Raw genomic sequence first — 54,592 nt, 5'->3', positions numbered from 1 at the left:
CAGCGCCGTCTCCACGCCCGTGAGCCGGAGTCCGAGCTCGGCGAGGGTGATCGCCACGGGTGGTCGCATGCCGGCCACGATCACCCGCGCGCCCAGCAGCCGTGCCATGGTGCTCAGTTCCGTCAGGGTGCGTGCCACGAACGAGTCGATGATCTCCAGCCGGGAGATGTCGATGAGCACGCCCCTGGCCCGCTCGGTGGCGATGCGCTCGGTCAGCTCCTCCGCGAAGGCGGTCGCCGTCTTGTCGTCGAGCTCGTTGACGATCCCGGTGACCAGCACGTCACCGAGCCTGATGATGGGCACGTCCATGGGCCGGGAGCTGGTCATCGGTTCGTCGGAGCTCCCGCGGTCGGCGACTCCTGGCCGGTCATCTCCACCGCGGCGGCCAGGGCGTCGGAGAGGGTGGCGCGGGTGAGGATGGTGGACAGGTCGATGCCCAACTGGGCGATGGTCTGCGCGATGGAGGGGCGGACGCCGCTGATGAAGCAGTCCGCGCCCATCAGCCGGACCGCGTTGACGGTCTGCATCAGGTGCTGGGCGACGGCGGTGTCCACCGTCGGCACACCGGTGATGTCGATGATCGCCACCCGGGCCTCGTGGGTCTGGATGGACTGGAGGAGGTTCTCCATCACCACCTGGGTGCGCGCGGTGTCCAGCGTGCCGATCAGCGGCACGGCCAGGATCTGCTTCCACAGGTGGACCACGGGGGTGGACATCTCCAGCAGCTGGCGGCTCTGCCGCTGGATGATCTCCTCCCGGCGCTCGACGTAGGCGCTGAAGGACAGCGCGGCGGCCTCGTCCAGCAGCCGGTTGACCATCATCGCGGCGGGGAACAGCTCGTGCGGGTCGTGGTTGTCGCGCTTCACGGCCTCCAGCACGGCGTCCTTGAGGGCCAGGATGGCCAGGGACGTGGCGGTGGGGTTCGCACCGCTGCGCTCCCTGCGCAGGGAGAGTTCCATCACGGCGTCGCGCAGGTCGTGGTTGGTGCCGACCACGTCCTCCATCCCCTGGTCGCTGTCGTTCAGCGCCCCGCCGAGCAGGAGGATCAGGGAGTCGGCCTCCTCCCTCAACTCGCTCTCGCCGATGTCGATGGCAGCCCGCTCCCGCTGCAACTGCACCCACCGGTCGGCGATCTCGTCGCCACGCTCCCGCAGTGCCCTCGTCAACCGGTCTCGCACGGCTGCGTCGCTGGCGTTCACCACAAGCCCTCTCACAGTCGTTCGTCGCCGGCCCACGCCCGTCACCTCGGCGTCCGGCTGGATGTGCGGGGGGCGACGGGCCAGTACCCATCGTCCCTTTTGTTGCTGTCCGGCAAATGTTAACAGTGGCCGGAAGAGCCGGAGAGTGCCCCAACTCACGCGAGGTCAGGGACCGGTGATGCACTCCGGCTTCCCGAGGCTTTCCCCGAAACCGGCGCCTGATGCGGGGTCCGTGCTTGTTTCCCCCCGACGACCGTGCCGCGCACCGCCGTTCCTCCCCGCGGCCACGGGCACGGCGTCCGACAGGGGCGAGACGGCGCGCGTCCCCGGGAGGACGGCGACCGGGATCGTCCGAAACTCCGAGAAATGCCGGGAAACACCGGGAAGCTCCGAGAAACGCCGGGAACGTCGGGAATGGCGAGAACGTGGAGACCGTCGAACGCGCCGCCCACGCCGATCCCTACGCCGATCGCACACCTCCCTCCGCCCGCCGCCCACACCACGGAACCGCCTCGTCCGCGACGCTGCGGAACTTCCGCAGACCCTCGGCGAGCGCCTCGCGGGAAGCCGGGGGCATCGCCGCGACGATCGTCCGCAGGCTCTTCTCCCGCAGGTCGCGCAACTCCCGCAGGTACGCCCTGCCGCGGCCGGTCAGCCTCAGCTCCACTTCCCGCCGGCTCACCGGGCTGGGCGCGCGTTCCACGAGTCCCACGGCCTGCAACCGGTCGCACAGCCGGCTGACCGACGACGGGGTCGAGCCCAATGCCTCGCCGAGGGTGCGCAGGTTGATGCCCTCCTCACGGTCGAGGACGTACAACACCCGCACCTGCGCGGCGGAGACGGGCGCGGGCGGGACGGTCCCCCGTCCCCTCTCCCACAGCACCTCCAGAAGCTCGATCACGTCCGACGCCGCGCGCGCCGCCTCGTCGAAGTGGCACGGGAAGGCTTCGGATTCCACGTCCACAACTGTGACACTCCGCCTCCGCGTTGTCAGTCCGAGGCCCGAACGGCACGCGCTCCCCCGTCGCTTCGCCTCCTCCCCGGGACGGTCCGCACGGCGAGCGGGTCGACGGGCGGCGGGGAGTCCGCACCGCGGCCCGGCACCGCGCCCGGCCGCTCGGCGGCGCCCTCGGTCGCCCTCGGTCGAGGCCCCGCCCCCCTGCGCCGGACGCCCCGCCTCCGCGGCCGGCACCGGCCGCGGTTCCCGTCCCCGGACCGGCACGGCCGAGGGTTCCGACCGGGCGCCCGCCCGTCGGACCCGTCGACACCATGCCCCGAGGCCGCTGTAACCTTCCCGGTGCGACCGGGCCGCCCCCTCCACCAGACGCGGAGTGCCCCGGCCCGTACACGACCGGAAGGTAAAGAACCGGTGTGCGCATGCCCCGCCGGGGCACAAGCACCCCTGGACCAGAGTCGAGGACCGAGTGGAGGTGTTCACCGTCGTGCCGATGCCGGCGCCGTGCCGGCGCGTCCGGCGCGCCCTCCCCGCCGCCATCCCCGCCCCGGTGGCCGCCCACTCGCGCCCGCCCGCGGCCGAGGCACGGCTGTCGACGCGTGCGGCCGGTTCTTCCCCGCATGTCCTCGCCACGCCAGAGGTGGTCCCTCCGTGACCGAAAGCGAACATCCGCACACCGGGTGGGAAGACCCGGAGCCCTTCGTCCACCCCGCGCTCTTCTACCGGACCCCCGAGGAGTACCTCGCCGCCGTGGGCGGCTTCGTCACCTCGGCCCTGAACGCCGGAGAGCCCGTTCTCGTCGCCGTTCCCGGCCCCCGCCTGGACCTGCTGCGCGAGCACCTGGGAGCCGAAGCGGCCTCGGTCGACCACCTCACCCTCGTGGACATGACCGAGTTCGGCCGCAACCCCGGCCGCATCCTGGCCGGACTGCGGGACTTCGCCGACCGCCACCCCGACCGTCCCGCCCGCATCGTCGGGGAGCCGATCTGGGCGCGGCGCTCCCCCGCCGAGGTGGTGGAGGCCACCCGGCACGAGGCACTCATCAACGCCGCCTTCACCGGCCGTACCGCGACCATCCTGTGCCCCTACGACACCGCCGAGCTGCCCCCGGCCGTGTGCGAGGACGCGCGCCGCACCCATCCGGTCCTGTGGGAGAACGGCGCACAGTGGGCCAGTCCGCGCTACGCCGGCCCCGCGGCCGTCAACGCGGACTGCGACGCCCTGGCCCTCTCCCCCGCACCGGCGGACGCCCGCTCCGTCGTGTTCGCCACCGGGGACCTGGGCGATGTGCGCCACCACGCGGACACCTGGGCCCACGAGGCCGGACTGGACGCCCCGCGCCGGGGCGACTTCGTCCTGGCCGTGGCCGAGGCCGCCGCCAACTCCATCGCCCACGGCGGCGGGCACGGCACCCTGCGCCTGTGGGCCGACCCCTCGTCGTGCGTGGCCGAGATCAGCGACCGCGGACGGCTCACCGACCTGCTCGCCGGCCGTCGTCGCCCGACCCTGGACTCGGCCGACGGCGGACGCGGCCTGTGGATGATGCACCAGCTCTGCGATCTGGTGGAGACCCGCGTCACGTCCGCCGGCCTGACCGTGCGGCTCCACATGACCCTCCCGAACCGCCCCGCCCCCCGCTAGGACGGCCCGCCCCGCCGCCGTCGGCGGTGGCCTCGCCGGGACCCCGGCGTGTCGGCGGAATGTCACGCACCGTTCCGGTGTTCATTCCCTCACGGGGGCATCGACCGAGACTCCCCGGAAGGACTCGCATGAGCACCGTCGCCCTGACCGCCGCCGACTTCGAGAAGACCGTCACCGAGAACGACATCGTCCTCGTCGACTTCTGGGCCTCCTGGTGCGGCCCGTGCCGGATGTTCGCCCCCGTCTACGAGAACGCGTCCGAGACCCACTCCGACATCGTCTTCGGCAAGGTCGACACCGAGGCCGAGCAGGCCCTGGCCGCCGCGGCGGACATCACCTCGATCCCCACCCTGATGGCCTTCCGCGAGGGCGTCCTGGTCTTCGCCCAGCCCGGCGCCCTGCCTCCCCAGGCCCTGGACCAGGTGATCACGGCCGTCCGCGAACTGGACATGGACGAGGTGCGCGCCTCGATCGCCGCCCAGGGCGCCGGAGGCCCGGCCGAGGCGTGACCGACGCCGGCCGGCCGCCCCGGACCGGCCGCGCCCGGGCGAGCGAGCGGCGCCTCACCGCCGCGCTCCCGGGTTCCGCACCACGGCGACGGGGCAGTGCGCGTGGTGGAGGACGGCCTGGCTGACCGAGCCCAGCAGCAGTCCGGAGAAGCCCCCGCGGCCCCGCGCCCCGACCACCAGCAGTCGGGCCTCCCCACTGGCCTCGATCAGCGCCTGGCGTGTGCGGCCCTGCACCAGTCGGCGGTGCACGGTGACGTCGGGGTGCTTCGCCTGCCACCCGGACAGCGCCTCGGCCGCCACCCGCTCCTCCTCGTCGCGGAGCATGTTCTCGTCGTAGACGAGGGGAAGCGGGTCTCCCGGTCCGCCGGTGGCCGGGCCCGTCCAGTTGTTCCAGGTGTGGAGGGCCACCAGGTCGACGCCCCGCAGTGACGCCTCGGCGAACGCGAACCCCACCGCGGCCTCGCCCGCCGGGGAACCGTCCACCCCGAGCAGGATCGGGCCCGTGGGCTCCGCCCTGCCGCGCACCACCAGGACCGGGCAGCGGCCGTGCGCCGACAGGTGCACGGCGGTCGAGCCCAGCAACAGCCCCGTGAAGCCGCCCAGCCCCCGGCTGCCGACCACGACCAGGGCCGCGCCGCGCGATCGGCCCTCCAGTACCGTCAGCGGCTCTCCGGCGACGATCTCGCCGTCGACCTCGATCCCCGGTTCGGCGGTGCGCGCGTGCTCCACCGCGTCGGCCACCAGGCGCTCGGCCATGGCGCGCAGCCCGCCGTCGGGCGGGCCCAGCGGCGACGGGCCCAACGGCACGTGCACGGCCGGCCACAGGAAGGCGTGCACCACCCGCAGCCCCACCCCGCGCAACCGCGCCTCGCGGGCCGCGACGGCCACCGCGTCCAGGCTCGACCGCGAGCCGTCCACTCCCACCACGACCGGTCCGTTCGTCATCGCTCTCCTCGTTTCCGCGTTCCCGCGTTTCCGCGTTTCCGCGCGGTGCGCGCGCCGTCTCGGTCTTCCCGTACCGCTTCCTCCTCCACCTTCTCCCCGTTTCGCTCCGCCGCCATGGGGCCGTACGGTCGACTTCGGAGGGCCGAACGGCCCTCTTCCGCGGGCGTCTGCCGAGAGGAGGTCGCTTGGCGCGTTCTTCTCGCGTCTCCGTGGCGCGCCGTACCTCGCGGAGGGTGATCGGGGGCACACGCGACGCGACGCCGGTCGCCCACGGCGGCGCGGCGACTTTCCCGAGCGGGATCACTCGTTCCCTGACGCCCGGTCAGTAGAGTCGGCCACGGGACCGCCGGAGCCGCCGGCAGCCGCCGAGACCACCCGGAGGTAGTCATGAAGATGCTGATCAACGTGCCGGAGACCGTGGTGGCGGACGCCCTGCGCGGCATGGCCGCCGCCCATCCGGACCTGACGGTCGACGTCGAGAACCGGATCGTGCTGCGCCGGGACGCTCCGGTCGCGGACAAGGTGGGCCTGGTGTCCGGGGGCGGCTCGGGGCACGAGCCGCTGCACGGCGGGTTCGTCGGCCCCGGGATGCTGGACGCCGCCTGCCCGGGCGAGGTGTTCACCTCCCCCGTCCCCGACCAGATGGCACGGGCCGCGGCGGCCGTGGACAGCGGCCGGGGCGTGCTGTTCATCGTGAAGAACTACACCGGGGACGTGCTGAACTTCGACATGGCCGCCGAACTGGCCGAGGACGAGGGCGTGCAGGTCGCCAAGGTGCTGGTCGACGACGACGTGGCGGTGAGCGGCAGCACCTACACCACCGGGCGGCGCGGCACCGGCGCCACGCTGTTCGTGGAGAAGCTGGCGGGCGCGGCGGCCGAGGCGGGTGCGCCGTTGGAGCGGGTCGAGGCGATCGCCCGGCGGGTCAACGAGTCCTCCCGCAGCTTCGGCGTCGCGCTGGACGCCCCCACGACCCCGGCCAAGGGCAGCCCCACCTTCGACCTGCCGCCCGGGGAGCTGGAGCTGGGCATCGGCATCCACGGCGAGCCGGGGCGCGAGCGGCGCGGCATGATGACCTCCGGGGAGATCGCCGACTTCGCGGTGGACGCGGTGCTGGAGGACCTGCGTCCGAGCCTGCCCGTGCTGGTCCTGGTCAACGGCATGGGAGCCACCCCGCTGTTGGAGCTGTACGGTTTCGCCGCCGAGGTCCACCGCGTGCTGGGCGAGCGCGGGGTGTCCGTGGCCCGTACGCTCGTCGGCAGCTACGTCACGTCACTGGACATGGCGGGCTGCTCGGTGACGCTGTGTCAGGCCGACGAGGAGCTGCTGCGGCTGTGGGACGCGCCGGTGCGCACCCCCGGGCTGCGCTGGGGCATGTGAGGTGGGCGACCCGGGCAGGGACACCGGAGCTCAGGACACCGACAGAGGAGACCGTGGTGACCGTCGCACTGGACACCGATTTCTTCCGCCGCTGGATGTCCGCGGTGGCGGCCGCCGTGGACCGGGAGGCCCAGCGGCTGACCGAACTCGACTCCGCCATCGGCGACGCCGATCACGGCACCAACATGCGGCGCGGCTTCGCCGCCGCCGTGGCCTCCCTGGAGCAGGAGGAGCCCGGCACCCCCGGGGGCGTGCTCGTCCTCACCGGGCGCCGGCTGATCTCCACCGTCGGCGGCGCCTCGGGCCCGCTGTACGGGACGCTGCTGCGGCGCGCGGGCAGGACGCTGGGCGACGCCGGGAGCGTGACCCCCGCGCAGCTGAGGGACGCCCTGCGGACGGGGGTGGACGCGGTGGCGCAACTGGGGTCCGCGGCACCGGGCGACAAGACGATGCTGGACGCGCTGTACCCGGCGATCGAGGCCCTGGGCGCGTCGGGCGAGGGCTTCGAGGCGGCGCGCAGGGCCGCCGAGGAGGGCGCGGTCGCCACCGTGCCGATGCAGGCCCGCAGGGGGCGGGCGAGCTATCTGGGCGAGCGGAGCATCGGACACCAGGACCCCGGCGCCACCTCCTCCGCGCTGTTCTTCGCCGCGCTCGCCGACACCGTCGGGACCACCGGGTCCGGCGGAACGGGGACCTCCGACGGGGTCGGGGAGGCGGCGTGAGCACGGAGGGGGGCGGGAAGCCGCTGGTCGGCGTCGTCCTGGTCTCGCACAGCAGGCAGGTGGCCGAATCCGTCGCCCACCTGGCCCACGGCCTCGCCTCCGGCGGCCCCGCGGTTCCGGTGGCGCCGGCCGGGGGCACCGGGGAGGGCGGTCTGGGCACCAGCTCGGACCTGATCATCGAGGCGGCCCGCCGGGTGGACCGGGGCGCGGGCGTCGCGGTGCTGGCGGACCTGGGCAGCGCGGTGCTGACCGTGCGGACGCTGCTCGCCGAGGGCGATCTGCCCGAGCTCGCCCGGCTGGTGGACGCCCCGTTCGTGGAGGGCGCGGTCGCGGCCGTGGTCACCGCCTCGACCGGGGCGGACCTGGACGCGGTGGCCGCCGCCGCGGCGGAGGCGTACCAGTACCGCAAGGCGTGAGCGCCGCTCCCCGCCGGCCCGCCCTCCCGTTCGAGGGACGGGCGGGCCGGGCGGGCGGGCTGATTCCGGGTGCCGGATAATGCCCGCATGCGGATCTCGGCGAGAGCGGACTATGCGGTACGTGCCCTGCTGGAGTTGGCCGCGGCGGGGGACGAGAGTCCGGTCAAGGCCGAGACGATCGCCACGGCGCAGAACATTCCCCACAAGTTCCTCGAGGGCATCCTGACCGACCTGCGCCGCGGCAGGCTCGTGGTCAGCCGGCGCGGCGGCAGCGGCGGTTACCGGTTGGCCGCGCCCGCGGACACCGTCACCATCGCCGACGTGATCCGCGTGGTGGACGGTCCGCTGGTGTCGGTGCGGGGCGCGCGTCCGCCGGAGCTGTCCTACACCGGTCCCGCGGAAGCCCTGCTGCCGCTGTGGATCGCGCTGCGCGCCAACGTCCGCAAGATCCTGGACGAGGTCACGCTGGCCGACGTGGCCGCGAACCGGCTGCCCGCCCTGGTGCACACCCTGGCCGAGGACCCCGAGGCCTGGACGAACCCGTAACTCCCGCCTCGCGGGAGCCGGTTCGTCCCTCCCTCGTCTCTTCTCCCCCGACACCGTCCACAGTTCGGACTCGGCTTGACCCGGTGCGGGGGCTGCCGCGACAGTTTTCCCTACGAAATCGATAGGAAAACTAGGGAAGACGGGAAGGGTGGGCGCGGCATGCGGACACTGATCGTGCTGGCGCTGGTGGGCCTGGGGGCCCAACTGGTGGACGGCAGCCTGGGGATGGCCTACGGGGTGACCTCCACCACCCTCCTGCTGGCCGTGGGCACCAACCCCGCGGCCGCCTCGGCCACGGTGCACCTGGCGGAGATCGGCACCACGCTGGCCTCCGGCGCGGCGCACTGGCGGTTCGGCAACGTCGACTGGGGCGTCGTGGCGAAGATCGGCATACCCGGCGCCGTCGGGGCCTTCGCCGGTGCCACCTTCCTGTCGAAGCTGTCCACCGAGGCCGCCGAGCCGGTGATGTCGATCGTCCTGCTCGCCCTGGGCCTGTACGTCCTGCTGCGGTTCACCCTCGCCGGGCTCCCCACCGACCGCCTCGGCAAGCCGCTGCGCAAGCGGTTCCTCTCCCCGCTGGGCCTGGTGGCCGGTTTCGTCGACGCCACCGGCGGGGGCGGCTGGGGTCCGGTGGGCACCCCGGCCATCCTGGCCAGCGGCCGGCTGGAGCCCCGCAAGGTGATCGGCTCCATCGACACCAGCGAGTTCCTGGTGGCCGTCGCCGCCAGCCTGGGCTTCCTCACCGGGCTCGGCTCCGCGGGCATCGACGCCTCCTGGGCCGCCGCCCTGCTCGTGGGCGGTCTGATCGCCGCGCCGATCGCCGCGTGGCTGGTCCGCCACGTCCCCCCGCGCATCCTGGGCTCCGCGGTGGGCGGCCTGATCATCGTCACCAACACGCGCACCCTGCTGAACAGCGACTGGATCGGCGCCGGGGACGCCGTCCGGTACCCGATCTACGCCGTCCTGTACGTGCTGTGGGCCGCCGCCCTCGCCCACTCGATCCGCGAACACCGGCGCCTGCCCGCTCCCGAGCCCACGCCCGCCGGCCAGGACCGGATTCCGGCCCAGCGCGGGGAGAAGGAGGAGAGCAGCGAATCGGCGACCATCTGAGCGGCCGACGCGGTGGCGCGGACCGGGGACCGACCGGGCCGCGCTCTCCGCTTTCCCTCCCTCTCCCCGCCCGGCGGGAAATCACCGGCGAGCGGACGACCCACCGCACGGAAATCCCCGCTCCCGGTTCGGAACCCCGGACGGAAAACCATTCGAGGCGCTCGCCGTCCGGTCTGCTTCCGGAATCACCCGACCGGATTTCCCGCATTCCCGGACCGGAATATCCACTCCGCCCGGTTCTTTTCTCCTGCGACGGGCGGGAGGCCAGGCGGCCCGGAGCATCGTCGAGGAAATCGACGGAATCGCCTCCCTCTCCCCTCCCACCGGCTTCTTCCTGCGCTGACGCGAGATCCCCGCCCCTTCCGCGGCGACGGCGTCCGAAAAAGAACGTTGACGTCTTTCGTTTTCGCTGACATTCTTGTTTGCCATGAGGAACGCCGAGATTCTCGTGGCGCGCCTGCATGTCGATCTGCGACGCCATGCCAGCGCGATCTGTGCCGCCGCTCACTGAGCCGCGCCGTCGGCCGATCCTCCCCTTTCGCGCGTACTCTGCGACTCCATGCGCCGTCCGAGATTTCGGGCGGAGATTTTCCGGATTTCCTCGTTCCGACACGGCGGCGCGTCACGCCCGTCCACCGCTCCCCGTCACCCCTGTGCGGAGCGCCTCGGGGACGCGACGGACGCCTCGACCGTGACCGGTCGCTCCGGGAATCCCCACACCGTTTCCCCTTCCTCCCGTGGAGTGAGATCGTCCATGAACCCCATCCTCGCCCTCTCCGGCAGCCCTTCCCGGGTCTCGCGCACCGCGCTGCTGGTCGAGCACGCCATCGCCCGGCTCTCGGCCACCGGCTACGACGCCGAACACCTGGCGATACGCGACCTGCCGGCCGAGGACCTGCTGGCGGGCCGGACCGACACCCCCGAGCTGCGCGCCGCCGTCGACCGGGTCACGGCCGCCGACGGGCTGATCGTGGCCACGCCGGTGTACAAGGCCTCCTACAGCGGTCTGTTGAAGTCGTTCCTGGACCTGCTGCCGCAGTCGGCCCTGTCGGGAAAGACCGTGCTGCCCCTGGTCACCGGCGGCAGCCTCGCGCACGTCCTGGCCATCGACTACGCGCTGCGGCCGGTGCTGGCCGCGCTGGACGCCCGCCACGTGGTGAACGGCTGTTTCCTCCTGGACGGCTCCATCGAACGGCGGCCGGACGGCACGGCCCGCCTCGCCGCCGAGGCGGAACTGCGCCTGTTCGACGTCGTCGACGCCTTCGTCGACTCCCTGCCGCTGAGCACCACGGCCTTCGAGGACGCGGCCGGCTCCCTCCGCTGACGGCGGAGGAGCGCTCGCACACAGCCGTCCCACCGCACCTCCGCCGACGGAGCCCGCGTCCGGACCTCCGGGGGGACGAGGCGCCGCACCACACCCCCGTCGCGGCCCGAGTCCTCCCGCGGGCGCGGTCGCGTCCGGCCGCGCCCGCACCTCCCACCACCCATGCGAAGGATCGATCACGGTGAACCACACCATCACCGTCCCCACCGGCACGAACGACACCGTCGAGACCGTCGACCGACACACCCCGGAACGGCTGGTCACCTATGTGGTGCTCGCCCCCGAGACCGCCCGGGTCTCCGACCTGTTCGCGCAGGACCTCACGGTCCGGCGCGTGGAGAGACCCCGGGCGGAGGAGCCACCGGAGCCGCCCCGCGAACCGTCCTCGGGACTCCACGTCGACCCCGACCGGTACACGGCCTCGATCGACGGTCACCCCCTGGACCTGACCTACCTGGAGTTCGGGCTGCTGGCCCACCTCACGGCCCATCCGCACCGGGTCCACACCCGCGCCCACCTGATGGAGGCGGTGTGGGGCTACGACCACGTGGGCGACAGCCGCACCATCGACGTCCACGTCGCCAGGCTCCGCCGCAAGCTCGGCCCCGTCCACCGGAGCAGCATCGCCACCGTGCGGCGCGTCGGCTACAAGTACGTGCCCGTCGCGCGGAGCGCCTGACGCCCGTCCGCCGTTCGGCGGTGCGCGGCGGGCGCGTTCACCGGGTCGGCGCTCCAGTCCGGGCGGACGCCCAGGGCGTTGCACACGACGATGTAGAGCATGACGGGGTGGGTGTAGGGCACGTCGTCCTCGGGCCAGTGGGCCAGGCACGGCCCGGTACCCGAGGCGCGGGCCGGAACGAGGGCGTCGGGCGCGTAGTGGGCCGGCTCGGGCCAGACGAGGCCGGCGTCGGCCCGGGCGGGCACGATCCACCACCACCGCTCGGCGTCGGCGAACACGCACCCCGTGCGGCGCAGACCGCGCCGGACGCGCGGCCCGAGACCGGCGTCCACCCCGACGGCGTCGTACCCGAGGGGGGCGCGCAGGGCGGACGGCAGCAGCAGGCGTTCGCGAGGACGCTCCGCCGGGGCCTTCCCGCGCGGAGCGCCCGGACCGCCCAGGCGGCACAGTCCGCGCAGACCGCGGGCGAGGAGGCCGGACGAGGGCGTCAGCACGCCGCACCGATCAGGGGCAGACGGGCCCACACCGACCAGCCGCAGCGCCCCTCGGTGTCGTCCAGGCCCCATGCGGTGCTCACCGCCTGGACCAGGAGCAGGCCGCGTCCGCACTCCTCCTCGGGGAGGCGGCCGGTCGCGGCCGGCCGGCCGGGTCGGTGGCCGCGCACCTCGATGGACACCTGCTCGTCTCCCCCTTCCCGGTCCCTGCGGACCTCGCACACCACCGTCTCGCTGCCGGTGTGCACCACCGCGTTGGTGAACAGCTCCGAGACCACCAGGACCGCCGTGTCACGGGCCCGCGCGTCCGCGCCCCAGCGGTCCAGCCGCGCACGGACCCGGCGGCGCGCGACCGCCACGGACTCCGCCCGCGCGGGCAGCGCGAACCTCTCTCGCCGCGGGGTGGCCGCCAGAGTGGTCCCCGCCGGCAAAGGCGCGGGCTCGCCGGCCGGCGCGGCCGGTCCTGTCCTGTGGGGGAGGCGGAGGTCGTGGAGCGTGCAGCACGCACGCGACCTCGACGAGGTGAACCGTGTCACACCGCCAACTATGCGTCCGCCGCGCCCAGTTGGCAAGGGTCACTCTGAAAAGTGCAGAATTGCGGGTGCAGGGTGTTCGCCTCGCGGACGGCATGGCACACTGCGGAACATGGCCAGGAGACCAGGAGAGACGTCCGGTGAGTGAACCCCGGTCGGCCCCGACCGTGGGTCAACTCGTGCTGGGAAGAAGGCTTCAGGACCTGCGCGAGAAGGCCGGCCTGAAGCGCGAGGAGGCCGCCAAGGTCCTCCATGTCGCCTCCGCCACGATCCGCAGGATGGAGACGGCCGAGGTCGCCCTGAAGATCCCGTACGTGCGCCTGCTGTTGGAGGCGTACGGAGTGTCCGGCCCCGACGTCGAGACCTTCGTGGCGCTCGCCGAGGAGGCCAACCGGCCCGGCTGGTGGCAGCGGTTCCGCGACGTGCTGCCGGACTGGTTCAGCGTCCACGTCAGCCTGGAGAACTCGGCGAAGGTCATCCGCGCGTACGAGCCCCAACTCGTCCCCGGCCTCCTCCAGACCGAGGAGTACGCCCGGTGCGTGCTGCGCACCGGAGCCGTGGGACGGACCTCCCCGGCGGAGGTCGAGCGGCACGTGGCGCTCCGCATGGAACGCCAGAAGCTGCTCACCCGCGCCGACCCCCCGCACCTGTGGGTCCTGGTGGACGAGACCGCGCTGCGCCGCCGCGTCGGTACGCCGGACGTCATGCGGGCCCAGATCGACAAACTGCTGGAGGAGAGCGAGCGGCCCAACCTCACCCTGCAGATCGCCGAGTTCTCCGCCGGGTTCCACCCCGGCACCTACGGTCCCTTCGTCCTGTTCCGCTTCGGCCTGCCCGAGCTCCCCGACATGGTCTACGTGGAGTACCTCACCGGTGCCGTCTACCTGGACGAGCGCACCGAGGTCGCCTCCCACCTCGAACTCCTGGACCGCATGTCGGCCCAGGCGGCAACAGCACGACGCACGAGGGAGATCCTCCGGGATCTCCGCAAGGAGCTCTGACATGGACCGCATATACAACGGCATGCGCGCCAGCGACCTCGGCACCGAGGGCTGGCTGAGGCCGTGGAGCGGGGGCAACGGCGGCAACTGCGTGGAGGTCAGGAAGTTGCCCGACGGCCGGGTCGCCCTCCGCCAGTCCACCGACCCCGACGGTCCGGCGCTGATCTACACCCGCGGGGAGATCGACGCGTTCATCCAGGGCGCCAAGGCGGGGAAGGCGGACTTCCTGCTCTCCTGACGCCACCGCACCACCGCACCACACGGGGCTCCCGGTCCGTCCACGGGCCGGGAGCCCCACGGCCGGCTACGCGCGCGGAGCCAGGGCGCGGACGCCGACGCCGACGGCCGGCCACCGCCGCACGACGCGCCGGCGGCCGCGCCCCGGCCCCACCCTGACGACCCATCGGATATTCGGAGGAACAAGCGCATGGCCGACGAGATGAGTTGGACCCGGAACCCCCCGGCCGAGGAACCGGTCGAGATCGACACCTCCGTCCCCAGCATCGCGCGGGTCTACGACGCGATCCTGGGCGGCAAGGACAACTACCCGGTGGACCAGGAGATCGCCGAGCAGGTGGCCAAGGCGTTCCCCGACGGCGGGGAGGGCGCGCGGACCAACCGCAGACTCCTGGTCCGCGCGGTGCGCCACCTGGCCCGCCAGGGCATCGACCAGTTCCTCGACATCGGCTCCGGCCTGCCGACCGCGCAGAACACCCACCAGGTCGCCCAGGAGATCAACCCCCGGGCGAAGGTCGTCTACGTCGACAACGACCCGATCGTGCTCGCCCACGGCCGGGCCCTGCTGGAGAACGACGACCGCACCGTCGTGGTGACCGCCGACATACGCGAGCCCGACGTCCTGCTCGACCACCCGGACGTGACGCGGATGCTGGACCCGGAGCGTCCGGTGGGACTGATCCTCAACGCCGTGGTCCACCACCTCCTGGACGAGGAGGACCCGGTCGGGCTGGTGGAGACCTACAAGGAATGGCTGCCGCCGGGCGGCTACCTGCTGCTGACCCACTTCTGCTCCTCCACACCCGAGGCCCGTGGGCTGGAGGCGGTGCTGCGCCAGGCCCTGGGCCGGGGGCAGTTGCGCAGCATGGCGCAGATCGCCGCCTTCTTCGAGGGGCTGGAGATGGTCGAGCCCGGCGTGGTCTACCTGCCCTACTGGCAGCCCGACGAGCCGGTGAAGGCGCCGCTGGACATCGCCGGCCTGCTGGTCGCCGGCGGCCTGGGCCGCAAGCCGCAGCGACGGGCGTGAGCCGGCGGGACCCCGTGTCCGCGCGGAGCGCCGAGTCGCACGGGCGCGGGGTCCCCCCGCCTCACCGGTCGCAGACGTCCCGGATGTGGTCCAGGAGCTCCGCGAGGGTGTGACGCATGTCCCTCAGCTCCGTCTCGAACTCCTCCAACGACTCCTCCAGGGCGTGGAAGTGGCGCTCGTCGCGGTCGGGCCTCTTCCGCTCCTCTTCCAGCAGGCGCTCGATGTTCGCGATCGCCGTCTCCAGGTGCCCGACGGCCTTCTCCTGACGGCGGGCCGCCCTCCTCAGGGCCTTGCACATGTCCGCGTGCCTCAGTACCTCGGCCATCTCGTCCTCTCCCGCTGCCGGAATCCGGTGACCCCTCCTCTCCACCCTGGGACGCCGGACGGGACCGCGCACGTCCCGGAGGGCGCGGCGGCTCCCCCGTGGGGGTGATCGGACCTCTGTTCTTTCGCTTGGCACACTTTTCTTTCCCCGGGCTCCATCGTCCCGGCCGGCGTACCGGCGGAGGCCGCCCCTCCCCGCCGGGGCGTCCGGGCGACACCGCGTACGGCCGCCGGACGCGGATGAGTACGGCTACTCAGGCGCCCACGGGCGTCTCCGGGCGAGGATCGGACCACCACACCCGTCCGGCGTTCGGAGAACGCAGAGGAGACCCGCCGTGCTCAGCACCGTCGCCCGTACCGTCGTCCCCGCGCTCGGCCGTCTGCGGGTCACCTCCGATCCCGACGCCGACCTCGCCCCCGGCAGCATCGTCGCCGCGAACCACACCTCGCTCGTCGACCCCGGCGTCGTCCTGGCCGCCCTCCACCGCCTGGGCACGGAGCCCGTCGTCCTGGCCACCGCCGGACTGTGGCGGATCCCCGGCCTGCGGCACGCGCTCGTCCGCGAGGGACACGTCCCGGTGCACCGCGGGACCGCCCGGGCCGCCGCGTCGCTGGAGGCCGCCGCCGCCGCGCTCGCGGCGGGGCGCGTGGTCCTGATCTACGGGGAGGGGGGCCTGCCGCGCCGCACCGACGCGGGCGAGGCGGAGCCCGGCCCGTTCCGCAGCGGCCTGGCCCGGCTGGCGCTGGCCACGGGCGCCCCGATCGTCCCGCTCGGGCAGGCGGGGTCGCGCCGGATCAGCTCCGGGTCCACCGTCAAGCAGGTCGCCGGGTTCGTCACCGCGCCGCTGCGCCGTCCCGACGTCCATGTCCACGTCGGGGCGCCCGTCCGGCTCTCCGGCGACGTCGTCACGGCCACCGCGCGGGCCCGTCGGGCGGTCGTCGACGCCTGGCGGATCGCGGCGCACCGGGCCGGGCACCTCCCCCACACGGAGAGCCTCTCCGGTGCGGACCTCGACGTGACCGCCTGAGCGGACGGCTCGTCAGCCCCTTCCCGGAACGGGCGTCGTCCACTCCAGGGCACGTCGGCACGCCCCCGGCAGCGCCTCGTCGACGGCGACGTCGCGGTCGCCGACGTCCCCGATCGTCCCGTCCGGGCCGTCGGGGACGCAAGGCCTCTCCAACACGGCGGCCGGGTGCGGCACGGCGCGCGCTCGTCCGCTTGGCACACTTTTCTTCGATGGCGCGGCACAGGCCACAGCCCGGCGGCGCGCTCGCCGGCTGCCCGGTGGGCACCGTCCGCCCTCGGGTCGCCCGCGCCCCTCTACTCCGGACGGAGGCCGGCGATCTCGGCGGGCAGTCCGGGATCGGGCTGGGGGATCTCCCCGAAGTCCTCGTCGTCACCGGCGACGCGCAGCCGGTTGACGACGGCCTCCACCGCGGGCGGCAGTCGCAGGTGCCGCCCGCGGTGGCACTGGCGGAGCAGACTCCGGCGGATCGCGTCCGGCAGGAGGAATCCGTTCAGGCCCGGCACGGAGGCCGCGGGGGCGCGGCGGGCGCTTCCCAGTCGGGCGGCCTGGTCGCGCCAGTGGTCGGCGTCCCGGAACTCCGCCAGGCGCCGGTGGTGGAGGTAGAGGCAGAAGGCCGCGGTGCGGCTGCCGCCGCCGGCCGCGAACTGCCACCAGAACTGGGCCGCCTCGCGGTGGCCGACCAGATGGAGCAGACAGGCGAAGACCAGCGCCCCCTCGGGTTCCACGCGCCGGTGGTCGACCAGCCGCGCGAGGCTCTCCGCCGCCCCGGGCGCGCCCACGACCAGGGAGACGGCCAGGTCGAGGTCGTGGGCGGCCTGTTCGTGGACGGTGCGGTAGCGCCACGCCCCGGACCCCGGCGCGGACGACGGGCACCGCGGTGCCGGGTGCCAGGCGTCGGCCGGGCCGCGGGCGATGCGTTCGCGGGCCGCGGCGGAGTCGTAGTCGTCGTACTCCTCGCCGAGTACCTCCGCGTCCTCCAGCAACGCGTCGATCGTCCGGTGCTCGTCGGTGCCGCGCACTTACCTCTCTCCTGTCCTCTGGTCCCGTCGCAGGTTCAGCCGGGCCGCCAGTTTCCTCTTGGCGTGCCGCACGTGCGACCGCAGAGCGGCCCGGCCGCAGCCCAGGTACTCGGCGACCTGCTCGTCGGTGCAGCCCAGGACGTACCGCAGGACGATGACGTCGTGCTGCCGCTCGGGCAGCTCGGCTATGGCCGAGTACAGGCCGATCCCTCTCTCCAGCGCCGCGTACTCGTCGTACTCCTCGTGGGGGCCGTGTCCGCCGTGGTCGCCGTACGCGCCGTACTCGTCCCGCAGTTCGGGCAGCAGGCGCGCGGTGCAGGCCGCGTCGAAGGCGGCCGTCTCCGTCAGGGCCGGTTCCCGGTCGTGTTCGGTCAGCCAGTCGCGGATGTGCTCCTTGAGAACCGCCCAGGCGTACGCGGCGACGGACTCCTGTTCCAGCACGTGGCTCCAGTCGCGCAGCAGCCTGTGGCATGCGGCCTCCACGACCGCCTCCGCGGCGGCTCGGCCGCCGACCTGGGTTCGGGCGTACCGCAGCCACAGTCTGTGGTGGTACTCGTGGAAGGCGTCGAAGGTCAGGGCCATCCGCCGGTGGGAGGTGGGCGAGTGCGGGGGGTTGTCGTCCACGTCGATGGGGACGTTGTCGGGTGTGTTCACCGCGGGTTGTTCCCGGCTCCGTGAGTCTGCTGGTCGGGTCTTCGGTCACGGGTTCCTGGTTCGCCGGCCGCCGCGACGCTCCGTCACGAGGACGGTCGCCGGCGCGGCGCGGCCTCCGTCCACCGGCCGATCGGATCGCGGGTGCCGCCGAAGGCGATGTGAAGCGATGGTGCGTGGAGCTTTCCCGAAGCGATGAGGCGATTGTCCTCATGGCCGGCGGAGGAGACGGTACAGTACACCGTCGATCCCCAACCGGCCATGGTGCCACGCCAGTTGGGCCCCGAGCGAACGGCCGGACCGGCAGCGGGACGGGCCGCGCGCGGCGCGGGCGAGGCCGCGGCCGGCCGTGGGGACGACGACGGACCGAGACGGAAGGCGGGATCGGGGTGTCCGACGCGGTGGCCGACGACGGCGTGATCGACCTGGAGTTGGACCGGGCGCACTCGGCCCGCATGTACGACTACTACCTCGGCGGTCACACCAACTTCCCCGCCGACCGCGAGGCCGCCGGACGGGCCATGGCCGTCTTCCCCTCGATCCTGGTCACCGCCCGCGCCAACCGGCGGTTCATGCACCGTGCCACCCGTCACCTCGCCCGTGCCGGGATGCGCCAGTTCCTCGACGTCGGCACCGGCATCCCCACCTCGCCCAACCTCCACGAGGTGGCCCAGGAGGTGGCGCCCGAGTCGCGGGTGGTCTACGCCGACAACGACCCCATCGTCCTCGCGCACGCCCAGGCCCTGCTGCGCAGCCACCCCGCCGGGCGCACCGCCTACGCCCACGCCGACGTCACCGACCCGGCCGCGCTGCTGGACGCCCCCGAGGTGCGCGAGACCCTCGACCTGGACCGGCCGGTGGCGCTCAGCCTCAACGCGCTGCTGCACTTCGTGCCCGGCCGGACCCGCGCGCACGAGATCGTCGAGTTCCTCAAGGACGCCCTGCCGTCGGGCAGCACCCTGGCCATCAGCCACGTCACGCCCGATTTCGACCCGGAGGGCATAGCGCGGCTCACCGAGGCCTACCGCGCCGCGGGAACGCCGGGGCAGGCCCGCACCCGGGAGGAGTTCACCCGGTTCTTCGACGGCTGGGAGCTGTTGGAGCCGGGCGTCACCACCTCCCACCGCTGGCGGCCCGACCCCGAGGACGAGCCCGGCAACATCACCGACGCCGAGGCCGCCTGCTACGCCGCGGTCGCCCGCAAGCCCTGAGCGGTCCCGCCGGCCGCCCGCGTCGGGAAGCGGGCGGCGAGCCGGCGCGGGAACCGCCCGCCGGGCCTCCGCCGACGCACCGGGGACCCGCGCGCCCGGCGGCGCTGCGCCTCGGAGCGGCTCCGCCCTCCCCGACGCGCCACGGCGGCCGTACCGGCTTGGCGTCCGTGGCGGGCCTCCTCGCGCCGCGCCGGCGGGGCCGGCGACCCGCCCCGTGCGCCCCGTCGCGACCGCCCCGGTCCCGGCCCCGAGGCGAAGACGAGCACCGTCCGATCGTGGTCGGGTTCGTGGGAGGGTAGACAGCGAGAGACGGAGGGCGGACCGAGGAGGTTCGGGAGTGATCGTCCAGAGGACCGGCGAAAACGCCGGGCAGCAGCCCGCCGAGGCGGCGGAGCGGCTGCTGCGCGGACTGCCGGACATTCCCGACGCCGGGGTGTGCGTGGTGGACGACCAGGGGCACATCATCGGGGTGAACCACCGGGCCGAGACGCTCTTCGCCAGGCCCGCCGAGGAACTCCTCGGCCAGGACGCCCACAACCTGCTGCACCGGGACGACCGCGGGCAGACGCTGCCCCGCGCCCGGTGCCTGATGTTGCAGGCGTTCCTCAGCGGCCGGACGGCACAGGGCGAGCGGGAGTGGTTCGAACGCGGGGACGGCTCCCTGCTGCCGCTGTCCTGGCTGCTCACCCCCTGCCGGCTCGGCGAGGAGGCGATGGGCGCCGTGGTGCTGCTCCACACGCCCTCTCCCCACGAGGTCGTCGGATGGGAGCCCGGCGACCCCGCCGCGCCGCTGTCGGAGCTCGACCGCCTGGCCCTGCTCGCCGAGACGACCACACGGCTCACCTCGACCCTGGACGTCGAGGAGGCGCTGCACCGGCTGGTGGCGCTGGTGGTGCCCCGCCTGGCGGACTGGGCGGTGGTGGACCTGATCACCGAGAAGGCCGAGGTGTGGCGCACCGCCGTGGTGCACCACGAGGACGGCGCCCTGGTGCACCGGGAGGATCTGGAGGGGCCGATGCCGCCGGTCCCGCAGGAGTCCCCGATGCCCCTGTCACGGGCGCTGCGCGGGGCGGCGTCGGCGCTGGTGGGTCCCGAGAGGTACCAGGGCACCCCGGACTCGGGCATCGCGGTCGTGCAGCGCGAGCTGTTCCGGGCGACCGGCATGCACTCCGCGGCCATCGCGCCGATCCGCGGTCTGCGGGAGGTGCTCGGGGCCCTCACCCTGGGCCGCTCCGAGCAGCCCAGGGCGTTCACCCCCGCCGAGCTCTCGCTGCTCGACGACATCGCGCGCCGGGCCGGGCTCGCGCTGGACAACGCGCGCCTGTACCAGCGGCAGCGGCGGGTCGCCGAGACCATGCAGCGCCATCTGCTGCCCCAACTGCCCCGGGTGCCGGGGCTGGAGATGACCGCCCGCTACATGCCCGCGCCACACGCCTCCCAGGTCGGCGGCGACTGGTACGACGCCTTCGTCCTCCCCGACGGGGCGACCGCCCTGGTGATCGGCGACGTGATCGGCCACGACCTCGACGCCGCGGCCGGCATGGCGCAGGTCCGCAACATGCTGCGCGCCTACGCCTGGTCCCACCAGGAGGCCCCCAGCAGGATCGTCGACCGGCTCGACCGGGCGGTGGTGCAGATAGCCGAGGCGTCGATGGCCACCATGGTCTTCGCCCGGCTGGAGGTCTCCGGGGACGGCCGGTGGGGGCTGCACTGGACCAACGCCGGCCATCCGCCGCCGCTCGTGGTCGGCCACGACGGGCGGTCCCGCTTCCTGGACACCGGGCACGGCCTCCTGCTCGGCACGGGGATCACCCCCTGCCGCACCGACGCCTTCCTCGCGCTGCCGCCCCTGTCCACCGTGGTGTTCTACACCGACGGTCTGATCGAGTCGCCCGGCCGTTCCATCGACGAGGGGCTGGCCCGGCTGCGCCGGCACGCCGCCGCGCTGGCCCACCACCCCCTGGACTCCTTCTGCGACCTGCTCCTCGACCGCACCCGTCCCCCCGACAACGACGACGACGTCGCCCTGCTCGCCCTGCGCGTGCCCGACCGCGGCTGAGGCGCGGTCGGGCACGCCCCGTGCGCGGGGAGTTCCGCGCCGAGCGGCGCCCGCGCCGGGCTCCTCGGGCTCTCGGGGCGGAGGGGACGCGGCGCGCGGAGCGAGCGGAGCCGGAGGTTCCGGCCGTGGACCACCGCCGGCCCTCCGCCGCGCGGCGGAGGGCTCCGGCGGTCGCTCGCCCCCTCCGGTCAGCGGGACGGCGACGACGGCGACGGGGAGGCGGCCTCCTCGGGCAGCGGACCGGTCCCGTCGTCCGGCTCCCCGGTCTCGGCTCCGGCGGGACGCAGCACGTCCGCCTTCCACACGGCGACGAGGCAGAGCGCCACGGGCAGGAAGAAGGTGAGGTTGAGCGGGACGAGGTGGGTCAGCGGCCCGATGACGGCGGGCCCGGCGAGCATGCCGAGGTAGCCGAGTCCGGCGACGCGGGAGACGTTGGCCCCGGCGGCGTCCCGGTCGGCGTGGCCCGCCGCGCTGAAGAGCTGGGGGACGCTGCCGGACAGGCCGATGCCGAACAGCGTCCAGCCGGCCAGGGCCAGGGGGATCCACGGGGACAGCGCCGCCACCGTCAGGCCGAGCGCGGCCGTGGCGGCGCCGTGGCGGACGACGGCCACCGGGCCGAAGCGCGCGGCCACCCGGTCGGCCAGCAGGCGTCCGACGGTCATGGCGGTGGCGAAGGCCCCGTAGGCGAGGGCGGCGGTGGCCTCGGGCGCGCCCAGGACGTCCCGCAGGTGGAGCACGCTCCAGTCGTTGGCCACGCCCTCGCTCAGCATGAGCATCAGCGCGAGCGCGGCCAGCACCCGGATGCGGCGGGGCGTCCGGCGCGGCACCGTCCTCCCCGCCGCGGCGGGGGTCTCCGCCGCGGCGGCGGGCTCGGGACGCAGCAGCGCGGGAGCGGCCAGCACGGAGACGAGCAGGCCGAGGAGCGCCATCGCGCCCAGCGTCCTCGTCGGGCTCCAGTCCCAGCCGAGCGTACGGGCGCCGACCAGCGAGGCGAGGACGCCGCCGATGGAGAAGACGGCGTGGAAGGCGGACATGACGGGCCGCCGGTAGCCGCGCTCGACCTGGACGGCGTGGGCGTTCATGCTCACGTCCAGGCAGCCGTTGCCGAAGCCGAACACCAACAGCGCCGCCCCCAGCGTCCAGGCGTTCACGGCCAGGCCCGGCAGGATCAGGGCGGCGCTGCACAGCGCCGCGCCGGCCGGTACGACGACGCGGGCGCCGAAGCGGTCGGCGAGCGGGCCGGTGAGCCGCATGCCCGTGAAGGCGCCCGCGCCGAGCAGCAGCAGGAGCCAGCCGAGCACCGCGTGGTCGATCCCCACGCGGTGCTCGACGGCGGGGATGTGGACGATCCACATCCCCAGGAGGAAGCCGTTCAGGGCGAAGTAGACGAAGGTGGCCAGCCGGGCGGCCCGTAGGGTTCTTCTCACGGAACGAACATATCCAACATGTTCTCTGTTCGTAAGGTCGGTTTACGAACAGAGATGGTGTTCAATGGATGCGTGGCAAGCACGGATCGACTGAGACGGATCACCGAGGCCGTACGCGAGGCGGGTCGCATCGGCGTCGCCGAGCTGGCCGAGCTCACCGGCGCCTCGGAGATGACCATCCGCCGCGACCTGGAGACCCTGGCCGCCCAGGGGGTCCTGGAGCGCTACCGGGGAGGGGCGAGGAGCCTGCTGCTGCGCGGGGAGGAACCCCCGTTCGCGCTGCGGGCGCAGGAGGGGCGGGAGGCCAAGCGGCGCATCGCCGCGGAGGTCGCCGGGATGCTCTCCGACGGCGAGTCCGTCGTGCTCGACAGCGGCACCACCTGCCTGGAGGTGGCCCGCGCCCTCGAACAGCGCCGTCTGACCGTGATGCCGCTCTCCCTCCACGGCGCCAACGCGCTGGCCGGGGCGCCGCATCTGACGCTGCTGATCCCCGGGGGCCGGCCGCGGCCGGGCGAACTGGCGCTGACGGGCCCGCTCACCACCGCCTCGCTGGCGAGCCTGCGCTTCGACACCGCGGTCATCGGCTGCTGCGGCCTCGCCGCGGCCGACGGGCTGACCGCCTACGACCTGGACGACGCCGCCGTCAAGCGCGCCGCGATCGACGCCTCCCGCCGCGTCGTCGCCGTCGCGGAGGGCGCCAAGTTCTCCCGCACCGCCCTGGCCTTCGTCGCCCCCGTCTCCGCCCTGCACGCCGTCGTCACCGACGAGACCGCCCCGGACGACGAGACCGACGCCCTGGCCGCCGCGGGCGTGACCGTGAGGAAGGTGTGACCCACGCGACCGGCACCGTGCCCTTCGCCCTGTTCGGCGTCATCGCGCGCCACCGGTCCGCGGAGGGCCGGGAACGGCTGGTCCGGACGGCGGGCCTGCCCGCTCCCGCCCCCGCCTTCCGGGAGACCCACCGGGCGCTGCGCCCGCCGTACGACCGCGGGGAGACGACCGGCCCCGACTACCGGCGCCGAGCGGCCGACGCCCTCGGCGCCCGCTTCGACGACCGCCGGATCGCGGAACTCGTGGAGGCCGACACCGCCGGTCGGAGCACCGTCGACGACACCATGGTCGCCCTGGTCGAGGAGCTCGCGGCGTCCGGCCGACGGATCGCGCTGCTGTCCGAGGTCCCGGAGGAGTCGGCCGCCCACCACGAGGCGCACCATCCCCGGCCGCGGCACTTCCGGGTGCGCGCCTTCTCCCGCCGCATCGGCCGCGCCGAACCCGATCCGGACGCCCACCGGTGGTGCCTGGACGCCCTGCGCGCCGAACCGGAGCGCGTCCTGTTCGTCGACGACCGCCACGTCGACGTGCGGGCCGCCGAGGCGACCGACATGCGCGGCCACCTCTTCACCACCCCCGCCCGGCTGGTGGAGGAGCTCGCGCGGTGGGACGCCGACCCCACCGGCCGCCGCCCGCGCGGTGGTTACAGTGGCGGGCATGTCACACGAGACCGAGCGCGCCCGGGGGCGGGAGACGGCCCCGGACGGGGAGCGGGCCGAGGAGGAGCGGGCCAGGGTCGCGGAGTTCCGGCGGCGGGTGGGCCTGACGCACCTGATCGACGTCCACACGCACTTCATGCCGCAGCGCGTGCTGACGAAGGTGTGGGCCTACTTCGACGCGGCCGGGCCGCTCGTCGGCCGTCCCTGGCCGATCGCCTACCGGGCCGACGAGGAGCGGCGGTTGGAGGTGCTGCGCGCCTTCGGCGTCCGGGCGTTCACCTCCATGCTGTACCCGCACAAGCCGGGCATGGCGCGGTGGCTCAACGACTGGGCCGCCGACTTCGCCGCGCGGACGCCGGACTGCCTGCACACGGCGACGTTCTTCGCCGAGCCGAGCGCGCTCGACGACGTGCGGCGCGCCCTGGGGCAGGGGGCGCGGGTGTTCAAGTGCCACATCCAGGTGGGCGGGTTCGACCCCAACGACCCGCTGCTGGAGAAGGTGTGGGGGCTGCTGGCCGAGAGCGGGGTCCCGGTGGTGACCCACTGCGGATCGGGGCCGGTGCCCGCCGCCCACACCGGGCCCGGACCGATCGCCGTGCTGCTCGCCGGGCATCCGCGGCTGCGGCTGGTCGTCGCGCACCTGGGGATGCCGGAGTACACCGAGTTCCTCGATCTGGCCGAGCGCCACGAGAGGGTCATGCTGGACACCACCATGGCGTTCACCGGGTTCACCGAATCCGTCGCGCCGTTCCCGCGGAGCGAACTCCCCCGCCTCGCCGAGCTGGGGGACCGGGTCCTGCTCGGCACGGACTTCCCCAACATCCCCTACGGCTACGCCGAGGCGCTGGAGGCGTTGGAACGGACCGGCCTGGGCACGGCCTGGCTGCGCGCGGTCTGCCACGACAACGCGGCGCGGCTGTTCGGGCTCTGACGGCGGCCGGACCCCGACGGCGAGGCGCCCCGGCGGCCGGCCACCGCGCGGCCCGCGCCGCGCGCGGAGGCGCCGTCACCGCCCTCCGAGGTCCGGAAGCGCGGCCACCCGCGGCGGGGCGGCCGTCCCGGCCGCGTCGACGGGCGCCGCGTCCACGGGTGCCGCCGCGCGCATGCCCATCAGCACCATCCGCAGCGCCCGCTCGGTGGCGTCGGCCAGGAACTCCGCACCGCGCAGCAGGGCCTCCGCCAGGGTGACCGGTGCGGGCAGGATGCCGCTCCACGCGTCCACGCCCGCGCCGCGCACCTCGTGGGCGCCCTCCCCGAGGGTGCCGGCGAGGGCGAGGACCGGGCGTCCGGCGCGTTTGGCCCGCCGGGCGACCTCGGCGGGAACCTTGCCCCGCGGCGTCTGGCTGTCCAGCGCGCCCTCCGCGGTGAGCACCAGATCGGCACGGGCCAGCCGTGCGTCCAGGTTCACCTGGTCGAGCAGCACCTCGAAGCGGGGCGCGAGCGTCGCGCCGAGCGCGGCGAGCCCGGCGCCGAGACCGCCCGACGCGCCCGTGCCCGGGCCCAGCCGCAGGTCCGTCCCGGTGGGAGCGAGGTCCCTCTCCAGCACCGCGGCCCACTGTTCCAGCCCCGCCGCCAGCTCCTCCACCCGCGCCGGGGTGGCTCCCTTCTGGGGTCCGAAGACGCGCGCCACGCCGCGCGGCCCGCACAGCACGTTGAAGGGGTTGCAGGCGACCAGGATCTCGGTGGCCGCCGTCCGCGGGTCGAGCCCGGAGGCGTCGATGCGCCGCAGTCTGGACAACTCCCCTCCTCCCCGGGGGAGTTCGCGTCCGTCGCCGTCGAGGAGGCGGACGCCCAGGGCCTGGAGGGCGCCGGCGCCGCCGTCGGAGGTGCCCGAGTCCCCGCAGCCGACCAGGATGCGCCGGGCGCCCTCGTCGAGCGCGGCGCGGATCAGTTGGCCGACCCCGTAGGTGGTGGTGGCGCCCGGGTCGCGCAGCGCGGGCGGCACCAGGGACAGCCCCGCCACCGCCGCCATCTCCACCACCGCCGTGCCGTCGGGCAGCAGGGCGATGTGGCTCGTCAGCGGGGTGCCGACCGGGCCGGTGGCGCGGACCGGCAGCAGCCGGCCACCGCTCGCGGTCGCCAACTCCTCGGCGGTGCCCTCGCCACCGTCCACCAGGGGGATCAGGTCCAAGGACGCGCCGGGCAGCACCCGGCGCGCCCCGGTCGCGATGGCCTCGGCGGCGGCGCGGGCGGACAGCGATTCCTTGAAGCCCGAGGGGGCGATGGCGATGTGTCGGATCATCGGGGACTCCTTGGCACGGGTTCGGCACGGATTCGGCACGGGTGTCGTGAGGACGGGTTCGGCGCGGGTGTCGTGTGACGTCGTGGGGACGCCGTGGGGCGCGGTCAGGAGGCGGTGACGGCCACGCCCAGCGCGGGCCAGACGACCAGGGCGAACACCAGCACCAGCGCCGCGCTCAGCGGGGCCAGCACCGCGGACATGCGCAGCAGGTCGCGGGGGGTGTACGTCGGTGTCCCGGAGGGGACGTCGGCGAAGAGCGCGACCGGCTTCGCCGAGGCCGGCAGGGTGTGGCAGAAGCCCGCGGCGGCCGTGGAGGCCAGCGCCGCGGCCACCGGGTTCACCCCGGTGTCCACCGCCGCCACGACCACCAGCGGCACCAGCACCGCGGAGCGGGCCGAACGGGACTGGATCAGCAGGTGCGCGACGGTGCTCACCACGACGATCGCGGCGAGGAACAGCCACGGCGGCACGTCCTCGGGCAGCCCCCGCGTCAGCCAGGCCGCCGCCCCGGAGTCCGCGAGCGCCACGCCCATCGCCATCGTGGCCGCCATGAACAGCAGCAACGACCACGGCACGGTCTTGAGCGCGTCCTTCAGCCGCACGGTGCCCAGCGCGGGGGACGCCGCGACGACCGCGCCGATCAGGGCCACCACGGCCGGGGGCACGCCGTGCAGCGACTCGCTGCTCCACAGCACCACCACCGTGGCCAGCAGCAGCACCACCCGGCTCTCCCCCGCGGAGAGCGGCCCGGTGACCGGGTGCGCGCTGTGCGCCTGAACGTCCTCGGCGGTGATCCGGATCGGTCCGCGCCGGTCCTCGCGCCGGGTGGTGGTCGACAGCACCACCTCGGCCGCGACATGGGAGGACACCACCGCGAGCGGCAGTCCCAGCAGCAGCCATTCGGTGAAGCCGATCCGGACGGCGGTGGCCTCCTCCAGCACCGAGACCGTGATGAGGTGCGCGCCCGCCCCGATCAGCGTGGCCACCGCCGACAGCAGGATGACGGTCGGGAAGAGCAGGGCCAGCATGACGACCAACCGTCTCCGCTCCGCCAGGACCTTCGCCATGGCGAGGAACACCGGCAGGGCGAGCGCCGCCCGGCCGGAGGTGGACGGCACCGCGAAGGCCGTCGCCACCAGCGCCGCGGTGGTCAGGTGGACCAGTTGACGCACCGACCGCGCCCCGGTGACCAGGAACACGGCGCCCCGTCCCGCGAGCCCGCTGCGGGTCACCGCGGCGGCCAGCACGAAGGCGCAGATCAGCAGCCAGACGGTCTCGTCGCCGAGGGTGCCGAACAGGGTCTCGCTGCTGATCACGCCGACCGCGGTGAGGGCCAGGCCGGCGCCGAGCGCGATGTACGTGTCGTCGATCCGGGTGCCCACCCACGCGCAGGTGGCGAGGGCGAACACGGCGAGGGTGATCCGCGCGTCGCCGCTCAGACCGGGCAGGGCCGTGGGAACGGCGAGCACGGCGATCAGGCTCAGGGCCACGCAGAGGGTCACCGCGCGGCGGGGCGTCAACGTCATGCCGTCAAGCGTCCGGCGGCACGGTGAGTGTTCCGTGAACCGATGATGAGGAAAATTTCACCTGATGGCGGGTTACCGGCGGATGCGCGCCGAAGAGACGGATTCAGCCGCGCGACAGCCGGTAGCCCATGCCCCGCACCGTCTCCACCACGCCCTGGCCGAGCTTCTTGCGCAGGGCGCGGACGTACACGTCCACGATGTTGGAGCCGGGGTCGAAGTCGTAGCCCCACACGTGGGACAGGATCTGTTCCCGGGAGAGCACCTGTCCGGGGTGGCGCAGGAACAGCTCCAGCAGGACGAACTCGCGGGCCGTCAGGTCGACCGTGTCGCCGCCGGCGCGGGCCCGCCGGGTGCGCAGGTCCAGGTCGACGCCCGCGCCGCGCAGCACCGTCACCTCCGGCGCCCGCGCCGCGGTGCGCATCCGCAGCCGGACCCGGGCGAGCAGCTCCTCGAAGCGGAAGGGTTTGGTCATCCAGTCGTCCGCGCCGCCCTCCAGTCCCGCGACCGTGTCCCGCACCGAGTCGCGGGCGGTGAGGACGATCACCGGTACCGTGACGCGGGCCTCGCGCAGCTCCCGCAGGACGGTGAAGCCGTCCCGGCCGGGCAGGCCGATGTCCAGCAGCACCAGGTCGAAGCCGCCGGTGCGCGCGTAGTCGTACGCGGTGTCGCCGTCCCGGGCGATGGTGGTCGTGAACCCGTTGGCCCGCAGCCCCTTGTCCACGAACGAAGCGATGCGCTCCTCGTCCTCGACGATCAGAATCCGGTTCACGGTGCCTCTCCCGGGCTCTCCAGTACGAGTGTGAATGTCGCGCCGCCGCCGGGAGTGGTGCGCAGCTCCACCCTCCCGTGGTGGCCCTCGGCGATGGCCTTCACGATCGACAGGCCCAGCCCGGCCCCGGAGCCGCGGGCCCCGCGCCGTGCCGTGCCGCGCCGGAACCTCTCGAAGATCACCTCGCGGTCCTGTTCCTGCACGCCCGGGCCCGAGTCCGCCACGTACAGCTCGACCCGCGGGCCCGTGCGGCGGGAGCCGATCCGTACGGTCTGGCCCGCGACGGTGTGCTGGACCGCGTTCTGCGCGAGCTGCACCAGGGCCTGGGTGATCCGCTGTTCGTCCAGCTCCACCACGCCCTCGCCGACCTCGGCGAGCCGCCAGTCGCGGTCCCCCAGGGCGCGGGCCTTGACGAAGATGTCCGCGGTGAGCTCCGCGAGCTGCACCGGTTCCGGCCGCAGGAAGTCCGGCCGTTCGGCCTTGGCGAGCAGCAGCAGGTCCTCCACGATCCGACTCATCCGGTCCAGTTCGTCGGTGACCAGCCGGACGGTCTCCTCCCGTTCGGCCGGGTCGTCGCCCATGAGCTCCAGGTGGCCCCGGACGATGGTGATGGGGGTGCGCAGTTCGTGGCCCGCGTCGTCGACGAACTCCCGTTGGGCGGCGAACGCGCGCTCCAGCCGGTCCAGCATGGCGTTGAACGTCACGGTCAGGGCGGCGATGTCGTCGGTGCCCTGGACGGGGATGCGGCGCGTCAGGTCCTGCTCGGTGATCTCGGCTGCCGCGTTGCTGACCACCCGGACGGGCTTGAGGATGCGCCCGGCGATCACCCAGCCGATGCCGGTGGTGAGCATCAGGGCCACTCCGGAGGCGGCGAGGAACATGGTGAAGATCTCGTTCACCCGGTGCTCCTCCGACGCGGGGTGGAAGGCGACGACGAAGGCCGCCGTGGGGTCGGCCCGCACGGTGACCTTGGCCCAGCGCACCTCGCCGGAGGGGCGGTCGAGGGTGCCGGTGGGGGCGTCCGAGGCGAAGATCTCCGCGAGGGCGCCGTCCTCGGCGAGCGGGGAGTCGACCGGGGCCTCGCGGGACTGGGTCTTGATCGCGGGCTTCGCGCCCTCGCGGGCCACCAGGCCCAGGAGTTCCTCGTCGGGGTCGGCGTACTGGCGCTGGAGGAAGACCACCAGCAGCCGTTCGGGGTCGGTGAACCGCCGCCCGGTGTCCGGGTCGATGCCCTGGTCGACGAAGTTGGCGAACTCCTGGGTCTCCTGGGCGAGCAGCCGGTCGACGCGGTGGTCCACGTCGCGCAGCAGCACCGACCGGGTGGACAGGGCGACCGCCGCCAGGGCCACCGCCATCACCACCAGCAGCCACAGCAGGATGCGGACCCGCGCGGAGATCCTGGGGCGGTCAGTCGTCACCCGATCCGTCGTCCTCGTCGTCCGCGCCGGCGGAACCGCTGCTGCTCGGGGAGGCGCCGGCGGGCCCGTCGTCCCGGTCGTCGTCGGCGTCGTCCCGTCCTCCGCCCGCGTCGTCGTCGGCGTCGTCGGCGTCCTGCGGTCGGGGCGAGACCACCTCGTCCTTCGGGCTCGACGTCGGTCCGGCCGACGGTGTGCCGCTCTCCATCCGCACCTCCGCGGGGGCCTTCTCCGCCGGCGGGGTGTCGGTCAGGGCGTAGCTGGTCGCGGCGATCCCCAGCGGGATCGCGACGACGGCGGTCAGGGTGAGGGCTCGCTGCTTCAGAGGCATGGGAAGCAGTGTCGGCGTGCGGGGAGGGCCTCCGCATGAAGGCCGCATGAGGAAATCTTCATCCGCGGGCGGCGGGGCGCGGTCCGTCCGCGCGGGGGCGCGGAGGGCCGGGGGCCGCGGTACGGGGCGAGCACGGTCGCCGAGGTCACGGCCTGCTCCCTTCCCTTCGCCGCCTGTCCTCTCCGCGCAACCCTAACGAGCGCCGAGGGCCGCGTTCCCGGCGGGGAGACCCGGCGCGTCCGGGCACCGTCCGCGAACAGGGCGGTGGCCCGTACGCCCCCGTCGGGGTGTACGGGCCACCGTCACGCGGCTTCCGCCCTCGTCGGGCGGCCGGGAGCCGGTTCAGAGGGTGAGGCCGGCCCCCTCCAACGCGATTTCCGCGGCGGGGACCAGTGCGCTGGGATCGACCCCCACCGCGGCGGCGGGAGCGGTGAGGGCGGCGAGGAAGGCGAACGTACCGAGCAGGACCGCGACGAAACGACGCATGGCAGGAAATGCCCTTTCCGGAACGGCACTTGGGTTGGTCCAAGTGCGGTGATCGGTCGCGAAGTGGCTTCCCGTGCCGCCTCGGGGAAATGCGGCATGTCCTCCGTTGGGGTGATATTCCAGAACAGTGGGGACACGGTGGGCCGCGGTGTGGCAGACCCTCGAACGTCCGGTCCGGTCGGGGCCGCAGGGGGCGCCGGCGGCGGCCGCGGGGAACGCGTTCGCGGCGTCCCGGACCCCGGGGCCGGCGACGTCGAGCCCGGATCCGGTCACCGTCCGGGCGAAGGCGACCTGTCGGCGGACGGCGAACGATCACATACACACCATGCAATACGTGCAGAGAAGGAACATTGTGCAGAGCGTGCAATAATCGATGGCGTGAGTCCCACGGGCGAAGGTCTGCGCGAACGCAGGCGCCGCGAGACACGTCAGGAGATCCACGCCGCGGCGCTGCGGCTGGCCCGGCGGCACGGCTTCGACAAGGTCACCATCGAGATGATCAGCACCGAGGCCGGCGTCTCGCCGCGCACGTTCTTCAACTACTTCCCGAACAAGGAGGCGGCGGCGGTGTTCGGCCCCCGCGAGCTGTCCTCCGAGGCGGCCGCCGCGTTCGTCGCCGCCGGGCCCGCGCGGCCGGGGGAGGTGCTCCGGGACCTCACCCGGCTGCTCCTGCGGCAGCTCGCCGAGAGCCCGCCGGAACGCCGGGACATGCACGACATCTTCGCCCTCGCCCACGAACACCCCGGCGTCCTGGCCGCGATGCTGGCGCAGTTCGACACCTTCCGGACGGGCGTCGCCGCGACGGTCGCCGAGCGGATGGGACGGCAGCCCGACGACGAGGTGCCGAACCTGATCGCCTCGGTCGCGCTGACCGCGGTGCGCACCGGCCTGGAGCGGTGGTCGCGCGACGAGCCGGTCGACGGCGAGGACTCCCCCGTCCCGTACGTCGAGCGCTCGGTGGCCCTCCTCCACACCCTCCTGGCGCCCTGACCCCGCGGCACTCCGGCGTCGCCCTTCCTTCGTTCTTCGCCGCGGACGCGCCGGCGGCCGACTCCGCTCCGGAGGGCGGGACGGAGGGGGCGCCGAGGCGGAGAACCCGTAACGGAGTCGGGCCGGTTCCGGCCGGTGCGCGGACGTCCGGCCCGCGTTCTGGGAGCATCGGGGGATGACGGGCACTCCTCCGGACACCGATCCGAACACCGATCCGAACACCAGGGCCCTGGGCATCAGGGCCATCGTCGTCGACTGCGCCGACCCCGAGCGGCTGGCCGCGTTCTGGTCCCGGCTCCTCGGCCGGCCGATCGGGGCGCGGACGGGCCCGTACCTCTGGCTCTCCCCCGGTGACGGCCCGGTGGTGGGCTTCCAGAGGGTCGCCGAACCGAAGACCGGGAAGAACCGGGTCCACCTGGACCTCTCCTCCCCGGACCCGGCCGCCGAGCGCGAGCGGATCGAGGCGCTGGGCGGCCGGTACCTCGGGCAGTACGCGGAGGGCGGCTTCCTGGTCATGGCCGACCCCGAGGGGAACGAGTTCTGCGTCATCCCCCCGGGCCCGTTCGACCTGGACGACGAGGGCCGCGCGCACTACCTCGACGACCGGCCGTGACGCCCCCGGGACGTGCCGGAGTGTCGCCCTCCCCCGCTCCTCGGGGCTCGCGTCGGTCCACGGCACGGTGTGGGGCCGCGTCGGCCGGTCGCTGGTCTCCCCGGCCGCCCAGGATGCCGCGGTCGTAGCCCGCCGCGACGGCGGCCGCGCGGTCGTTGACGCCCAGTTTCGCGTACAGGTGGGTGAGGTGGGTCTTGACCGTCGCCTCGCTGATGAACAGCAGTCGGGCGATCTCGCGGTTGGGGGTGCCCCGGGCGACGAGGGCGAGGACCTCGCGTTCGCGGGCGCTGAGCGGTGCCCCGGTGCCGCTCGGGGGTGTGCGGACCCGGGAGACCAGGCGGGAGGCGACGGCCGGGGAGAGGACGGTGCGTCCCTCGGCCGCCGCGCGGACCGCCGCGAACAACTCCTCGCGCGGGGCGTCCTTGAGCAGGTAGCCGGTGGCGCCCGCCTCGATCGCGGGCAGCGTGTCGGAGTCCGTGTCGTACGTGGTGAGGACGAGGACCTTGCCGCGGGCGCCCCGGCGGGCGAGTTCGGCGATGGCCTCCACTCCCCCGCCGCCCGGCATCCGCAGGTCCATCAGGACGACGTCCGGGTCGAGCCGGCCGGCGAGGTCCACGGCCTCGACGCCGTCGGACGCCTCGCCGAGCACCTCGAACTCGGGGGACGTCTCGAACATGCCGCGCAGCCCGTCGCGGACGACCGGGTGGTCGTCGACGACGAGGAGGGTGATCACCCGTCCGGTCCGCTCGGTTCTCTCAGTCATGGCGCACCAACGGTACGCGGGCCGAGACCGCCGTGCCCTGTCCGGGTTCGGACTCGATGTCGACGGTTCCCGCGAGGCGTTCGACGCGGGCGCGCATGCCGTCGAGGCCGAAGCCGCCGGAGGCGGTGCGCGGCGGCGGGGCGGTCGGGTCGAAGCCGCGGCCGTCGTCGCGCACGTCCAGGGTGACCTCGCCGTCCATGTAGGAGAGGGTGACGCCGACGCGGCCGGCGCGGGCGTGCCGGGCGGTGTTGGCCAGGGCCTCCTGGGCGATGCGCAGCAGGGTCGCCTCGATCTCGTCGTGCAGCGGTTCCACCGTGCCGGTGACGGTGAACTCGGCCCGCAGGCCGGTCCGTTCGCCCCATTCGGAGACCGCCTTCTCCAGGGCCTCGGGCAGCGCGTCGTGCGCCAGGGCGGCGGGGCCCAGGTTCTGTACGGAGCGGCGGGCCTCGCCGAGGCTTCGGCGGGCCAGTTCCTGTGCGCGGTCGAGGTGTTCGCGGGCGGACCGCGGGTCCTCGGCGGCGGTGACGGCCTGGAGTTGGGTGACGATCCCGGCCAGGCCCTGCGCGATGGTGTCGTGGATCTCGGCGGCGAGCCGGCGCCGTTCGTCGTTGATCCCGGCCTCTCGCGCCTGGAGCAGGAGTTGGGCCTGGAGGCCGGCGTTCTCGGCGAGGGCCTGTTCCAGACGGGCGTTGGCGCGTTCCAGTTCGGCGATGGTGGCGGCCCTGACCGCGGCCTCCTGCGCCTCCTTCGCGCCGAGGTGGCCGAAGACCAGGGCGAGCCCGGCGTTGAGCGCGTACAGCGCGCCGAAGGCCACCCACTGCGTCACCGACCCCGGCGGCAGTCCGCCGGACTGCGAGCCCGCCATCGTCACGGCCGTCGCGAACAGTCCCGGCCGGACCCACCGCGCGGGCAGCAGGTCCTGCGCGTCGAAGTAGCCGATCACCGCGTAGACCGAGAAGAACGGGTTCAGCCAGGAGAGGACGAACGCCAGCGCGGTCCGCACGGCGTAGTAGGCGCACGCCGCCGGGTCCCGCTCCGAGCGGCCGGGGCGCGTCCGGCTCCGCCACAGTTCCAGGGCGAGCGCGGCCACGACCAGCCCCCCGGCCGCGTACGTCCCGGCGGTCGACATCACCTGGCCCGCGGTGGCCGCGGCCATCACGGTGCCGAGGGCCAGCAGGCCGTAGGGGCCCCAGCGGAAGAACCTCTCCCATCCTTCGGCGGGGCTCAGGGCCGGGGCCGGCGGCTGCTCGGTCGTCATGGCCGACAGCATGCCGCGCGCCGCTCCCCCGCTCACCCCCTCGTTCACTCCCACCTGAACCAGCGGATCGCGACGCAGGTGAGCAGGAGCGCCCACAGGCCGGTCACCCCCAGGTGCGTCCAGGCCGGCCACTCGCCCGCCGCCGCCCGGTCCAGGGCCTGGGAGGCGGCGCCGAAGGGCGACAGTTCGACGATGTGCCGCAGCAGGTCGGGCATGGTCCGCACGGGGGCCCAGACACCGGCGGTGAACATCGCCGGGAAGAAGACGATCGTGCCGATCGTCTGCGCGGTCTTCACCGTGCGGGAGAAGGCGGAGACGGTCGCGCCGAGGGCGAGCCCGGCGAACGCGGTGAGGGCGAGCGCGAGCAGGTATCCGACGGGCTGCTCCGGGAGCGCGACGCCGAAGGCGAGCCGGCCGACGGCGAGGGCGAGCGCGACGGAGACCAGGACCGTCGCGCCGTGCAGCGCGATCTGCGCGGTGAGCAGCGCCCGGGGGCGCACCGGCGTGGTGGACAGCCGGCGCAGGATGCCGCGTTCGCGGTGGCCGGTGAGGACGTTCGGCAGGGTCTGCACGCCCGCCACGATCGTGGACAGCAGTACGGCGACGGGGACGTACAGGTCGATCACCCGCAGTCCGCCGAGGTCCTCCGACGGCTCCCGGAAGGGCGGGACCAGGCCGAGCACGGTCAGCAGGAGGGACGGGAAGGCGACGATCCAGAAGAGGGCGCCCGGCTCCCGGAGGAAGAGTCTCGCCTCGGTCTTCAGGACGGCGGCGGACGCGCCGGGGGCGGCGGTGGTGGTGGTCGTGTCGGCCATCTCAGGTCTCCTCCCGGTCGGTGGTCGCGGTGCCGGCCGCGGGTGCGGCGGCGGGTGCGGTGAGGTCGAGGAAGGCGTCGTCCAACGTGGCGTCCACGACGCGGAGTTGGCCCGCGGTGACGCGGTGCCGGGCGAGCAGCGACAGCAGGGCGTTGACGGTCTCGTCGCTGCCGGCGAGCCGGACGCGGTCGCCCTTGCGCGTCACGGAGTTCACGTCGGGGAGCGCGGCGAGTTCGCGCTCGTCGAGCGGGCGCGAGGGGGTGAAGGAGACGACGGTCGAGGCGGCGGCGCGGCCGATGAGACCGGCCGGGGTGTCCAGCGCGGCGACGCGGCCCTTGTCGACGACCGCGACCCGGTCGCAGAGGCGCTGCGCCTCCTCCATGAAGTGCGTGACGAGCAGGACGGTGACGCCGGAGTCCCGTACGTCCTCGATCAGTCGCCAGGTGTCGCGGCGGGCGCGCGGGTCGAGTCCGGTGGTGAGCTCGTCGAGCACGACGATCCGGGGATTGCCGACGAGGGCGAGCGCGATGAACAGGCGCTGTTTCTGCCCGCCGCTCAGCTTGGCGAAGCGGGTGTCGAGCCGCTCGGCGAGCCCGAGCCGGTCGGCGAGCGGCCGCCGGTCGGCGGGGCGGGGGTAGAAGGCGCCGTACAGCTCCAGGGCCTCCCGGACGGTGAGCTTCGCCTGGAGTGCGCTCTCCTGGAGCTGGGCTCCGAGGAGCAGGGTGACGCGGTCGTGGTCGGCGACGGGATCGAGTCCGGCGACCCGGACGGTTCCGGCGTCGGGGGTGCGAAGGCCCTCGACGCACTCGACGGTCGTGGTCTTGCCCGCGCCGTTGGGGCCGAGGATCCCGAAGATCTCGCCCTCCTCGACGGAGAAGGAGACCCCGTCGACGACGGTCCTGCCCCCGTAGGCCTTGGTCAGGCCGTTCACTTCGATGATCGGCATGCGTCGAGGGTCCCGGAGGACGGGGGCGCCGGACATCGGCCATCGCGCTCGAGGACGCATCGACCGATCGGCCGATGCCGGGGTACGACCGTCCGCCGTCCGTCGCCGGGTGGCCTCGGGCCGGGGGGCGTCTCGTCCGCCGACGCGCCTTTTGGCATGATCGACGGGCCACGGCGAGAAGCCCGGCAAGACGCTCGCCCGACCCCGAAGAGAGTGCCCGTGCGCCACACCCTGCGACGTGTCCTGTCGTTCGCCGTCCTGTCGTCCGTCGTCCTCTCCGGCGCGGCCTGCGGCGGGACGGCCGACTCCGCCGCGGAGTCCCCCGCGAAGCCCCTGACCGCCGAGGAGTTGGCCGCCGCGCTGCCCGAGGGCGACGACTTCCCCGGCTTCACCGCCAAGCCGCAGGACACGCCCCTGCTGGAGGACCGGGACGTGGTCACGGCCGACGTGTCCGCCTGCCAGCCGATCGCCGACATGATGAGCGCCCGCCCCGAGCACGCTCGCCGAGCGTTGGTCTGGGCCACGCTCAAGGTCCATGGCGCGCCCGCCGACGCGCCCCCCGGCAGCGTGAGCCTCGCCGGCCACACCGTCGGCGACGCCCGGGCGACGATGGACGATCTGCGGGAGGCGCTCTCCGGGTGCGACGGGTTCACCGCGTCCTCCCGGCGCGGCTGGACCTACCGGTTCACCGTGGAGCGGCTCTCCCCGGTGCAGGCGGGGGACGAGTCCGTCGCGTACCTGCTGACCAACACCCTCGCCCCCGAGGGGAAGGGCAACGTCATGACCGTCGTGCGCACCGGCGGTGTCCTCGCCACGTACCTCGTCGTCCAGGACCCGGACCGGCCCCGTCCCGTGCCGGCGTCCATCGCCGCGACGCAGCACGAGAGGCTGCGGGACGCCGGGGCCGGGGGCTGATCCGCGTCGCGCGGCGCGGCGGGACGGGGGCCGCCGGAGGCACCCGGCTCTCCTCGCCCCGCGCGGTGCCGGACGGTCGATGTGCGGGGGTCCGGGCCCGGGACTACGGTGGGGAACAGGTACGACCAGTGCCCCGAGGAAGGGGGGCGGCATGGCGTCCCACGTCGTCGACGACACGGCCCTCGCGGGCTTCCGCACCGGTCTCGCGGGCGATGCCATCACACCCGGTGACGCGGCCTACGACGAGGCCCGCACGCTCTTCAACGCGATGATCGACCGGCGTCCCGCCGTCATCGCCCAGTGCGAGACCGCGCGGGACGTCGCCGAGGCGATCCGCTTCGGCCGGGAGAACGGCCTGGAGATCGCGGTCCGCGGCGGGGGGCACGGCGTGGCGGGCACGGCCCTGAACGACGGCGGCCTCGTCATCGACCTGCGGCGGATGCGCGCGGCCACGGTCGATCCCCGGGCGCGCACGGTGCGGGTCGGCGGCGGCGCCACCATGAGCCGGCTCGACCGGGCGACGGAACCCTACGGTCTGGCGACGACCGGGGGCCGGGTGTCGACCACCGGGGTCGGCGGGTTCGTGCTCGGCGGCGGAGCGGGGTGGCTGGACCGCAAGTTCGGGCCGGCCTGCGACAACCTGCTGTCGGTCGAGCTGGTCACCGCGGACGGCGACACCGTCCGCGCGAGCGAGGACGAGAACCCGGAGCTGTTCTGGGCCCTCCACGGCGGTGGCGGCAACTTCGGCGTGGCCACCTCGTTCACGCTGAGGCTCCATCCGCTCCCGGTCGTGACCGCGGCCCTGCTGCTGTGGCCGCCCGACATGGGCCTCGACGTGGTGCGCGCCTACCGCGACTTCCTGGAGGCCGCCCCGGACGAGGTCGGCGGCGGGGTGATCTACATGACCGCGCCGCCCGAGGAGTTCGTCCCCGAGGACATGGTGGGGAAGCTCGCCTGCGGGGTCCTGGTCACCTACGCGGGCGAGATGCAGGAGATGCGCGACGTGGCCGAACCCGTGCTCGGCCTCGACCCCGACGCCGAGATGGCCACCGAGTGCTCCTACGCCGATCTGCAGTGCATGTTCGACGACCCGCCCGGCTACCGTAACTACTGGTCCGCAGAGTACCTCGGCTCCTTCCCGGACCCGGCCGTGGAGCGCTTCTGCGCCCGCGCCGCCGACCTGATCGTGCCCTCCCCGTCGCAGCACGTGCTGTTCCCCCAGGGCGGCGCGGTCGCGCGGGGGCCGGCGGAGTACCCGATCCCGTGGCGCCGGGCGCCGTGGGTGGTCCACCCCTTCGGGCTGTGGGAGGACCCGGCCGACGACGACCGCGGCAGGAGGTGGGCCCGCGAGGCCCGCGCCGACGTGGAGCCGTGGTCCATGGGAGCGGTCTACCTCAACTTCATCGGCCGCGAGGGCGAGGACCGCCTCGTCGCCGGCTTCGGCCCCGACAACCACCGGCGGCTGGCCGAGGTGAAGGCCCGGTACGACCCCGAGAACGTCTTCCACCTCAACCACAACATCGCACCGGCCCGGGGTCGGGCGGGTTGACCTCGACCGAACTTGAGGTCGCAGGCTGTCCGCATGAACGCGGAAACCGACGACCGTCGGACGTACGAGACCGAGACCGAGGCCATCCGGCAGGTGGTCGCCACCCTTCAACACGCCCAGCGGAACGAGCTGGTCGAGGAGTTCGTCTCCCTGTTCCGGCACGACGCGATCTGGACGACCGGCCACGGCAGGCGCCTGTTCGGCCGTGACGAGATCGCGGCGTTCACACGCCGGGTGCTCCCCGGGGCGATGAGAGAGTCGGCGGCCGTCTACGAGGTGGAGCACGTGCTGTTCATCCGGCCCGACGTGGCCGCCGTCAAGGTCCGTCAGCGTCCCGTGACGCTCGACGGCGAGCCGATCGAGGGGGAGCGCGGGGGCAGCCCGCTGTACGTCATGGCCAAGGAGAACGGTCGATGGCTCCTGGTCGCCTGCCAGAACACGCCGGTGCTCGACGCGTAGACCACCGGTGGACCGCCGGTGGACCGCCACGGACCGAGCCGTCGGGGCCGCCCTTCCCCGGAGGGGCGGCCCCGGCCGTGTCCGCTCGCGCCCCTCGGGACGTCCGCGCGAACCGGAATGCGGCCCATCACATCCCCGGACGGAGGAGACGCCGTCGCCCAACGCGTGGACGCACGCGGACGACCTCGACGACCTCGACACCGACGGCGAGCGCGCGCGACGGCGCGTCGACCGTCCGGACGCCCCCGGCGCCTCAACCGGTTCCGGCGTGGTCGCGGGGGCGGGCACGGACGTGCATGCGTTCGCCCTGGGGGCCGAAGAGGCTGAGGATCTCCACGGGCCCCTCCCCGGTGGAGCCGAACCAGTGCGGCAGCCGGGTGTCGAATTCGGCGACCTCGCCCGAGTTCAGGATCAGGTCGTGGTCGGCGAGGACCAGGCGGAGGCGTCCGGCGAGGACGTAGAGCCACTCGTAACCCTCGTGGGTGCGGGGGTCGGGGGTGTTCCGGTCGGCCGGTATGACCATCTTGAACGCCTGCTGCGGGCCGGGCTGCCGGGTCAGGGGCACCACGACGTTGCCGTGTACGCGCTGGGGCGTGAGGCGGACGCGGGGGTCGCCGACCTCGGGCGCGCCGACCAGTTCGTCCAGGGGGACCCGGTGGGCCTGGGCGATGGGGAGGAGGAGTTCCAGGCTGGGGCGGCGCTGCCCGGACTCCAGGCGGGACAGGGTGCTCTTGGAGATGCCGGTGGCCTCGGACAGCTCCGCCAGGGTCATCCTCCGCCCGGTGCGCAGACGCTTGAGGCGGGGGCCGACCTCGGCCAGGGTCCGGGTGATGACGGGTGAGGGCTCCACGCCGTCCATTGCACCCGTCTTTCCCGGAAACGGCAACATGGATTGCCGTCACGCGGTGGCCACCGCACCCCTCGGAAGCGGACGTGAGCACGGACACGGTCGTCGTGGACGGCGCGGAGGCGGAGGCGGGGCGCCCGACCGGACGCGGCACGACAGGCTGTCTCGGCACGGCCGCACAGAGCGATCCTGGCGCGTCGGACAAAAACCTCTTTGTCTCCCATGAGGGGATGCGCTTCTTCCCCTGATTGATAGCTTTTTGAACATCCGCAGAGCGCGAGGAGGTCTCGGCATGACCGTGGAGGGCGACAACGGCCCCCGACGGAAACCGGCGGCTCCCGAGGTGTGGGGGTTGTTGGACGCCGTCGACGCCGACGCCGGGGCCTGTCTGGTGGACGTCCAGGGGCGGATCGTCGCGGTGAGCCTCCGGGCCGAGGAACTGCTCGCTCGGCGCGGGGAGGACATGCTGGGTCTCGACGCCCACGAACTGCTGCACCGGCGGGAGGGCGGCATGACCGTGCGGCGCTCGGAGTGCCGGATGACGCGGGCCCTCACGCGCGGCCGGGCCGCGCAGGGCGAGCAGGAGTGGTTCGCCCGCGGAGACGGAACGTTCCTGCCGGTGGCCTGGATGATCACGCCGTACAGGGTCGAGGGGCGCATCGCCGGGGCGCTGACGGTCTTCCACGAACTCGTCCCCGGGGGCGAGGGGGCCGAGGAGCGCTCCGAGGGTCTCCCGGGCCTGGTCGAGCGGCTGGCCCTGCTCGCCGAGGCCACCACGACGCTCTCGGCGACCTTGGACGCCGAGAAGATGCTGGACCGGCTGGCGCGGCTGACCGTGCCCCGGTTGGCGGACTGGATGGTGGTGGACCTGCTCACCGAGGAGGGCGAGCCGGCGCGCAGGAGGGTGGTCCACCACGAGGAGGGCGAGTACGTGCGCCGGGAGGACCTGGAGGGGCCGATGCCCCGCACGGCGCCGGACTCCTCCGTGCCGCCGCTCGGCGTCCTGCGCGGGGCGCCCCCGGTCCTGGTGGGCCCCGAGGAGTACGCGGAAGCCGATTCGGGGTTCGCCGTCGCGCAGCGCGACCTGTTCCGCGCGACCGGCGTCCACTCCGCGGCCGTCGCCCCCCTCCGGGCGCCGCGGGGGGTGCTGGGGACCCTGCTCCTGGGCCGCGCCGACCGCCGGCGGCCCTTCGAGACCGCCGAGCTGGCGCTGGTCGAGGACATCGCCCGCCGGGCGGCCCTCGCCATGGAGAACGCGCAGCTCTTCGAGCGCCAGCGGGCGGTCGCCGAGACCATGCAGCGCCATCTGCTGCCCCACCTGCCCGAGATCCGGGGGCTGGAGCTGGCGGTGCGTTACGTGCCCGCCCCGCACGCCTCGCAGGTCGGCGGCGACTGGTACGACGCCTTCCGTCTGCCCGACGGGACGATCGCCCTGGCGGTCGGCGACGTGGTCGGTCACGACCTGCAGGCCGCGGCCGGCATGGCGCAGGTCCGCAACATGCTGCGCGCGTTCGCCTGGGACCACCGACAGCCGCCCAGCGTCGTCGTCGACCGGCTCGACCACGCGCTGATCCCCCTCAGCGAAGCGCCGATGGCCACCATGCTGTTCGCCCGCCTCGAGGGCGCCGGGGAGCCGGAGGGCGGACCGTGGCAGGTGCGCGGCACCAACGCCGGCCACCTGCCGCCGCTCCTGGTCGACCGGGACGGGCGGACCCGCTACATCGACGAGGCGCTCGGCCCGCTGCTCGGCACCGGCGCGGCGACGTCCCGCTCCGACGTCGTCGTGCCGCTGCCGCCCCTGACCACCCTGGTGCTCTACACCGACGGGCTGGTCGAGGAGCGCAGGCGCTCGCTGGACGAGGGGCTGGACAGGCTCCGCCGGCACGCCGCCGCGCTCGTCGACCGGCCCCTGGAGGTCTTCTGCGACCTGCTCCTCGAACGCGTCCGGCCACCCGACAACGACGACGACGTCGCCCTGCTCGTCGTGCGCGTGCCCGCCACCGGCGACTGAGCCGGCGACCGGGTTCCGGCGCTCTCGGCGTCCGGGCCCCGGCGGCCCCTCACCCCGCGTCCGGGCCGGAGCCGGGGGACGGGACGGTGGGCGAATCGGCGGGCGAGTCGGTGGACGGCTTCCGGCACGGTCCGGCCGTGAGCGCGGACGGATCGTCCAGCAGGGCCGGGACCTGTGCCGGCGAGGTCACGAACGGGCCGGTCCAGGCGTCGCGGCGGGCGCGGCGCCCGGCGTCCGCCAGGTCCGGGGCCCGCAGCATGACCGCCGTCATCCCGTACGCGGAGGCGCCCCGGAGTTCGTCGCCGCCTCCGTCGCCGACGTACAGGCACCGGCCGGGCTCGACGCCGAGGCGGCGGGTCACCGTGCCGAAGAACTCGGGGTCGGGCTTGCGCCGCCCCTCCAGACAGGACAGCACCGCGGCGTCCACCCGGGACGCCAACGGCAGTTCGGACCAGCTCTCCGCCAACTCCACGGTGCAGTCGCTCAGTACGCCCACCCGCAGTCCGCGGGCGCGTATCTCCTCCAGGGCGGGGAGGGCTTCCTCGCGGAGGGCGAACAGCTCCCGCTGGGCCGCGCGTCTGGCCTCGCACGCCGCGGTCAGCGCGGCCTCGTCGGGCTCGACGCCGCAGCGGCGCGCCAGTGTCCGAAAGGTCTGCCGCAGGTCGCCGAGGGCTCCGACGGCCCGCTCGGGGAAGGAGGCGTCGATCGCCGCCCGCCACGTCCGGGGCGGTATCCCGAGCGGCGCCGCGCTGCGGGCGGCGTGTTCGTCCCACACCTCGGCGGGCGTGTGCGGCGTCAGCGTTCCGAAGAAGTCGAAGACCACGGCGGCGAAGACCATGCCAGGACCCTAACCCCCTGACCGTACGCGTGTCCGAGAACGCCGTACCCGCCTCCGAAGACCTCCCGAGATCTCCGGAGAGCCGCCGGGAGGTGCCGACCCCGAGAGACTCCGGAGCGAAACCGTTCGCAATCGTTCCCTTCTGTTCATTCGTGTGCGCGAGGGGTTGACCGTGGGAGCGGTCCCCGGATACTGACGGGCATCGGCCGCGCGCCGCTCCCCCGTCCCGTCCCCCACCACGGAAGTGGGTCGCCATGCCCGGGATCCGTCCGTCGAGCCGCTCCGTCACCGTGCTGACCGGCGCGCTCGTCCTCCTCCTCGCGAGCCTGACGGCCCGCCCCTCGGTGGCCGCCGGCCCGTCCGGCGCCCCGGACCCCGCCACCGCGGCGGAGCCCTACGCCGGGTACCTGTTCGTCTACTTCACCGGCGAGGACACCGCCGACGGCGAGCAGGTCCACATGGCGCTCAGCCGCGGCAACGACCCGTTGCGCTGGCGCGAGCTGAACGGCGGTGCCCCGGTCCTGAGGTCCACGCTGGGTGAGCGGGGGGTGCGGGACCCGTTCCTGATCCGCTCGCCGCGGGGCGACCGGTTCTTCCTGATCGCCACCGACCTGAGGATCCACGGCAACGGCGACTGGGACCGCGCGCAGCGCCACGGCAGCCGCTCGATCCTGGTCTGGGAGTCCACCGACCTGGTGCGCTGGTCCCCGCAGCGGTCGGTGCGGGTCTCCCCGCCGACGGCCGGCAACACCTGGGCCCCGGAGGCGTACTGGGACGAGAGCCGCGGCCGGTACGTCGTCTTCTGGGCGTCCACGCTGTACGCGGAGGACGACCCGGAGCACACCGGCACCAGCCACCACCGCATGATGTACGCGACCACCCGGGACTTCGTCACGTTCGACGAGGCCCGCGTCTGGCACGACCCGGGCCACTCGGTGATCGACTCCACGGTGATCCGGCACCGGGGCACGTACCACCGCTTCACCAAGGACGAGCGCGACCGGACCGCGTCCAACCCGTGCGGCAAGTTCATCACGCAGGAGGCGTCCACCGACCTGCTGGACTCCTCCTGGGAGCCCGTCGCCACGTGCATCGGCCGCGCGACCGCGACGAGTCCCGGCCTGAGCAGGGGCGAGGGCCCGACGGTGTTCAAGTCCAACACCGAGGAGAAGTGGTACCTGTTCATCGACGAGTTCGGCGGTCGCGGCTACGTGCCGTTCGAGACGACCGACCTCGCGTCCGGCCGGTGGACCATGTCCGCCGACCACGACCTGCCCGCCTCGCCCCGACACGGCACCGTCCTGCCGATCACCCGGACCGAGTACGCCCGCCTCTCCGCCCTGTGACCCCTCCCGCCGTCCCCGCTCCGGGGGCTCCGGGCGGAGGACGGCGGCCCGCTCGAACCCTTCCGCCCGGCGCGAGAACCACGTGTGCCCCTTCCGCTGTCCTCCCACGCGATCGGCACACGCGGGGCCGGTCGGCGGCGGCACCCGCGCCCCGCCGACGGCCCCCGGACGGAAGGACAGGTGACCCGGGATGTCGACGGCCATCGGCGACGACGGACGCGGTGGCGGGCTCGTCCCGCCACCGCCGGACACGGCGGCGCTCTCCCATCCGCCCACCCTGCGCGCCTGGCGCCGCGCCAGGCTCGCGCACCACGTGCGGCACCTCGGCCCGTACCCGTCGGCGGTGGCGGCGGGCGGGCTGGGCACGGCGGCGATCGGACAGTGGTGGCCGCTCCTGGCGGTGATCGGCGTGCTCGCGCTCCTCCTGGCGCCCTGCCAGTGGCTGCGCTGCCGCCACGCCTCGGTCAACGCCCGCCGGGCGCGGCTGGTCCTGGAGCACTACCCGTGGCGGCCGTACCTGCTGACTCCCGACGCGGAACCGGACGCCTCCCGGTCGGCCCGGGACCGGTCCGGGGCCTGGCTGGGCGTCTTCTTCCGGCCGGCGGACCCGTCCGATCCCGAGCACACCCGGGTGCACGGGGTGCCCGGCCCCGGCCGGGCGAACTCGTCCGTACGGGCGTTGGTCGAACCCCGCGCCCTGGCCGCCGAGTTGGGGCGCGAGGGGACCACGGAGGTCTGGTTCGCGGGCGACCCGCGGTTCGGCGGCGTGGTCTCGCCTCCCGGCGGCGGACGGCCGATGCTGCTGCGGGCCCGCGCGCGGCGCGTGCCCAACGACCCCACCGGGGCGGAGTCCGCGGAGCGGGACGCCCTGGCGATCCGGGCGGGCCTGCTGGAGTACCGCGAACTGCCCAAGCGCCATCCGGTACGGCGCGAGTGGGAGGCGCGGGGCGGACGGCCCGGCCCCGCGCGTCCGGCCGTCGACACGGCGCTGACGCGCAGCACCGCACTGCGGGTCGCCGCCCGGCTCCTGCTCGGGCCGGCGGGCGCGGCCGGTCTGCTGCTCGCGCTGGTGGCGCTGTGGGTGCTGGTGGCGGACGGCGACGCGCCGTGGATGCGCGTCTTCGGCGTCGGCCTCGCCCTGGTGTCCCTGGCGCCGACCGTCCTGTGCCTGGTGGGGGCGTGTTCGGCCGGATCGGGGCGCCGGTGGCCGACGTGGCCGGGGCGGGTGAGCGGGTCCCTGTTCGCGGCGGGGGTGCTGGTGGTCGGGCTGGCCTCGTACCTGGACTGACCCCGCCCGCGCCGGGGCGTCCGGCGCGGGCGGGACGGGCCGGTCGGCGGGGCCGCCCGCCGGCCGGCCGGTCCGCCGTTCAGTCCGAGTGGTGCGCCCCGGGACTGATGATCTCGTCCAGCGCCTCGCGGACCGCCGCGAAGGCGACGCGGTTGACGTCCGCCGTCACCGCCTCGCTGCCGCTGCCCCGTTCGGCCCGTTCCCCGAATTCGGCCTCTCGCTCCGCGGCCCGGTCCCGCGCGACCCGGATGCGGCGGAGGAGTTCGTCTGCGTCCACGACATCAGTCATGGACGGAACCTACCCGCGCACACCGGGTCACAGCCGTACGAACGGCGCTCAGTCGTCCGAGCACGAGTAGTCGTCGACGAGGGACGGGTCCGGCTTGTAGTGCTGTTCGAACTGTTCGTCCTCCTCGGCCAGCCGCGGGAAGTGGCTCTCGAAGGAGTCGCGCCAATCGGAGGAGGCGAGGAATTCCCTCAGCGCCTCGGCGATCCTCTCGCAGTCCTCCTCCCTGCCGTCCCGGATGCCGATTCCGTAGAGCTGGGGCGAACCGATCTCCAGGCCCTCCACGACCCGGACGTCGTCGTGGCGCTCCGCGAACCCGTGGAGGACGATCTGGTCCGTCCAGACCGCGTCGATGTCGCCCTTGCGCAGTAGGTCGACGCACTCCGAGTAGTTGGAGCGGGTGTCGTTGATGCGCGCCTCGGGCAGCAGCTCGGCGAGCTGGTCCCCGGTGTCCGACGTGGAGGAGTCCGGGGCGGAGACGGAGCCCCTGACGGTGCAGACGAGCTTGCCGGCCGTGCTCTCCCGGGAGGTGATGGAGGTGTCGTCGGCCTGGACGAGCAGCCCCTGCCTGGTCTCGAAGTACGGGCCGGCGAAGTCGATCTTCCGCTCCCGCTCCTCGGTGATGGAGTAGGTGGCGATCACCAGTTGGGCCGTGTCCTTGACCAGGACCTCCTCACGGCGCCAAGAGGGCTCGTCGTTGGGGGACATGTCGGGGAAGTCCAGTTGCCCGTCGAGGAAGTTGGCCAGGTCGTTCTCGAAACCGGCGTACTTCTGCGTCCTGTTGTCCTTGTAGTTGAAGCCGGGCTGGTCGAACTTCACGGCGATGTTCACGCCCTTGTCGAAGATGGACGCCCGCTCGGAGGGCGCGGACGTTCCCGGGGGTTCGGGGGCGTCCTTCCCGTCGGCGCAGGCCGCCGTCAGCAACAGGGCGCCGCACAGCGCGGTGGCGGTGGCGGCCAGGCGGGTGATGGGGCTCATCGGGGCTCCCGGGATCGTCCGTTGTCGAGCACGGCCTTCGTCACCCGGAGGGACAGCCGGCAGTGCGGGTCCGTGTCGAGTTCCAGTTCCAGGCGGATCGAGCGGTCGCCCTCGGCGAGGTCGACCATGGTCTCGCGGTCCTCGCCGATCCGGGCCTCCACCGGCGCGCCGGGCCCTTCTCCGGTGATCCGCAGCAGACTCATGGGGGCGCACGGCGATCCGATGCCGTGCTCGTCCGCGTCGACGGTGAGGCGCAACCGGTCGCGGGGCGCGGGCGCCGTCACGGTGAGGACGGCCGTGTCGCCGTTCCCCATCCCCACCTCGTCGGCGAGCTCCACCTCGTCGGTCACCGTGAGGGCGCGCGACTGCTCGGCGGCCCGCCAGACGAGCAGTCCGGCCGTCACCACGACCGTCACGATGACCAGGGCGACGACGATCTGTCCCGGGGTGAAGGGCTTGTCGATGAGGCCGAACAGCGCGAAGACGAGGACGACGACGCTGCTGACCGAGGTGATGGTCGTGTGCGCGTTCGACACGCTCGCCGGGAGCAGCAGCAGGGGAAGGGCGGCCAGCACGACCGCCAGCAGGATGATGCACACCACGGCCCACGGTGCCGCCCTCACGAACGCCGCGAGCTTCGCCCCCACCATCCCGATGCCCTTCATCCCCCGGCCCCCGCTGTGACATCAGTACCCTCGGTGACCCCATGGTGACCCACGACACCTCCCGCGGGAAACGATTTCGCCAACCGGGGTGTGTTCACCGGCATTCGGCGCTCGGGGTGCGGCGGCGTCCCTCGCCATCGCCGACCCGTCGGTCCGGACGGCGCCCGGCGTCCCGAGTGTCCCGGATCACACCGAAATCGGGTACTCGCGGCGGAATGTCCCGGAGGGGGTGGCGGTTGTACCCCTCGCAGGCGCCGGTGGTGGGACAGTGTCCCCGGGCCTCACCCATTGCCTGCGAGGACGATCGTTCGGCTGAAGCCTCGCAGAGCCCCTCGCCGCGAAGGCGACCGCCACCACCGGCGCCCGCACCCCACAGACGGCGCCGACCGGGCCTCCCCCCGACCCGGTCGGCGCCTTTCCCCGTCCTCTCGCGCTCTCTCGCGCCCCGCCTTCCCTCCTCCGCCGATCACCGGCCGCCGGCCACCGACCCGCCGGACGTCAGGGGCGAGCCGGGGCGAGGATGCGCCCCATGGCGGCGAGCACCGACGGCTCGACGCGGTAGTACACCCAGGTGCCGCGCCGCTCGGAGGTGAGCAGGCCGGCCTCCTTGAGCTTCTTCAGGTGGTGGGAGACGGTCGGCTGGGAGACGCCCACGTCGGAGATGTCGCAGACGCACGCCTCGCCGCCGGCGTGGGAGGCGACCAGCGAGAACAGCCGCAACCTGACCGGATCGCCCAGCGCCTTGAACATCGCGGCGGCCCGCTCGGCCTCCTCGGCCGTCAACGGGCGTTCGGTCAGCGGCGGACAGCACGGCGCCGCGTCCGACTCCAGGACGGGCAACACCTTCGCGTTCGACATGCGTCTATGTTGACACACATCGAATCAACGGGACCGGGTTCATCGCCGGGAACGCCTCGACCCTCGACCGGACGGCGACCGAATCCGGACCCCACTTCCGGCCACCATGGCATCGACGCGCCCCGCCCGCCCCCTCTGCTTCGACCCTCTGCTTCGACGCATGTCTATCTTGACGTCCATCGAAGCAGGTGACACGCTGAGCCCACGAGACATCGACAGATGTCGAAGCAGAGTCATCGGACAGCGTCGAAGGGGAACCGCCGTGAACACGTCCACCACCGCCGAACCGCCCGTCGTCGTGATCGGGGCGGGCCCCGTGGGCCTGGCCGCCGCCGCCCACCTGATCGGGCGGGGGCTGGAACCGCTGGTCCTGGAGGCCGGCCCGTCGGCCGGTACCGCCGTGCGTGCGTGGGGCCACGTCCGGCTGTTCTCCACTTGGAGCGAGGTCGTCGACCCCGTCGCCGAGAAGCTCCTCGCGCCCACCGGCCGGACCCGGCCCGACCCGGCGACCTACCCCTCCGGAGCCGACTGGGTCGAGCGCTACCTCCGGCCGCTCGCCGACGCCCTGGGCGAGCGCGTCCGCTACGGCGCCACCGTCACCGGCGTCGCCCGCGCCGGGCGCGACCGGGTGGTGGACGCCGACCGCGAGACCCAGCCGTTCGCCGTGCACGTCATCCACGCCGACGGCCGCGAAGAGCGCCTCACCGCCCGCGCGGTGATCGACGCCTCGGGCACCTGGTCCACCCCGAACCCGGCCGGCGGCGACGGCCTGCCGGCGCTGGGCGAGCGCGCCGCGGCCGACCGGATCTCCTACCGCGTCCCCGACCTGACGGACCCGGCGGTCCGCGCCCGCTACGCCGGCCGGCGCACCGCCGTGCTCGGCTCCGGCGCCTCGGCCTTCACCGCGCTGGCCGCCCTGGCCGACCTCGCCGAGTCCGCCGACGGGACCGGCACGCAGGCGGTGTGGGTCCTGCGCCGCGGCCTCACCGGCGCCACCTTCGGCGGCGGGGAGGCCGACCGGCTCCCCGCCCGCGGCGCGCTCGGGCTCGCGGCGAAGGCCGCCGTCGACGCCGGACACGCGGAGGCGGTTCCCGGGTTCCGCACCGCGGCGATCGAACGCGCCGACGACGGCCGCCTGGTGCTGGTCGGCGAGGACGGCCGCCGCGCCGGACCGGTCGACGAGGCGATCGTGCTGACCGGGTTCCGGCCCGACCTGTCCTTCCTCTCCGAGGTCCGCCTGAACCTGGACGAACGCCTCCGGGCCCCGGTCGCCCTGGCCCCGCTGATCGACCCCAACGTCCACTCCTGCGGCACGGTCCCCCCGCACGGCCACCGCGAGCTGTCCCACCCCGACCAGGGCGTCTACCTGGTGGGCATGAAGTCCTACGGCCGCGCGCCGACGTTCCTGGCCATGACCGGCTACGAGCAGGTCCGCTCCGTCGTCGCCGCCCTCGCAGGCGACCTGGAGGCCGCCGACCGGGTCGAGCTGACCCTGCCCGAGACCGGGGTGTGCGGCGGCAGCGGCCTGTACGACGCCCCCGAAGCGGCCGAGGGCGACGGCGGCTGCTGCGCCGTCCCCGAGCCGCGGCTCGTCCGGCTCGGCACCGCCCCGACCGCTCCCTCCGGCGGCTGCTGCTGAACCGGGCCGCGGAGTCCCCGGAGTGCCGGAGGGCCCCGCGGCCGGGATCGTCGGGGTGCCTAGGATGGCTCGCGTGAACCGACAGCCGTCCTCCGTCCCGCGCCCTTCGGGGGTGCGGATGCGATGGGTGCTGTCGGTCCTGGCGGTGTTGACGGGCCTGCTGGCGATGCACGGCCCGGCCACGGCCGGTCTGCCGGACGTCCGGTCCGCCGGCGGGCACGCGATGCCCGTGTCCGCCATGGCGCCCGGCGACCCCGACGGCTCCGGCGGCGGAGAGTGCGCGCACGCGCCGCACGGGGCGGACGGCCATCCGCACCACGCGGACCCCACCTGCGCGGCCGCCGGCACCTCCGGCGCGCCGATCCTGCCCGCCCTCTCCCCCACCGCCGCCGCCCCGACCGCTCCGGCCTCCGCCGTACGGCGGGTCCCCGCCGGGGAGTTCGGTGTCCGTGCGCCGCCGTCCCTGAGCGAACTGCAACTCCTGCGCATATAGGAGCACCCGCGCGCCGCCGCCCCGACCGGGGCGGTCGCCGCGCTCCGCCGTGCCCTTTTCCCACTTCTTCCGGCAGGAGTTCGCACCACCATGACCGCACACCGTTCCGCCCTGCGCCGAGTCGCCGCCGCGGCGGCGACCGTGACCGCCGCCGTCGTCCTGGCCGCCTGCGGCAACGACGCCTCCACCGCCTCCCACTCCGGCCACGGCGAGTCCTCCCCCGGCGTCTCCGCCCCGGCCTCCGCCGGCGAGCACAACGCCGCCGACGTCTCCTTCGCCCAGGGGATGATCCCCCACCACCGGCAGGCGGTGGAGATGGCCGACCTCGCCGCCGACCGGGCCGCCTCGCAGGAGGTCAAGGAGCTGGCGGCCGAGATCAAGAAGGCCCAGCAGCCGGAGATCGACACCCTCACCGGCTGGCTGGAGTCCTGGGGCGAGGACGTCCCCGCCGAAGGGAGCACGGACCACTCCGCCCACTCCGGTCACGGCTCCCACGGCATGGCGGGGATGATGAGTCCCGAGCAGATGGAGGAGTTGGAGAAGTCCTCCGGGACGGCGTTCGACACCGCCTTCCTGACCCTGATGATCGAGCACCACAAGGGCGCCGTGGCCATGGCCGAGGCCGAGAAGCGGAACGGCTCCCACGGCCCGGCGAAGTCCCTGGCCGACGACGTCATCGCCACCCAGAACGCCGAGATCGACACGATGAACAGGCTCCTCGGCAAGGAGTGAACCGGTGATCCGGTGACCCGAGGGTGCCGGGGACCGCGCGGCGCGGACCCCGGCATCCGCCTCGGGCCCGGACGGTTGTCGCGGCCCACCGTGCGCCGTCGTGCGCCTCGGGCCGATCGGCGCCGGCGGCATGTCGTCCATGGGGGGCGTGGGCATCGGCCGACGCCGCTTCGGCCGTGTCCGGGACGGGTGCCGACCGGTGCCCGTCCCGTTGCGCGGCGGGTCCGCCGCTCCGCCGCCCCTCGGTCAGTGGCCGTGCGCGCCGCTCTCCCCGCGCCCGGCGTCCTCTCGCCCCTTCTCCCCTCGCCCCTTCTGCTCCTCGTCCTTGCCTCCTCGCCCCTTGCCCTCCCGGTCCGTGGTGACGGTGAAGGCGGCGGTGCGGACCTCGCCGTCGTGCTTGAAGTCCAGGAAGAGGCGGTAGGTGCCGTCGCTGGGCGCGGTGGCGGTGAAGGAGACGGTGGGGCCGGGGGCGGTGGTGCCGTCGCCCGGTGCGCCGCCCGGGTGGACGTGGAGGTAGGCCAGGTCCCCGGAGCGCAGGGCGACGAGGTGCCCGTAGGCGCCGAGGTACGGCTCCAGGTCGGTGACCGGACGGCCGTCCTTGGCGACCGTCAGGTCGAGCCCGCTCGCCTCGCCGGGCCGCAGGGCGCCGTCGAGGGTGACGGTGTAGCCGTCGACGGTGGCGCGCGCGGACGGCTCGGGCGGCGCGGCGGGCTCGTAGGCGCCGGAGACGGCCAGGTCGGCGCCGAGGGTCAGGTTCGTCGCGCCCTTGGCGGCGGGGGTGAAGTCGGCGAAGACGCGGTAGTCGCCGGCCTCGGGGAGCTTCACCGGTGTGCTCCAGGTGCCGTCGGCGGCCCGGACGGGGTGCAGGTGACGGTAGGTGTCCAGGTCCCGTGAGGCCAGGATCAGGTGCAACTCCTTGCCGTGCTCGGTCCGGTAGTCGGTGACGGGACGGCCGCGGTCGTCGCGGACGGTGAAGCGCAGTTCGGTCGCCTTCCCGGCGGGGACGCGCGGGGTGGCCAGGTCGAGGGTGTGGCCGCCCTCCGAGACGTTCAGGCCGCCGGCCGGGGTGTCCGCATGGCCGCCCTTCCGGTGGCCGCCCTCCTGGCGCTCGTCGTGCTCGTCACGCTCGTCGTGTCCGCCGCGTTCGGCGTGCGCGGCGGGGACGGGGTCGGCGACGGGGTCCACCGCGCTCCCCACCCCGTATGCGGCCCCGAAGGACGCCGCGAGCGCGGCGGTGAACGCGGTGATCTTCAACGCGGTGTTCATGGTGCTCTCCTCGAAACGGCTCAGCCCGGATGGGCACGGCACCGGAAGCATATACCCCCTCGGGGTATGCGCAACCTTCGATCGGCGAGTTGCCAAACATACGGGGTGGGGGTATACATGTCGGCACCCGGGGATACCCCCCGGCGGTATCCAATTCATCCCTTCCGGAGGAAACCATGTCGTCGGAGACCCTCTCGTCCTGCTGCACCCCCGGCGGAAGCTGCTCGGCCGACACCTCGCAGGCCACCACGGCCGCGCCGGCCGACGGCCACACCACCGTCTACGCGGTCGCCGGCATGAGCTGCGGCCACTGCGAGGCCACGCTCACCAAGGTCGTCGGCGGACTCGACGGGGTCCTCTCCGTCGACGTGGACGTCGCGGCCGGTCGCGTCACCGTCACCACCGCCGGCGCGCCCGACGACGCGCTGCTGGCCGAGGTGATCGACGAGGCGGGCTACGAGCTCACCGGCCGCGCCGCCTGACCGCTTCTCCCCTTCTCCCCTCCCCGTGCCGGGCCCGCGCACCGGCGGGCCCGGCACCCGCCCTCACCCCCGAGGAACCGTGATGACCACCCACGTCGGCGAGACCGCCGAAGTCGAACTCGCCATCGGCGGCATGACCTGCGCCTCCTGCGCCGCCCGGATCGAGAAGAAGCTCAACCGCATGGACGGGGTGAGCGCCACCGTCAACTACGCCACCGAGAAGGCCCGCGTCGCCTACACGGGCGGGGTGACCGTGGAGGACCTGATCGCCACCGTCGAGGCGACCGGCTACACCGCCGTCCCGCCCGCCCCCGAGCCCACCTCCACCGGTCCCGAGGACCGGACGGCGGAAGCGGACGACGACGAGCTGCGGCCGCTGCGGCAGCGGCTGATCACCGCCGTGGTGCTCGCGGTGCCGGTCATCGCGATGGCCATGGTCCCGGCCTGGCAGTTCACCCACTGGCAGTGGCTGTCGCTGACGTTGGCCGCCCCGGTCGTCACCTACGCCGCCTGGCCCTTCCACAAGGCCGCCCTCACCAACGCCCGGCACGGCGCGGCCACCATGGACACCCTCGTCTCGGTGGGCGTCTCGGCCGCCTTCGCCTGGTCGCTGTGGGCGCTGTTCCTCGGCACCGCCGGCACCCCGGGCATGACCCACCCCTTCGAGTTGACCATCGCCCGCACCGACGGCGCCGGCAACATCTACCTGGAGGCCGCCGCCGGCGTCACCGCCTTCATCCTGGTCGGCCGCTACTTCGAGGCCCGCTCCAAGCGCAAGGCCGGCGCCGCCCTGCGCGCCCTCCTCGAACTGGGCGCCAAGGAGGTCACCGTCCTGCGCGCCGGCCGCGAGGAACTCGTCCCCGTCTCGGAGTTGAGGGTCGGCGACCGGTTCCTGGTCCGCCCCGGCGAGAAGATCGCCACCGACGGCACCGTGGTCGAGGGCTCCTCGGCGGTGGACGCCTCCATGCTCACCGGCGAGTCCGTCCCCGTCGAGGTGAGCGTCGGCGACGCGGTCACCGGCGCCACCCTCAACGCCGGCGGACGGCTGGTCGTCCAGGCCACCCGCGTCGGCGCCGACACCCAACTCGCCCGGATGGCCACGCTGGTGGAGGAGGCCCAGAACGGCAAGGCCGCCGCCCAGCGCCTCGCCGACCGCATCTCCGCCGTCTTCGTGCCCGTCGTCATCGCCCTCGCCCTGGGCACCCTGGGCTTCTGGCTCGGCAACGGCGCCGGCTGGACGGCCGCGTTCACCGCCGCCGTGGCCGTCCTGATCATCGCCTGCCCGTGCGCCCTGGGCCTGGCCACGCCGACCGCGCTGCTGGTGGGCACCGGACGCGGCGCCCAGCTCGGCATCCTCATCAAGGGCCCCGAGGTGCTGGAGTCCACCCGCCGCGTGGACACCGTCGTGCTGGACAAGACCGGCACCGTGACCACCGGACGCATGACTCTGCTGGCCGTGCACACCGCCGAGGGCGAGGACGAGGCCGAGGTGCTGCGGCTGGCGGGCGCCCTGGAGCACGCCTCCGAGCACCCCATCGCCCAGGCCGTCGCCACCGGAGCCGCCGAACGGGTCGGCACCCTGCCCGTCCCCGAGGACTTCGCCAACGTTCCCGGCCTCGGCGTCCAGGGCGTCGTCGACGGCCACGCCGTCCTCGTCGGCCGGGAGAAGCTGCTCGCCGAGTGGGTCGTCGAGCTGCCGGCGGAACTGGCCCGTGCCAGGAACGCCGCCGAGGCGGCCGGGCGCACCGCCGTCGCCGTCGCCTGGGACGGGCGGGCACGCGCCGTCCTCGAAGTCGCCGACGCGGTGAAGGAGACCAGCGCCGAGGCCGTCGCCCGGTTCCGCGCCCTCGGCCTCACCC

The 54,592-nt window shown here is 74.1% G+C and carries 59 protein-coding genes and 2 pseudogenes (1 of these 61 cut by a window edge); 33 read left to right on the top strand and 28 right to left on the bottom strand.

Annotation, left to right across the window (positions count from 1 at the left end; all coding sequences use genetic code 11):
* The 3 genes from ABD335_RS08050 to ABD335_RS08040 form a co-directional block, all read right to left on the bottom strand.
* On the bottom strand, positions 1-327 hold the 5' portion of the coding sequence (locus ABD335_RS08050) for an STAS domain-containing protein (RefSeq protein ID WP_344321418.1). It extends 87 nt beyond the left edge of the window; the window shows 327 of its 414 coding nt (coding positions 1-327); it begins with the start codon at positions 325-327; the stop codon falls past the left edge of the window.
* On the bottom strand, positions 324-1,199 hold the full coding sequence (locus tag ABD335_RS08045) for an STAS domain-containing protein (RefSeq protein WP_344321417.1): 876 nt from the start codon (positions 1,197-1,199) through the stop codon (positions 324-326). Before ABD335_RS08045 ends, ABD335_RS08050 begins: the two co-directional genes overlap by 4 nt.
* 460 nt (positions 1,200-1,659) lie before the next feature.
* Positions 1,660-2,163 carry a MarR family winged helix-turn-helix transcriptional regulator gene (locus ABD335_RS08040; protein ID WP_425583567.1) on the bottom strand — a complete coding sequence of 168 codons (504 nt, stop codon included), beginning with the start codon at positions 2,161-2,163 and terminating at the stop codon, positions 1,660-1,662.
* A 642-nt stretch (positions 2,164-2,805) separates the two neighbouring features.
* On the opposite strand from ABD335_RS08040, the gene ABD335_RS08035 reads away from it, so the two are divergent.
* Positions 2,806-3,795 carry an anti-sigma factor RsbA family regulatory protein gene (locus ABD335_RS08035; protein WP_344321415.1) on the top strand — a complete coding sequence of 330 codons (990 nt, stop codon included), beginning with the start codon at positions 2,806-2,808 and terminating at the stop codon, positions 3,793-3,795.
* A gap of 128 nt (positions 3,796-3,923) precedes the next feature.
* The gene (trxA, locus tag ABD335_RS08030) at positions 3,924-4,304 is read left to right on the top strand and encodes a thioredoxin (protein WP_344321414.1); all 381 of its coding nucleotides are present in this window, start codon (positions 3,924-3,926) and stop codon (positions 4,302-4,304) included.
* A 54-nt stretch (positions 4,305-4,358) separates the two neighbouring features.
* Here the strand turns inward: trxA and ABD335_RS08025 are convergent, their stop codons facing one another.
* Positions 4,359-5,249, bottom strand: a complete 891-nt coding sequence (locus ABD335_RS08025; protein ID WP_344321413.1) for a universal stress protein — start codon at positions 5,247-5,249, stop codon at positions 4,359-4,361.
* A 387-nt stretch (positions 5,250-5,636) separates the two neighbouring features.
* On the opposite strand from ABD335_RS08025, the gene dhaK reads away from it, so the two are divergent.
* From dhaK to ABD335_RS07985, 8 genes are all read left to right on the top strand, one after another.
* Positions 5,637-6,629: a dihydroxyacetone kinase subunit DhaK gene (dhaK, locus tag ABD335_RS08020; RefSeq protein ID WP_344321412.1), complete on the top strand. Its 993-nt coding sequence runs from the start codon at positions 5,637-5,639 to the stop codon at positions 6,627-6,629.
* Between the two features lie 95 nt (positions 6,630-6,724).
* A complete protein-coding gene (gene dhaL / locus ABD335_RS08015; RefSeq protein ID WP_344321437.1) occupies positions 6,725-7,351 on the top strand; it encodes a dihydroxyacetone kinase subunit DhaL in 627 nt (208 codons plus the stop codon).
* Entirely contained in the window at positions 7,348-7,767 is a 420-nt protein-coding gene (gene dhaM, locus ABD335_RS08010; RefSeq protein WP_344321411.1) for a dihydroxyacetone kinase phosphoryl donor subunit DhaM, read from the top strand. Before dhaL ends, dhaM begins: the two co-directional genes overlap by 4 nt.
* An 87-nt stretch (positions 7,768-7,854) precedes the next feature.
* Positions 7,855-8,313, top strand: a complete 459-nt coding sequence (locus tag ABD335_RS08005; RefSeq protein WP_344321410.1) for an RrF2 family transcriptional regulator — start codon at positions 7,855-7,857, stop codon at positions 8,311-8,313.
* Between the two features lie 159 nt (positions 8,314-8,472).
* Positions 8,473-9,423: a sulfite exporter TauE/SafE family protein gene (locus ABD335_RS08000; RefSeq protein WP_344321409.1), complete on the top strand. Its 951-nt coding sequence runs from the start codon at positions 8,473-8,475 to the stop codon at positions 9,421-9,423.
* A 427-nt stretch (positions 9,424-9,850) separates the two neighbouring features.
* Entirely contained in the window at positions 9,851-9,934 is an 84-nt protein-coding gene (locus ABD335_RS07995; protein WP_344321436.1) for a putative leader peptide, read from the top strand.
* A gap of 243 nt (positions 9,935-10,177) precedes the next feature.
* Complete coding sequence (ssuE, locus tag ABD335_RS07990; protein WP_344321408.1) at positions 10,178-10,747, top strand: NADPH-dependent FMN reductase; 570 nt, start codon at positions 10,178-10,180, stop codon at positions 10,745-10,747.
* Positions 10,748-10,928: 181 nt separating this feature from the next.
* Positions 10,929-11,426 carry a winged helix-turn-helix domain-containing protein gene (locus ABD335_RS07985; RefSeq protein ID WP_344321407.1) on the top strand — a complete coding sequence of 166 codons (498 nt, stop codon included), beginning with the start codon at positions 10,929-10,931 and terminating at the stop codon, positions 11,424-11,426.
* Here ABD335_RS07985 and ABD335_RS07980 read toward each other — a convergent pair.
* Both ABD335_RS07980 and ABD335_RS07975 read right to left on the bottom strand, forming a co-directional pair.
* Positions 11,393-11,920: a hypothetical protein gene (locus ABD335_RS07980; protein WP_344321406.1), complete on the bottom strand. Its 528-nt coding sequence runs from the start codon at positions 11,918-11,920 to the stop codon at positions 11,393-11,395. The genes ABD335_RS07985 and ABD335_RS07980 overlap by 34 nt on opposite strands.
* Positions 11,914-12,456 carry an ATP-binding protein gene (locus tag ABD335_RS07975; RefSeq protein WP_344321405.1) on the bottom strand — a complete coding sequence of 181 codons (543 nt, stop codon included), beginning with the start codon at positions 12,454-12,456 and terminating at the stop codon, positions 11,914-11,916. Before ABD335_RS07975 ends, ABD335_RS07980 begins: the two co-directional genes overlap by 7 nt.
* 137 nt (positions 12,457-12,593) lie before the next feature.
* Between ABD335_RS07975 and ABD335_RS07970 the strand changes: the two genes are divergently transcribed.
* The 3 genes from ABD335_RS07970 to ABD335_RS07960 all read left to right on the top strand — a co-directional run bounded on the left by ABD335_RS07970 (position 12,594) and on the right by ABD335_RS07960 (position 14,718).
* Positions 12,594-13,454: a helix-turn-helix domain-containing protein gene (locus ABD335_RS07970; RefSeq protein WP_344321404.1), complete on the top strand. Its 861-nt coding sequence runs from the start codon at positions 12,594-12,596 to the stop codon at positions 13,452-13,454.
* Position 13,455: 1 nt separating this feature from the next.
* Complete coding sequence (locus ABD335_RS07965; RefSeq protein WP_344321403.1) at positions 13,456-13,692, top strand: DUF397 domain-containing protein; 237 nt, start codon at positions 13,456-13,458, stop codon at positions 13,690-13,692.
* Between the two features lie 189 nt (positions 13,693-13,881).
* Positions 13,882-14,718 (top strand): SAM-dependent methyltransferase, encoded by an 837-nt coding sequence (locus ABD335_RS07960; RefSeq protein ID WP_344321402.1) that lies wholly within the window; start codon positions 13,882-13,884, stop codon positions 14,716-14,718.
* A gap of 61 nt (positions 14,719-14,779) precedes the next feature.
* Here ABD335_RS07960 and ABD335_RS07955 read toward each other — a convergent pair whose 3' ends face one another.
* Positions 14,780-15,043, bottom strand: coding sequence for a hypothetical protein (locus ABD335_RS07955; protein WP_344321401.1), 264 nt, complete (start codon positions 15,041-15,043; stop codon positions 14,780-14,782).
* 334 nt (positions 15,044-15,377) lie between these two features.
* On the opposite strand from ABD335_RS07955, the gene ABD335_RS07950 reads away from it, so the two are divergent.
* Complete coding sequence (locus tag ABD335_RS07950; protein WP_344321400.1) at positions 15,378-16,070, top strand: lysophospholipid acyltransferase family protein; 693 nt, start codon at positions 15,378-15,380, stop codon at positions 16,068-16,070.
* 12 nt (positions 16,071-16,082) lie between these two features.
* Here ABD335_RS07950 and ABD335_RS07945 read toward each other — a convergent pair whose 3' ends face one another.
* From ABD335_RS07945 to ABD335_RS07935, 3 genes are all read right to left on the bottom strand, one after another.
* Positions 16,083-16,226, bottom strand: a complete 144-nt coding sequence (locus tag ABD335_RS07945) for a hypothetical protein (RefSeq protein WP_344321399.1) — start codon at positions 16,224-16,226, stop codon at positions 16,083-16,085.
* Between the two features lie 137 nt (positions 16,227-16,363).
* Complete coding sequence (locus ABD335_RS07940; protein WP_344321398.1) at positions 16,364-17,089, bottom strand: hypothetical protein; 726 nt, start codon at positions 17,087-17,089, stop codon at positions 16,364-16,366.
* Positions 17,090-17,743: an RNA polymerase sigma factor gene (locus tag ABD335_RS07935; RefSeq protein ID WP_344321397.1), complete on the bottom strand. Its 654-nt coding sequence runs from the start codon at positions 17,741-17,743 to the stop codon at positions 17,090-17,092.
* A gap of 386 nt (positions 17,744-18,129) precedes the next feature.
* Here ABD335_RS07935 and ABD335_RS07930 point away from each other — a divergent pair, with 386 nt between their 5' ends.
* Together ABD335_RS07930 and ABD335_RS07925 are read left to right on the top strand one after the other, a co-directional pair.
* Positions 18,130-18,951, top strand: coding sequence for an SAM-dependent methyltransferase (locus ABD335_RS07930; RefSeq protein ID WP_344321396.1), 822 nt, complete (start codon positions 18,130-18,132; stop codon positions 18,949-18,951).
* 337 nt (positions 18,952-19,288) lie between these two features.
* On the top strand, positions 19,289-21,010 hold the full coding sequence (locus ABD335_RS07925) for a SpoIIE family protein phosphatase (protein ID WP_425583566.1): 1,722 nt from the start codon (positions 19,289-19,291) through the stop codon (positions 21,008-21,010).
* A 188-nt stretch (positions 21,011-21,198) separates the two neighbouring features.
* Here the strand turns inward: ABD335_RS07925 and ABD335_RS07920 are convergent, their stop codons facing one another.
* Positions 21,199-22,437, bottom strand: a complete 1,239-nt coding sequence (locus ABD335_RS07920; RefSeq protein WP_344321395.1) for an MFS transporter — start codon at positions 22,435-22,437, stop codon at positions 21,199-21,201.
* A 72-nt stretch (positions 22,438-22,509) separates the two neighbouring features.
* On the opposite strand from ABD335_RS07920, the gene ABD335_RS07915 reads away from it, so the two are divergent.
* The 3 genes and pseudogenes from ABD335_RS07915 (at position 22,510) to ABD335_RS07905 (ending at position 24,858) form a co-directional block, all read left to right on the top strand.
* Entirely contained in the window at positions 22,510-23,268 is a 759-nt protein-coding gene (locus tag ABD335_RS07915; RefSeq protein WP_344321394.1) for a DeoR/GlpR family DNA-binding transcription regulator, read from the top strand.
* Positions 23,265-23,765, top strand: a pseudogene (locus ABD335_RS07910) (HAD family hydrolase); the annotation flags it as partial. The gene ABD335_RS07915 and the pseudogene ABD335_RS07910, both read left to right, overlap by 4 nt.
* Positions 23,766-23,925: 160 nt before the next feature.
* Positions 23,926-24,858, top strand: a complete 933-nt coding sequence (locus ABD335_RS07905) for an amidohydrolase family protein (RefSeq protein ID WP_344321393.1) — start codon at positions 23,926-23,928, stop codon at positions 24,856-24,858.
* A gap of 75 nt (positions 24,859-24,933) precedes the next feature.
* Here the strand turns inward: ABD335_RS07905 and ABD335_RS07900 are convergent, their stop codons facing one another.
* The 6 genes from ABD335_RS07900 to ABD335_RS07875 all read right to left on the bottom strand — a co-directional run bounded on the left by ABD335_RS07900 (position 24,934) and on the right by ABD335_RS07875 (position 30,696).
* Entirely contained in the window at positions 24,934-26,169 is a 1,236-nt protein-coding gene (locus ABD335_RS07900) for a glycerate kinase family protein (protein WP_344321392.1), read from the bottom strand.
* A 104-nt stretch (positions 26,170-26,273) separates the two neighbouring features.
* Positions 26,274-27,695, bottom strand: coding sequence for an SLC13 family permease (locus ABD335_RS07895; protein ID WP_344321391.1), 1,422 nt, complete (start codon positions 27,693-27,695; stop codon positions 26,274-26,276).
* A gap of 103 nt (positions 27,696-27,798) precedes the next feature.
* Positions 27,799-28,464 carry a response regulator transcription factor gene (locus ABD335_RS07890; RefSeq protein ID WP_344321390.1) on the bottom strand — a complete coding sequence of 222 codons (666 nt, stop codon included), beginning with the start codon at positions 28,462-28,464 and terminating at the stop codon, positions 27,799-27,801.
* Positions 28,461-29,819 (bottom strand): sensor histidine kinase, encoded by a 1,359-nt coding sequence (locus tag ABD335_RS07885; protein ID WP_425583573.1) that lies wholly within the window; start codon positions 29,817-29,819, stop codon positions 28,461-28,463. Before ABD335_RS07885 ends, ABD335_RS07890 begins: the two co-directional genes overlap by 4 nt.
* A gap of 52 nt (positions 29,820-29,871) precedes the next feature.
* Complete coding sequence (locus ABD335_RS07880) at positions 29,872-30,210, bottom strand: small secreted hydrophilic protein (RefSeq protein ID WP_344321388.1); 339 nt, start codon at positions 30,208-30,210, stop codon at positions 29,872-29,874.
* Positions 30,211-30,552: 342 nt separating this feature from the next.
* Complete coding sequence (locus ABD335_RS07875) at positions 30,553-30,696, bottom strand: hypothetical protein (protein ID WP_344321387.1); 144 nt, start codon at positions 30,694-30,696, stop codon at positions 30,553-30,555.
* 378 nt (positions 30,697-31,074) lie between these two features.
* Between ABD335_RS07875 and ABD335_RS07870 the strand changes: the two genes are divergently transcribed.
* Positions 31,075-31,686 (top strand): TetR family transcriptional regulator, encoded by a 612-nt coding sequence (locus tag ABD335_RS07870; RefSeq protein WP_344321386.1) that lies wholly within the window; start codon positions 31,075-31,077, stop codon positions 31,684-31,686.
* A gap of 175 nt (positions 31,687-31,861) precedes the next feature.
* Positions 31,862-32,299 carry a VOC family protein gene (locus ABD335_RS07865; protein ID WP_344321385.1) on the top strand — a complete coding sequence of 146 codons (438 nt, stop codon included), beginning with the start codon at positions 31,862-31,864 and terminating at the stop codon, positions 32,297-32,299.
* A 106-nt stretch (positions 32,300-32,405) separates the two neighbouring features.
* Here ABD335_RS07865 and ABD335_RS07860 read toward each other — a convergent pair.
* The 4 genes and pseudogenes from ABD335_RS07860 to ABD335_RS07845 all read right to left on the bottom strand — a co-directional run.
* A pseudogene (locus tag ABD335_RS07860) lies at positions 32,406-33,062 on the bottom strand (response regulator); the annotation flags it as partial.
* On the bottom strand, positions 33,055-34,320 hold the full coding sequence (locus tag ABD335_RS07855; RefSeq protein ID WP_344321384.1) for an ATP-binding protein: 1,266 nt from the start codon (positions 34,318-34,320) through the stop codon (positions 33,055-33,057). The pseudogene ABD335_RS07860 and the gene ABD335_RS07855, both read right to left, overlap by 8 nt.
* Before the next feature lie 44 nt (positions 34,321-34,364).
* The gene (locus tag ABD335_RS07850) at positions 34,365-35,135 is read right to left on the bottom strand and encodes an ABC transporter permease (protein ID WP_344321383.1); all 771 of its coding nucleotides are present in this window, start codon (positions 35,133-35,135) and stop codon (positions 34,365-34,367) included.
* Position 35,136: 1 nt separating this feature from the next.
* On the bottom strand, positions 35,137-36,081 hold the full coding sequence (locus ABD335_RS07845) for an ABC transporter ATP-binding protein (protein ID WP_344321382.1): 945 nt from the start codon (positions 36,079-36,081) through the stop codon (positions 35,137-35,139).
* 219 nt (positions 36,082-36,300) lie between these two features.
* Here ABD335_RS07845 and ABD335_RS07840 point away from each other — a divergent pair, with 219 nt between their 5' ends.
* The 3 genes from ABD335_RS07840 (at position 36,301) to ABD335_RS07830 (ending at position 39,004) form a co-directional block, all read left to right on the top strand.
* Positions 36,301-36,996, top strand: a complete 696-nt coding sequence (locus ABD335_RS07840) for a hypothetical protein (protein WP_344321381.1) — start codon at positions 36,301-36,303, stop codon at positions 36,994-36,996.
* A 151-nt stretch (positions 36,997-37,147) separates the two neighbouring features.
* Positions 37,148-38,545 (top strand): FAD-binding oxidoreductase, encoded by a 1,398-nt coding sequence (locus ABD335_RS07835; protein ID WP_344321380.1) that lies wholly within the window; start codon positions 37,148-37,150, stop codon positions 38,543-38,545.
* A gap of 33 nt (positions 38,546-38,578) precedes the next feature.
* The gene (locus ABD335_RS07830) at positions 38,579-39,004 is read left to right on the top strand and encodes an SgcJ/EcaC family oxidoreductase (RefSeq protein WP_344321379.1); all 426 of its coding nucleotides are present in this window, start codon (positions 38,579-38,581) and stop codon (positions 39,002-39,004) included.
* A 253-nt stretch (positions 39,005-39,257) separates the two neighbouring features.
* Here the strand turns inward: ABD335_RS07830 and ABD335_RS07825 are convergent, their stop codons facing one another.
* A complete protein-coding gene (locus ABD335_RS07825) occupies positions 39,258-39,863 on the bottom strand; it encodes a helix-turn-helix domain-containing protein (RefSeq protein ID WP_344321378.1) in 606 nt (201 codons plus the stop codon).
* 74 nt (positions 39,864-39,937) lie between these two features.
* On the opposite strand from ABD335_RS07825, the gene ABD335_RS07820 reads away from it, so the two are divergent.
* Together ABD335_RS07820 and ABD335_RS07815 are read left to right on the top strand one after the other, a co-directional pair.
* Positions 39,938-40,099, top strand: a complete 162-nt coding sequence (locus ABD335_RS07820) for a hypothetical protein (RefSeq protein ID WP_344321377.1) — start codon at positions 39,938-39,940, stop codon at positions 40,097-40,099.
* Between the two features lie 44 nt (positions 40,100-40,143).
* Positions 40,144-41,862 (top strand): SpoIIE family protein phosphatase, encoded by a 1,719-nt coding sequence (locus ABD335_RS07815; RefSeq protein ID WP_344321376.1) that lies wholly within the window; start codon positions 40,144-40,146, stop codon positions 41,860-41,862.
* A gap of 49 nt (positions 41,863-41,911) precedes the next feature.
* Here ABD335_RS07815 and ABD335_RS07810 read toward each other — a convergent pair whose 3' ends face one another.
* Entirely contained in the window at positions 41,912-42,700 is a 789-nt protein-coding gene (locus ABD335_RS07810) for an HAD family hydrolase (protein WP_344321375.1), read from the bottom strand.
* 254 nt (positions 42,701-42,954) lie between these two features.
* Here ABD335_RS07810 and ABD335_RS07805 point away from each other — a divergent pair, with 254 nt between their 5' ends.
* Together ABD335_RS07805 and ABD335_RS07800 are read left to right on the top strand one after the other, a co-directional pair.
* On the top strand, positions 42,955-44,046 hold the full coding sequence (locus ABD335_RS07805) for a glycoside hydrolase family 43 protein (protein ID WP_344321374.1): 1,092 nt from the start codon (positions 42,955-42,957) through the stop codon (positions 44,044-44,046).
* Positions 44,047-44,236: 190 nt separating this feature from the next.
* Complete coding sequence (locus ABD335_RS07800; protein ID WP_344321373.1) at positions 44,237-45,334, top strand: hypothetical protein; 1,098 nt, start codon at positions 44,237-44,239, stop codon at positions 45,332-45,334.
* 79 nt (positions 45,335-45,413) lie between these two features.
* On the opposite strand, the gene ABD335_RS07795 is transcribed toward ABD335_RS07800, so the two are convergent.
* The 4 genes from ABD335_RS07795 to ABD335_RS07780 all read right to left on the bottom strand — a co-directional run bounded on the left by ABD335_RS07795 (position 45,414) and on the right by ABD335_RS07780 (position 48,121).
* A complete protein-coding gene (locus ABD335_RS07795) occupies positions 45,414-45,623 on the bottom strand; it encodes a hypothetical protein (RefSeq protein ID WP_344321372.1) in 210 nt (69 codons plus the stop codon).
* A gap of 48 nt (positions 45,624-45,671) precedes the next feature.
* On the bottom strand, positions 45,672-46,598 hold the full coding sequence (locus ABD335_RS07790; RefSeq protein ID WP_344321371.1) for a transporter substrate-binding domain-containing protein: 927 nt from the start codon (positions 46,596-46,598) through the stop codon (positions 45,672-45,674).
* Positions 46,595-47,263: a hypothetical protein gene (locus ABD335_RS07785; protein WP_344321370.1), complete on the bottom strand. Its 669-nt coding sequence runs from the start codon at positions 47,261-47,263 to the stop codon at positions 46,595-46,597. Before ABD335_RS07785 ends, ABD335_RS07790 begins: the two co-directional genes overlap by 4 nt.
* Before the next feature lie 498 nt (positions 47,264-47,761).
* The gene (locus ABD335_RS07780; protein ID WP_344321369.1) at positions 47,762-48,121 is read right to left on the bottom strand and encodes an ArsR/SmtB family transcription factor; all 360 of its coding nucleotides are present in this window, start codon (positions 48,119-48,121) and stop codon (positions 47,762-47,764) included.
* Positions 48,122-48,383: 262 nt separating this feature from the next.
* On the opposite strand from ABD335_RS07780, the gene ABD335_RS07775 reads away from it, so the two are divergent.
* The 3 genes from ABD335_RS07775 (at position 48,384) to ABD335_RS07765 (ending at position 50,985) form a co-directional block, all read left to right on the top strand.
* Positions 48,384-49,760: an FAD-dependent oxidoreductase gene (locus ABD335_RS07775; RefSeq protein ID WP_344321368.1), complete on the top strand. Its 1,377-nt coding sequence runs from the start codon at positions 48,384-48,386 to the stop codon at positions 49,758-49,760.
* Positions 49,761-49,833: 73 nt separating this feature from the next.
* Positions 49,834-50,253 carry a DUF6153 family protein gene (locus ABD335_RS07770; RefSeq protein WP_344321367.1) on the top strand — a complete coding sequence of 140 codons (420 nt, stop codon included), beginning with the start codon at positions 49,834-49,836 and terminating at the stop codon, positions 50,251-50,253.
* 90 nt (positions 50,254-50,343) lie between these two features.
* Positions 50,344-50,985: a DUF305 domain-containing protein gene (locus ABD335_RS07765; RefSeq protein ID WP_344321366.1), complete on the top strand. Its 642-nt coding sequence runs from the start codon at positions 50,344-50,346 to the stop codon at positions 50,983-50,985.
* A gap of 246 nt (positions 50,986-51,231) precedes the next feature.
* Here the strand turns inward: ABD335_RS07765 and ABD335_RS07760 are convergent, their stop codons facing one another.
* The gene (locus ABD335_RS07760; protein ID WP_344321365.1) at positions 51,232-52,251 is read right to left on the bottom strand and encodes a hypothetical protein; all 1,020 of its coding nucleotides are present in this window, start codon (positions 52,249-52,251) and stop codon (positions 51,232-51,234) included.
* 176 nt (positions 52,252-52,427) lie between these two features.
* Here ABD335_RS07760 and ABD335_RS07755 point away from each other — a divergent pair, with 176 nt between their 5' ends.
* Both ABD335_RS07755 and ABD335_RS07750 read left to right on the top strand, forming a co-directional pair.
* Positions 52,428-52,733: a heavy-metal-associated domain-containing protein gene (locus ABD335_RS07755; protein ID WP_344321364.1), complete on the top strand. Its 306-nt coding sequence runs from the start codon at positions 52,428-52,430 to the stop codon at positions 52,731-52,733.
* A gap of 82 nt (positions 52,734-52,815) precedes the next feature.
* Positions 52,816-54,592, top strand: a 1,777-nt coding sequence (locus tag ABD335_RS07750) for a heavy metal translocating P-type ATPase (protein ID WP_344321363.1), incomplete at its 3' end; no start/stop codon positions are given.

The sequence above is a fragment of the Streptomyces macrosporus genome (genome assembly GCF_039533145.1).
Lineage (GTDB): Bacteria > Actinomycetota > Actinomycetes > Streptomycetales > Streptomycetaceae > Streptomyces > Streptomyces macrosporus.
This window is presented reverse-complemented; position numbering and strand designations above follow the sequence as displayed.

Bases quoted from the DNA above. Each gene is read 5' to 3' on its own strand.
- trxA (WP_344321414.1), top strand. From the start codon at position 3,924: ATGAGCACCGTCGCCCTGACCGCCGCCGACTTCGAGAAGACCGTCACC.
- ABD335_RS08025 (WP_344321413.1), bottom strand. From the start codon at position 5,249: ATGACGAACGGACCGGTCGTGGTGGGAGTGGACGGCTCGCGGTCGAGC.
- dhaK (WP_344321412.1), top strand. From the start codon at position 5,637: ATGAAGATGCTGATCAACGTGCCGGAGACCGTGGTGGCGGACGCCCTG.
- dhaL (WP_344321437.1), top strand. From the start codon at position 6,725: ATGTCCGCGGTGGCGGCCGCCGTGGACCGGGAGGCCCAGCGGCTGACC.
- ABD335_RS08005 (WP_344321410.1), top strand. From the start codon at position 7,855: ATGCGGATCTCGGCGAGAGCGGACTATGCGGTACGTGCCCTGCTGGAG.
- ABD335_RS08000 (WP_344321409.1), top strand. From the start codon at position 8,473: ATGCGGACACTGATCGTGCTGGCGCTGGTGGGCCTGGGGGCCCAACTG.
- ABD335_RS07995 (WP_344321436.1), top strand. From the start codon at position 9,851: ATGAGGAACGCCGAGATTCTCGTGGCGCGCCTGCATGTCGATCTGCGA.
- ssuE (WP_344321408.1), top strand. From the start codon at position 10,178: ATGAACCCCATCCTCGCCCTCTCCGGCAGCCCTTCCCGGGTCTCGCGC.
- ABD335_RS07965 (WP_344321403.1), top strand. From the start codon at position 13,456: ATGGACCGCATATACAACGGCATGCGCGCCAGCGACCTCGGCACCGAG.
- ABD335_RS07960 (WP_344321402.1), top strand. From the start codon at position 13,882: ATGGCCGACGAGATGAGTTGGACCCGGAACCCCCCGGCCGAGGAACCG.
- ABD335_RS07955 (WP_344321401.1), bottom strand. From the start codon at position 15,043: ATGGCCGAGGTACTGAGGCACGCGGACATGTGCAAGGCCCTGAGGAGG.
- ABD335_RS07905 (WP_344321393.1), top strand. From the start codon at position 23,926: ATGTCACACGAGACCGAGCGCGCCCGGGGGCGGGAGACGGCCCCGGAC.
- ABD335_RS07900 (WP_344321392.1), bottom strand. From the start codon at position 26,169: ATGATCCGACACATCGCCATCGCCCCCTCGGGCTTCAAGGAATCGCTG.
- ABD335_RS07895 (WP_344321391.1), bottom strand. From the start codon at position 27,695: ATGACGTTGACGCCCCGCCGCGCGGTGACCCTCTGCGTGGCCCTGAGC.
- ABD335_RS07885 (WP_425583573.1), bottom strand. From the start codon at position 29,819: ATGGCGGTGGCCCTGGCGGCGGTCGCCCTGTCCACCCGGTCGGTGCTG.
- ABD335_RS07880 (WP_344321388.1), bottom strand. From the start codon at position 30,210: ATGCCTCTGAAGCAGCGAGCCCTCACCCTGACCGCCGTCGTCGCGATC.
- ABD335_RS07875 (WP_344321387.1), bottom strand. From the start codon at position 30,696: ATGCGTCGTTTCGTCGCGGTCCTGCTCGGTACGTTCGCCTTCCTCGCC.
- ABD335_RS07865 (WP_344321385.1), top strand. From the start codon at position 31,862: ATGACGGGCACTCCTCCGGACACCGATCCGAACACCGATCCGAACACC.
- ABD335_RS07855 (WP_344321384.1), bottom strand. From the start codon at position 34,320: ATGACGACCGAGCAGCCGCCGGCCCCGGCCCTGAGCCCCGCCGAAGGA.
- ABD335_RS07850 (WP_344321383.1), bottom strand. From the start codon at position 35,135: ATGGCCGACACGACCACCACCACCGCCGCCCCCGGCGCGTCCGCCGCC.
- ABD335_RS07845 (WP_344321382.1), bottom strand. From the start codon at position 36,081: ATGCCGATCATCGAAGTGAACGGCCTGACCAAGGCCTACGGGGGCAGG.
- ABD335_RS07835 (WP_344321380.1), top strand. From the start codon at position 37,148: ATGGCGTCCCACGTCGTCGACGACACGGCCCTCGCGGGCTTCCGCACC.
- ABD335_RS07830 (WP_344321379.1), top strand. From the start codon at position 38,579: ATGAACGCGGAAACCGACGACCGTCGGACGTACGAGACCGAGACCGAG.
- ABD335_RS07825 (WP_344321378.1), bottom strand. From the start codon at position 39,863: ATGGACGGCGTGGAGCCCTCACCCGTCATCACCCGGACCCTGGCCGAG.
- ABD335_RS07815 (WP_344321376.1), top strand. From the start codon at position 40,144: ATGACCGTGGAGGGCGACAACGGCCCCCGACGGAAACCGGCGGCTCCC.
- ABD335_RS07810 (WP_344321375.1), bottom strand. From the start codon at position 42,700: ATGGTCTTCGCCGCCGTGGTCTTCGACTTCTTCGGAACGCTGACGCCG.
- ABD335_RS07805 (WP_344321374.1), top strand. From the start codon at position 42,955: ATGCCCGGGATCCGTCCGTCGAGCCGCTCCGTCACCGTGCTGACCGGC.
- ABD335_RS07800 (WP_344321373.1), top strand. From the start codon at position 44,237: ATGTCGACGGCCATCGGCGACGACGGACGCGGTGGCGGGCTCGTCCCG.
- ABD335_RS07795 (WP_344321372.1), bottom strand. From the start codon at position 45,623: ATGACTGATGTCGTGGACGCAGACGAACTCCTCCGCCGCATCCGGGTC.
- ABD335_RS07790 (WP_344321371.1), bottom strand. From the start codon at position 46,598: ATGAGCCCCATCACCCGCCTGGCCGCCACCGCCACCGCGCTGTGCGGC.
- ABD335_RS07785 (WP_344321370.1), bottom strand. From the start codon at position 47,263: ATGAAGGGCATCGGGATGGTGGGGGCGAAGCTCGCGGCGTTCGTGAGG.
- ABD335_RS07780 (WP_344321369.1), bottom strand. From the start codon at position 48,121: ATGTCGAACGCGAAGGTGTTGCCCGTCCTGGAGTCGGACGCGGCGCCG.
- ABD335_RS07765 (WP_344321366.1), top strand. From the start codon at position 50,344: ATGACCGCACACCGTTCCGCCCTGCGCCGAGTCGCCGCCGCGGCGGCG.
- ABD335_RS07760 (WP_344321365.1), bottom strand. From the start codon at position 52,251: ATGAACACCGCGTTGAAGATCACCGCGTTCACCGCCGCGCTCGCGGCG.
- ABD335_RS07755 (WP_344321364.1), top strand. From the start codon at position 52,428: ATGTCGTCGGAGACCCTCTCGTCCTGCTGCACCCCCGGCGGAAGCTGC.